General features: G+C 62.8%; 49 protein-coding genes and 1 riboswitch (1 of these 50 running past the window's edge). Of the genes, 27 read left to right on the top strand and 22 right to left on the bottom strand.

From position 1 onward, the window contains the following. A protein-coding gene (locus tag ACGYLX_RS12585; protein ID WP_394449877.1) for a LysR family transcriptional regulator crosses the window boundary here: on the bottom strand, positions 1-739 show its 5' portion. 176 nt of this gene lie to the left of the window's left edge; only the first 739 of its 915 coding nucleotides appear in the window; it begins with the start codon at positions 737-739; the stop codon falls past the left edge of the window. Positions 740-886: 147 nt separating this feature from the next. On the opposite strand from ACGYLX_RS12585, the gene ACGYLX_RS12580 reads away from it, so the two are divergent. The 8 genes from ACGYLX_RS12580 to ACGYLX_RS12545 all read left to right on the top strand — a co-directional run bounded on the left by ACGYLX_RS12580 (position 887) and on the right by ACGYLX_RS12545 (position 9151). After that, positions 887-1654, top strand: a complete 768-nt coding sequence (locus ACGYLX_RS12580; RefSeq protein ID WP_394449875.1) for an ABC transporter ATP-binding protein — start codon at positions 887-889, stop codon at positions 1652-1654. Between the two features lies 1 nt (position 1655). Further along, positions 1656-2357, top strand: a complete 702-nt coding sequence (locus ACGYLX_RS12575; protein ID WP_394449873.1) for an ABC transporter ATP-binding protein — start codon at positions 1656-1658, stop codon at positions 2355-2357. 28 nt (positions 2358-2385) lie between these two features. Continuing rightward, positions 2386-3588, top strand: a complete 1203-nt coding sequence (locus ACGYLX_RS12570; protein WP_394449871.1) for an ABC transporter substrate-binding protein — start codon at positions 2386-2388, stop codon at positions 3586-3588. Between the two features lie 74 nt (positions 3589-3662). Beyond that, entirely contained in the window at positions 3663-4520 is an 858-nt protein-coding gene (locus ACGYLX_RS12565) for a branched-chain amino acid ABC transporter permease (RefSeq protein WP_322329523.1), read from the top strand. Beyond that, the gene (locus tag ACGYLX_RS12560) at positions 4520-5473 is read left to right on the top strand and encodes a branched-chain amino acid ABC transporter permease (protein ID WP_394449869.1); all 954 of its coding nucleotides are present in this window, start codon (positions 4520-4522) and stop codon (positions 5471-5473) included. The genes ACGYLX_RS12565 and ACGYLX_RS12560 overlap by 1 nt, the downstream gene beginning before the upstream one ends. After that, positions 5470-6591 (top strand): acyl-CoA dehydrogenase family protein, encoded by a 1122-nt coding sequence (locus tag ACGYLX_RS12555; RefSeq protein WP_394449867.1) that lies wholly within the window; start codon positions 5470-5472, stop codon positions 6589-6591. The genes ACGYLX_RS12560 and ACGYLX_RS12555 overlap by 4 nt, the downstream gene beginning before the upstream one ends. A gap of 3 nt (positions 6592-6594) precedes the next feature. Next, complete coding sequence (locus tag ACGYLX_RS12550; RefSeq protein WP_394449866.1) at positions 6595-7611, top strand: NAD(P)-dependent alcohol dehydrogenase; 1017 nt, start codon at positions 6595-6597, stop codon at positions 7609-7611. Position 7612: 1 nt separating this feature from the next. Further along, entirely contained in the window at positions 7613-9151 is a 1539-nt protein-coding gene (locus ACGYLX_RS12545; protein WP_394449865.1) for an acyl-CoA synthetase, read from the top strand. A gap of 390 nt (positions 9152-9541) precedes the next feature. Here the strand turns inward: ACGYLX_RS12545 and ACGYLX_RS12540 are convergent, their stop codons facing one another. The 4 genes from ACGYLX_RS12540 to hemN all read right to left on the bottom strand — a co-directional run bounded on the left by ACGYLX_RS12540 (position 9542) and on the right by hemN (position 14548). Beyond that, positions 9542-11326, bottom strand: a complete 1785-nt coding sequence (locus tag ACGYLX_RS12540; protein WP_394449863.1) for a TRAP transporter permease — start codon at positions 11324-11326, stop codon at positions 9542-9544. Positions 11327-11387: 61 nt separating this feature from the next. Further along, complete coding sequence (locus ACGYLX_RS12535) at positions 11388-12341, bottom strand: TAXI family TRAP transporter solute-binding subunit (RefSeq protein ID WP_394449862.1); 954 nt, start codon at positions 12339-12341, stop codon at positions 11388-11390. A 347-nt stretch (positions 12342-12688) separates the two neighbouring features. After that, entirely contained in the window at positions 12689-13033 is a 345-nt protein-coding gene (locus tag ACGYLX_RS12530; protein WP_394449860.1) for a DUF3140 domain-containing protein, read from the bottom strand. Positions 13034-13192: 159 nt separating this feature from the next. Next, complete coding sequence (gene hemN, locus ACGYLX_RS12525; RefSeq protein ID WP_394449858.1) at positions 13193-14548, bottom strand: oxygen-independent coproporphyrinogen III oxidase; 1356 nt, start codon at positions 14546-14548, stop codon at positions 13193-13195. A gap of 62 nt (positions 14549-14610) precedes the next feature. Between hemN and ACGYLX_RS12520 the strand changes: the two genes are divergently transcribed. Both ACGYLX_RS12520 and ACGYLX_RS12515 read left to right on the top strand, forming a co-directional pair. Further along, positions 14611-14772 (top strand): hypothetical protein, encoded by a 162-nt coding sequence (locus ACGYLX_RS12520; RefSeq protein ID WP_394449856.1) that lies wholly within the window; start codon positions 14611-14613, stop codon positions 14770-14772. Positions 14773-15101: 329 nt separating this feature from the next. Next, positions 15102-15449 carry a GNAT family N-acetyltransferase gene (locus ACGYLX_RS12515; protein WP_209218687.1) on the top strand — a complete coding sequence of 116 codons (348 nt, stop codon included), beginning with the start codon at positions 15102-15104 and terminating at the stop codon, positions 15447-15449. 223 nt (positions 15450-15672) lie between these two features. Here the strand turns inward: ACGYLX_RS12515 and ACGYLX_RS12510 are convergent, their stop codons facing one another. The 13 genes from ACGYLX_RS12510 to ACGYLX_RS12450 all read right to left on the bottom strand — a co-directional run bounded on the left by ACGYLX_RS12510 (position 15673) and on the right by ACGYLX_RS12450 (position 28871). Continuing rightward, positions 15673-16419 (bottom strand): ABC transporter permease, encoded by a 747-nt coding sequence (locus ACGYLX_RS12510; protein ID WP_394449854.1) that lies wholly within the window; start codon positions 16417-16419, stop codon positions 15673-15675. Beyond that, complete coding sequence (locus ACGYLX_RS12505; protein WP_394449852.1) at positions 16419-17156, bottom strand: ABC transporter ATP-binding protein; 738 nt, start codon at positions 17154-17156, stop codon at positions 16419-16421. Before ACGYLX_RS12505 ends, ACGYLX_RS12510 begins: the two co-directional genes overlap by 1 nt. After that, positions 17153-17836, bottom strand: coding sequence for a TenA family protein (locus tag ACGYLX_RS12500; RefSeq protein WP_394449850.1), 684 nt, complete (start codon positions 17834-17836; stop codon positions 17153-17155). Before ACGYLX_RS12500 ends, ACGYLX_RS12505 begins: the two co-directional genes overlap by 4 nt. Beyond that, positions 17833-18780, bottom strand: coding sequence for an ABC transporter substrate-binding protein (locus ACGYLX_RS12495; RefSeq protein WP_394449848.1), 948 nt, complete (start codon positions 18778-18780; stop codon positions 17833-17835). The genes ACGYLX_RS12500 and ACGYLX_RS12495 overlap by 4 nt, the downstream gene beginning before the upstream one ends. 37 nt (positions 18781-18817) lie before the next feature. Beyond that, on the bottom strand, positions 18818-19780 hold the full coding sequence (locus tag ACGYLX_RS12490; RefSeq protein ID WP_394449846.1) for a ThiF family adenylyltransferase: 963 nt from the start codon (positions 19778-19780) through the stop codon (positions 18818-18820). After that, positions 19777-20373, bottom strand: a complete 597-nt coding sequence (locus ACGYLX_RS12485) for a thiamine phosphate synthase (RefSeq protein ID WP_394449845.1) — start codon at positions 20371-20373, stop codon at positions 19777-19779. Before ACGYLX_RS12485 ends, ACGYLX_RS12490 begins: the two co-directional genes overlap by 4 nt. Continuing rightward, positions 20370-21131: a thiazole synthase gene (locus ACGYLX_RS12480; protein WP_394408597.1), complete on the bottom strand. Its 762-nt coding sequence runs from the start codon at positions 21129-21131 to the stop codon at positions 20370-20372. Before ACGYLX_RS12480 ends, ACGYLX_RS12485 begins: the two co-directional genes overlap by 4 nt. Before the next feature lie 3 nt (positions 21132-21134). After that, on the bottom strand, positions 21135-21332 hold the full coding sequence (gene thiS, locus ACGYLX_RS12475; RefSeq protein WP_394449843.1) for a sulfur carrier protein ThiS: 198 nt from the start codon (positions 21330-21332) through the stop codon (positions 21135-21137). Beyond that, the gene (locus ACGYLX_RS12470; RefSeq protein WP_394449841.1) at positions 21322-22302 is read right to left on the bottom strand and encodes an FAD-dependent oxidoreductase; all 981 of its coding nucleotides are present in this window, start codon (positions 22300-22302) and stop codon (positions 21322-21324) included. The genes thiS and ACGYLX_RS12470 overlap by 11 nt, the downstream gene beginning before the upstream one ends. Further along, positions 22295-23098, bottom strand: a complete 804-nt coding sequence (thiD, locus tag ACGYLX_RS12465; RefSeq protein WP_394449839.1) for a bifunctional hydroxymethylpyrimidine kinase/phosphomethylpyrimidine kinase — start codon at positions 23096-23098, stop codon at positions 22295-22297. The genes ACGYLX_RS12470 and thiD overlap by 8 nt, the downstream gene beginning before the upstream one ends. A 66-nt stretch (positions 23099-23164) precedes the next feature. Continuing rightward, positions 23165-23261: riboswitch (TPP riboswitch) on the bottom strand. Between the two features lie 111 nt (positions 23262-23372). Further along, positions 23373-26702, bottom strand: coding sequence for an error-prone DNA polymerase (locus ACGYLX_RS12460; RefSeq protein WP_394449837.1), 3330 nt, complete (start codon positions 26700-26702; stop codon positions 23373-23375). Further along, complete coding sequence (locus ACGYLX_RS12455) at positions 26702-28189, bottom strand: Y-family DNA polymerase (protein ID WP_394450160.1); 1488 nt, start codon at positions 28187-28189, stop codon at positions 26702-26704. Before ACGYLX_RS12455 ends, ACGYLX_RS12460 begins: the two co-directional genes overlap by 1 nt. Continuing rightward, positions 28137-28871 (bottom strand): ImuA family protein, encoded by a 735-nt coding sequence (locus ACGYLX_RS12450; protein ID WP_394449835.1) that lies wholly within the window; start codon positions 28869-28871, stop codon positions 28137-28139. The genes ACGYLX_RS12455 and ACGYLX_RS12450 overlap by 53 nt, the downstream gene beginning before the upstream one ends. A 146-nt stretch (positions 28872-29017) precedes the next feature. Here ACGYLX_RS12450 and ACGYLX_RS12445 point away from each other — a divergent pair, with 146 nt between their 5' ends. Further along, positions 29018-29656: an SOS response-associated peptidase gene (locus ACGYLX_RS12445; protein WP_394449833.1), complete on the top strand. Its 639-nt coding sequence runs from the start codon at positions 29018-29020 to the stop codon at positions 29654-29656. On the opposite strand, the gene ACGYLX_RS12440 is transcribed toward ACGYLX_RS12445, so the two are convergent. Further along, the gene (locus tag ACGYLX_RS12440; protein ID WP_394449831.1) at positions 29653-31083 is read right to left on the bottom strand and encodes a UdgX family uracil-DNA binding protein; all 1431 of its coding nucleotides are present in this window, start codon (positions 31081-31083) and stop codon (positions 29653-29655) included. The two genes, ACGYLX_RS12445 and ACGYLX_RS12440, sit on opposite strands and share 4 nt — an antisense overlap. Continuing rightward, positions 31083-32318, bottom strand: coding sequence for a putative DNA modification/repair radical SAM protein (locus ACGYLX_RS12435; RefSeq protein ID WP_394449829.1), 1236 nt, complete (start codon positions 32316-32318; stop codon positions 31083-31085). Before ACGYLX_RS12435 ends, ACGYLX_RS12440 begins: the two co-directional genes overlap by 1 nt. 227 nt (positions 32319-32545) lie before the next feature. Between ACGYLX_RS12435 and dctP the strand changes: the two genes are divergently transcribed. The 14 genes from dctP (at position 32546) to choV (ending at position 47850) form a co-directional block, all read left to right on the top strand. Beyond that, positions 32546-33517, top strand: coding sequence for a TRAP transporter substrate-binding protein DctP (gene dctP, locus ACGYLX_RS12430; RefSeq protein ID WP_271691602.1), 972 nt, complete (start codon positions 32546-32548; stop codon positions 33515-33517). A 19-nt stretch (positions 33518-33536) separates the two neighbouring features. Continuing rightward, positions 33537-34019: a TRAP transporter small permease gene (locus ACGYLX_RS12425; RefSeq protein WP_271691601.1), complete on the top strand. Its 483-nt coding sequence runs from the start codon at positions 33537-33539 to the stop codon at positions 34017-34019. 13 nt (positions 34020-34032) lie between these two features. Continuing rightward, complete coding sequence (locus ACGYLX_RS12420; RefSeq protein WP_394422384.1) at positions 34033-35337, top strand: TRAP transporter large permease subunit; 1305 nt, start codon at positions 34033-34035, stop codon at positions 35335-35337. A gap of 175 nt (positions 35338-35512) precedes the next feature. Beyond that, the gene (locus tag ACGYLX_RS12415; protein WP_394449827.1) at positions 35513-37030 is read left to right on the top strand and encodes a malonyl-CoA synthase; all 1518 of its coding nucleotides are present in this window, start codon (positions 35513-35515) and stop codon (positions 37028-37030) included. A 173-nt stretch (positions 37031-37203) separates the two neighbouring features. Beyond that, on the top strand, positions 37204-40062 hold the full coding sequence (locus ACGYLX_RS12410) for a monovalent cation/H+ antiporter subunit A (RefSeq protein ID WP_394449825.1): 2859 nt from the start codon (positions 37204-37206) through the stop codon (positions 40060-40062). A gap of 1 nt (position 40063) precedes the next feature. Then, positions 40064-40411, top strand: a complete 348-nt coding sequence (locus ACGYLX_RS12405; protein ID WP_394449823.1) for a Na+/H+ antiporter subunit C — start codon at positions 40064-40066, stop codon at positions 40409-40411. After that, positions 40408-41952 carry a monovalent cation/H+ antiporter subunit D gene (locus ACGYLX_RS12400; RefSeq protein ID WP_394449821.1) on the top strand — a complete coding sequence of 515 codons (1545 nt, stop codon included), beginning with the start codon at positions 40408-40410 and terminating at the stop codon, positions 41950-41952. The genes ACGYLX_RS12405 and ACGYLX_RS12400 overlap by 4 nt, the downstream gene beginning before the upstream one ends. A gap of 1 nt (position 41953) precedes the next feature. Beyond that, positions 41954-42454, top strand: coding sequence for a Na+/H+ antiporter subunit E (locus tag ACGYLX_RS12395; protein WP_067260934.1), 501 nt, complete (start codon positions 41954-41956; stop codon positions 42452-42454). Next, complete coding sequence (locus ACGYLX_RS12390; RefSeq protein WP_067630872.1) at positions 42451-42738, top strand: K+/H+ antiporter subunit F; 288 nt, start codon at positions 42451-42453, stop codon at positions 42736-42738. Before ACGYLX_RS12395 ends, ACGYLX_RS12390 begins: the two co-directional genes overlap by 4 nt. Beyond that, the gene (gene mnhG, locus ACGYLX_RS12385) at positions 42735-43130 is read left to right on the top strand and encodes a monovalent cation/H(+) antiporter subunit G (RefSeq protein WP_394420090.1); all 396 of its coding nucleotides are present in this window, start codon (positions 42735-42737) and stop codon (positions 43128-43130) included. The genes ACGYLX_RS12390 and mnhG overlap by 4 nt, the downstream gene beginning before the upstream one ends. Positions 43131-43251: 121 nt before the next feature. Then, positions 43252-44868, top strand: coding sequence for a caspase family protein (locus ACGYLX_RS12380; protein ID WP_394449819.1), 1617 nt, complete (start codon positions 43252-43254; stop codon positions 44866-44868). 128 nt (positions 44869-44996) lie between these two features. Continuing rightward, positions 44997-45917, top strand: a complete 921-nt coding sequence (choX, locus tag ACGYLX_RS12375) for a choline ABC transporter substrate-binding protein (protein ID WP_394433880.1) — start codon at positions 44997-44999, stop codon at positions 45915-45917. Between the two features lie 86 nt (positions 45918-46003). Continuing rightward, positions 46004-46837, top strand: a complete 834-nt coding sequence (gene choW / locus ACGYLX_RS12370) for a choline ABC transporter permease subunit (protein ID WP_067260944.1) — start codon at positions 46004-46006, stop codon at positions 46835-46837. Then, entirely contained in the window at positions 46834-47850 is a 1017-nt protein-coding gene (gene choV, locus ACGYLX_RS12365) for a choline ABC transporter ATP-binding protein (RefSeq protein ID WP_067260946.1), read from the top strand. Before choW ends, choV begins: the two co-directional genes overlap by 4 nt. 55 nt (positions 47851-47905) lie before the next feature. Here choV and cueR read toward each other — a convergent pair whose 3' ends face one another. Both cueR and ACGYLX_RS12355 read right to left on the bottom strand, forming a co-directional pair. After that, entirely contained in the window at positions 47906-48298 is a 393-nt protein-coding gene (cueR, locus tag ACGYLX_RS12360) for a Cu(I)-responsive transcriptional regulator (RefSeq protein WP_394449816.1), read from the bottom strand. A gap of 9 nt (positions 48299-48307) precedes the next feature. Next, on the bottom strand, positions 48308-50815 hold the full coding sequence (locus ACGYLX_RS12355) for a heavy metal translocating P-type ATPase (RefSeq protein ID WP_394449814.1): 2508 nt from the start codon (positions 50813-50815) through the stop codon (positions 48308-48310). A gap of 271 nt (positions 50816-51086) precedes the next feature. Between ACGYLX_RS12355 and ACGYLX_RS12350 the strand changes: the two genes are divergently transcribed. Together ACGYLX_RS12350 and purU are read left to right on the top strand one after the other, a co-directional pair. Beyond that, entirely contained in the window at positions 51087-56306 is a 5220-nt protein-coding gene (locus tag ACGYLX_RS12350; RefSeq protein WP_394449812.1) for a GEVED domain-containing protein, read from the top strand. Positions 56307-56540: 234 nt separating this feature from the next. Continuing rightward, the gene (gene purU / locus ACGYLX_RS12345) at positions 56541-57425 is read left to right on the top strand and encodes a formyltetrahydrofolate deformylase (protein WP_271691585.1); all 885 of its coding nucleotides are present in this window, start codon (positions 56541-56543) and stop codon (positions 57423-57425) included. The last annotated feature ends 246 nt before the right edge of the window (positions 57426-57671 follow it).

Raw genomic sequence — 57671 nt, 5'->3', positions numbered from 1 at the left:
ATTCCTCCTGCACTAGCCACGAGGCGAAAAGAGATACCCCTAAACCATTGATTGTCGAGCTGAGCTGAAAATGACGGTCCTCTAGCATCATTTGCGGCTGGCTGTGGACCATCTTCATTCCGTTCAAGTCGAACCATTCTTCCCACATTCCGGTATCGTCTACATGCAATAAGGTGCAGCCTGTCACATCCTTTGGTTCGGTGATCGGATGTTTTGCAAGATACTCGGGGCTGCAGACCAATGCCATCCTTTCGGGCCAAAGAGGGTGGACTTCAAAGCCATTCCAGTCGCCCTTTCCCCATTGAATGCCGATGTCCGCAAAGCTCCCGGGCTCGGGCATATAGGCATAGTTATTGTTGTGGTTGTGCATGGATAGGCGCACGTCAGGATATTGTTCGATCAAGTCACCCAACTCTGACGACAACCAGCGGCTGGAAAACATCGGCAAGAGCGCGATACGGATCGCGCCCGCTCGTATCGATAACTGATCGAGCCCAGTTTGGATCATCTCAAGCCCCCGCCCAACATGCTGCGCCAGCTCGACGCCCTCGTCCGTGAGGGTCAGCCCTTGTCCGGTGCGGTGGAAGAGCCGGTAGCCAAGATCCGATTCCAATTTTTTAATGTGATAGCTCACTGAGCTTTGGCTGATGTTCAAGAGTTGCGCGGCGCGGGTGACATTCCGAGTCTCGGCGGTGAGGCTAAACACCTGTACAGAATTGATATTCCTGATCGGTTTCACGGTGCGGAACTCCTCCGAAGTCTTCGCCCTTTCGAAATCTAACCATCTAAAAATTAGATATCCAAGCGGAATCTTTGAATTTGATTTGCGCCATGGGGCGTCGCTACGCTTCTCGAACCGCAGGAGGAGCGGGGAGGGGAATATACTATGGCGACACCTGTTTTGAGGGTCGAATCTCTGTGCAAGTCGTTTGGCGGCGTGCATGCGATCCGAGACCTGTCCTTTAATGTGAACGAGGCGCAAATCCTCGGCTTGATTGGACCGAACGGTTCCGGAAAATCGACCACTGTGAATAGTCTGGCGGGGTTGTTTCCGATCACTTCTGGCGCGATTAGCTTGGCTGGCGCCAAGATCGATAATCTGCCTGAATATGATCGTGTGGCGAAGGGTCTGTCGCGGACCTTTCAGACAGCCAGTACATTCACGGAATTCACGGTACGTGACCATGTCGTGCTGGGCTGCAACGTTACGCGCACCTCGCATCCGCTGGCGTCTGTATTCGGCATGGGCCGGAAATCCAGCGAGGAAGAGGAACTGGCCGCGCGTGTCGACCGGATCCTCGAGATCACTGACCTTGCGCCGGTACAGGATCACCGCGTGGGCACCATTAGTTCGGCCCAGCAACGGTTCCTGATGATCGCAACAGCACTGGCCTCAAATCCCAAAGTGATTTTGCTGGATGAACCCGCCGCCGGGCTGGTCTCGCATGAGCGCAAGAGCTTAAGCGACCTGATCAAGAAGATCCGCGATTTGGGGACCTCTGTGCTGGTGATTGAACACCACATGGCGCTGATCATGGAGGTCTGCGATCGGATCGTTGTGCTCAACTTTGGCCAAAAGATCGCCGAAGGCACGCCTGAGGAAATCCGCAACAATCCAGTCGTCATTGACGCATATCTCGGCGAGGCGGCCTGACATGTTGAACGTATCCAACCTGCGCGTCAGCTACGGCGCGATCGAAGTCATCCACGGCATCGACTTACAAGTTGATCAGGGCGAATGCGTCGCGCTGATTGGCGCGAATGGCGCGGGCAAGTCTTCTACGCTCAAGGCGATCTGCGGGCTGGTTCCGGCTACTGCAGGAACCATTGAGTTCGAGGGCCAAGATATCACCAACCAAAGCGGCCACTCCATCGTCAAAGCGGGGATCACCATGTGCCCCGAAGGGCGTCAGGTCTTTCCGCAAATGACAACGCTGCAGAACCTCAAGATGGGAGCCTATCCGCGTAAGGATGCAGAGCAGGCATCCGATGTTGAAGAGATGATGGACATGTTTCCTATCCTGCGCGACCGCGCCAGCCAGGCGGCGGGCACGTTGTCGGGGGGTGAGCAGGAGATGTTGGCCATCGGCCGGGCGCTTATGGCGCGGCCCAAGCTCTGCATCTTTGATGAGCCATCGTTAGGGCTCGCCCCGAAAATCGTTGCGGAGGTGGGGGAGACCATCGCGAGGGTCAAAGAGATGGGGAAAACCATCCTGCTGGTCGAGCAGAACTCGGCCATGGCGCTGCGGCTTGCCGACCGGGCTTATCTTTTCGAATCCGGAGAGATCGTGCTGAGCGGTACGGGCGCGGAGCTGCAATCACATCCGGATGTCGCAAAGGCGTATCTGGGCCACTGATACCAACGTTTCTGGGAGGAGACAGAACATGAGACTGACAGCAATAACAGCTGCAATGGTCATGACGGCGGGTGCCGCATGGGCCGAGGAAAAGACGCTCGACATCGGGGTTAGCGATGCGCTGACCGGGGGCGGGGCCGTTTACGGACTGCCGCAGACCAATGCGGTGAAACTGGCCGCGAAAGAGATTAACGCCAGCGGCGGGATCAAGGTGGGCGAAGACACCTACATGCTCAACGTCATCGCCTATGACGACAAGGCCAACCCGACCGAGGCCTCCAACGCCGTACGCAAACTGATCGACCGAGATGGCGTTAAGTATATTCTTGGTTTCTGCTGCTCGGGCGCGACCGGGGCGGTGGCATCTTTCATCGAATATGAAGATGCGGTGATGCTCGTGGGCAATGCGGCCGAGCGGTCGATCACGACCCGCGAAATCCCGAACCTCACACGCACGCGTCCACCAGCAGATTATACTGGTGCGGCGGCTGGTACCTTTGTCGCCGAAAAGGGCCACAAGCGGGTTGCCGTCTTGGGCGCGCTGGATGTGGGGTTCTACGCCAGCTACGTCGACGCCTTTGAAAAGGAGTTAGTGAAAGCAGGCGGAGAGATCGTCAGCCGGGAGGCATTTGGTCTAAAAGACCGCGACATGTCTCCGCAGTTGACCAAAATCCGCGGCCAAGAGCCTGACGCGATCCTTGTTGTCGGCTATGTTGAGCCAGCAGCCTTTATCTACCGACAGGCAGTCGAGCTCGGCATCGACGTGCCGCGCTATGGTTTCACCTCCGGTAGCGAAGAGCAGTTTACCCGTGTGGCCACTTCGGAGCAGATGGAAGGCGTTTGGGACCTGCGCCCGACAGAGTTGACGCTGCTTTCTGCATCTGAAAACGGCAAGGCCTACCACGCCAACTATACCGAAGAGTACGGCATCGCGCCCTCACCAAGCTCACCTTATTCCTATGACCAAACCTATGCTTTGAAGGATGCCATCGAGGCGGCCGGGACCGTAGACGACACCGAAGCCGTGGCCGAAGCGCTGCGCGAGATTGCGGTGCCGGATGAGGTCGTCATGCAATACCTGCCTGTCGATGACAAAATGTTCGATGAAAACGGGCAGGCCTATACCTCCAATGGCGCTTTCCAGTGGCAGGGCGGCAATTGGGTCTTCGTACAAGACCTGCCGTCTGACGCCGCCGCGTATTCAGCATTCCTGAGCACGTTGGACGACTGATCCCTCCCCGGGCGGGGCGCGGGCAGGTTTCCTGCGCCCCATTCTTCTATCTTCTTTAATTCGCAGGGTGCGGCATGGTTGAGGTACTTCAACAGATTATTAACGGCATCGCCATCGGGGGTGTCTATGTGCTGATCGCACTGGGGCTAACCACGGTTTTCGGTATCCTCGGCATCGCGCATTTTGCCCATGGATCGGTCTCTATGTTCGGGGGCTATCTTACGTTCTTTTTTGTCACCAGTTGGGGCATACCCTTGCTACTGGCAATCCTGATTGCGCTTTTGGTCGGGCTTGCCCTTGGCGTATTGATCGAACTTCTGGCCTATCGCCCGGTACGAGATGCCAATCACATCAACGCCTTTATCGTGGCGCTTGGACTGACCATGATGGTTGAGGGGATCAATCTCGAACTCTTTGGGCATGAGCAAGTCGTCATCCCGACCGACTTCTCCCGCGTCTTCAACATCGGCGGTGTCACCATTCCCGAGCTGCGGCTCTATGTGATCCTTGCCGCCGCGCTTTTGATCGCCGCAATGACAGTGTTTGTCGAACGCACCAAAACGGGCCAAGCGATCCGCGCCGTGGCCGAGAACCGCGACGCTGCGATCCTTATGGGGGTCAACGTCAAGACGATCCCGCTGGTGGTCTTTGCGATCTCGACTGCGCTTGGTGTCTGCGCCGGGGTCATGGTCGGGTCGCTTTTTGCGATCGCGCCGGGCATTGGCGAGGGCTTGGTCGTCAAGGGGTTTGCCGTGCTCATCTTGGGCGGTCTGGGGTCGATCCCCGGCGCCGTGGTGGGAGGGCTCGTGCTTGGCATCACCGAAGCGCTCGCCGCCGGTTTCATTTCATCCGCTTATAAGGACGTGATCGCATTCGTGGTGATGATCGGCGTTCTGTTGTTCCGGCCTCAAGGCCTGATGGGGAAAGCATAATGGCTCGTAATCGCACCTTCATCCTTTATGGGCTGGCACTGGTTGGCTTCGTATTGTTGCCGCAGCTCATCTCTGTGAAATACTATATCCACCTGAGCGTGTTGGCCTTGATCTGGGTCATCGCAGCGCAAGGGCAGAACTTGATCCAAGGCTACACCGGCTATGTTTCCATCGTGCAGGCCGGCTTCATGGGGATTGGGGCTTATTCGACGGCGCTGATGGGCATGCACTTTGATCTGCCAGTCTGGCTGACGATCATCCTCGCGCCCTTCGTTACTGCCTTCTTCGCGCTGCTGACAGGCTACCCCAGCTTGCGGGTCAAAGGGCACTACTTCGCCATCGTCACACTAGCGTTCAACATGGTGATTTTCATCGTCCTGATGAACTTCCACGAGCTTACCCAAGGCGAGGCCGGCATCACCGGCATCCCGAAGCCCGGTGGCAAAGATGCACTGTTCAATTGGCGCGACCGGGAGACGTATTACTACTTCGTACTGATCATCGCGGCATTGATGACGGGGTTGGCGGCACTGATCGTGCGGTCGCGTATCGGGCAAATCCTCGTAGCGATCCGCCAGAACGAAGACCTCGTCGGCGCGGTTGGTATCGCGGCTTGGAAATACAAGCTCTTTGCCTTCGTGACCTCCGCGATGTTCGCGGGCCTCGCCGGTGCGATCTATGCGCATTACCAAAGCTTCATCAATCCTGAGATCTTCGGCATTGCGCAGTCGCTCGATGCAATCCTCGCGGTCATCATCGGCGGATCGGGCACCATTGCCGGGCCAATCATCGGCGCGTTCTTCGTGGTCTTCCTGCCTGAATACCTGCGCTTTGCCGATAGTTTCCGGCTGATCCTCTACGGGCTGGTGCTGGTACTGGCGACGATCTTCATGCCGCGTGGCATTGCCGGTATCGCCCGCGACCTGATGGAAAAACGTCGGGGCCGGACATGAGCCACGCCTTTCTGGATCAGGTCACGCACTTCGCCAAGGGACGTGTTACCGCGGAGGCGGCAGCATGGTCCATCGGGGCCGCGCCGGAGCCCGCGCTTTACCATGAGGCCGCCGCTTTGGGGCTTCTGGGTATTGAGGTGCCAGAGGAAATGGGAGGCAGGGGCTTCGGCTTTGCCACCCGCGCTGTAGCTTTGGAGGTGTTGGCCGGAGCAGATTTCGGTTTTGCGATGTCCCTGGTCAATACCCACAACATTGCCCTCAGGCTCTGTGAAGTAGGACAGGATGCCGCCGCACAATATCTGCCCGACCTGCTTTCTGGCCGGATGCACGCCTGCACCGCTTTAACCGAACCCGGCACCGGCAGCGATTTTGCCGCCATTCGCACCACCGCGCGGCAGGTTGCAGGCGGCTGGGAGATCGAGGGGGAAAAAGCATGGATTATCAACGGGCGGCAGGCAGGGCTTTCGATCGTTTATGCGCAATGCGCAGAGGTGGGCGACAGCGATGGCATCGCAGCCTTCCTCGTTGATCTGAATGCGCCGGGTGTCACCCGTTATGCCATCGACAGTGCCTTTTCGCAGACGAGTCTAGGGACCGGCGGGTTTTACCTTTCGGGGGTTAAACTGCCACATGAAGCCATGCTCGCTGCACCCGGCACAGCTTTCAAAGCGATCCTGCAAGAGATCAATGCCGCGCGGACCTATGTTGCCGCAATGTGCAACGGCATGGTGCAAGCAGCACTGGATAGTGCTGCGGCCTATGGCGCTGAACGTTGCAGCTTCGGTAAGCCGCTGAATGCCATTCCACGCTGGCAGACAGAGTTCGAGGCCGCGCAAGCCGCCTTGATGCAGGCCCGACGCGCTACGGAGCAGGCCGTCGAAAAGGTGGCGCAAGGCGCGGATGCCCAACTTGCGGCTGCTGAGGCCAAGATCAATTCGGTCTCCTGTGCGCAGACTCAACTGCCAAGACTTTTGCAACTGATGGGGGCCGAAGGCTTGCGCCCGGAGCACCCCTTTACCCGCCACATCGCCGCCGCACAGATGGCGGGCTTCACCGATGGGGCAACAAATATCCTCAAAGACAGGGTGGCGCGTTTGACCGCCCGGAAGGAGAGCTGAACCATGCGTGTATTCCAGATCGAAGGCGACTGGGGATTCGACAACCTCACACTGACAGAGCGCGATGAGCCAAGCTGCGGACCGGGACAGGTCATTGTCGAGATGCGAATGGCATCGCTCAACTCACGTGATCTGATCGTGCCCGAACGGGGCTATGGCCGAGCGACGGGTGAACTGCCTTTGATCCCTGTGTCCGACGGTGTGGGTGAAGTTGTCGAAGTAGGGCTGGGTGTGACCCGTGTGGCCGTCGGGGACCGTGTCTGCCCGACCTATTTCCAAAACTGGACCGCGGGCGCGCCAAGCCCTGAGCGCTTCGCGTCTGCCTTGGGGGGGCCGCTGGACGGGGTTATGGCGGACCGCATCTGTCTATCTGCGGAAGGGGTGGTCAAGGTTCCTGAATACCTGACCGACGCAGAAGCGGCGACGCTGCCCTGCGCCGCGCTCACGGCATGGAGCGCGGTCATCACCCACGGCCAAACCCGCGCCGGGGACAAATTGCTGGTCCAAGGCACCGGCAGTGTCGCGCTCTTCGCCTTGGCCTTTGCCAAGATGCATGGGGCGCATGTCACTGTGATTTCCTCCAGCGATGACAAACTCGCGAAAGTCACTGAAATGGGCGCAGACGCGACAATCAATTACCGCAGCGAAGAAGATTGGGCTCGTGCCAGCCGACCCATCACCGCCGACCGCGGCGGCTATGACAATATTATCGAGTTAGGCGGCGCGAAAACATTGCCTCTGTCTCTGAAGGCCGTGCGGCCAGGCGGGACGTTGTCCATGATTGGGGTGCTTTCGGGGCTGAACATCGACGCCTCGCTGGGTCCGATTGTCGCCCGGCAGGTCCGTCTCCAAGGCGTCACCGTGGGCCATCGCGACGGGTTTGAGGCGATGCTGCGCGCCATGGCTCAGCATAACATGCGGCCTGTTCTGGGCGAGACCTTCAAGTTCGATCAGCTGAAAGAGGCACTAACGCATCTACGCGCCGGCGGCCACTTTGGCAAAACCCTAATCGAGTTCTAACATGTCCGACATTGATACTTCTTGGCAGCCTCGCCACCATCCGGCGGACAAGGCAGCCTTCGTCATGGCCGCCACCGGCGAAAGTGTCAGCTTTGCTGCGCTCGAAGCCCGGGCAAATCAAGGCGCGCATTTGTTGCGCGCTATGGGCATCGAAACGGGTGCGCATATTGCCATTCTGATGGAGAACCGTCGCGAAATGCTGGAGGTCTGTTTCGCGGCAGATCGTGCTGGCGTGTATTACACGACCATCAGTACCCATCTGGGGCCGGAAGAGATCGCCTATATCCTCAACGATTGCGATGCTCAGCTGCTAATTGCAAGCGATCGGTTTGCGGGAGTAGTTGCAAAACTACAGACGGATTTTGGCAAAGCCTTCGCTGTGCGCGTCGTAGGCGGGGGGGCGGAGGGCCTGCCAAGTTGGGATCACGGCGTCGCGGAACAGCCAACCACGCCAATCCCAGACGAGGCCCAAGGGCTTGATATGCTCTATTCCTCAGGTACGACGGGGCGGCCGAAAGGTATCAAATGGCCGTTGGAGCCCGCGCCGCTTGGAACGCGCACGATGCTGGTCGATCTGCTAACCGATCTTTTCGGCTACGGGCCGGATACCCGATACCTGTCCACTGCGCCGCTTTACCATGCAGCCCCATTACGCCACTCAATGGTCACGATCAAATCGGGTGGTACTGCGGTTGTCATGGACCGCTTTGACGCCGAAGAGGCGCTAAGACTTATTGAAGAACATCGCATTACACACAGCCAATGGGTGCCAACCATGTTCGTGCGCCTGTTGAAACTACCTCAGGAGGTACGTGAGAAATACGACCTTTCCTCCATGCAGATGGCTGTACATGCCGCGGCTCCCTGTCCGATTGAGGTCAAGCACGACATGCTGGCTTGGTGGGGGGATATTATCCACGAGTATTATGCTGGTACGGAGAATAATGGTTTCACCGCGATAACAAGCCGTGAGTGGCGGGGGCATCCCGGTTCAGTGGGCCGGGCCAAACTGGGGGTCATCCATATCTGCGGCGAGACCGGAGAAGAGCTTCCAGTTGGACAAGAAGGAGAGATTTTTTTCGAGAATGGCCATCAGTTCGCTTATCATAAAGACCCAGAAAAGACCCGGCGTGCCACTAATGAAAAAGGCTGGACAACCCTCGGGGATATCGGTCGGGTCGACGCGGAAGGTTATCTTTACCTGACAGATCGCAAATCTTTCATGATCATTTCGGGCGGAGTGAACGTTTATCCGCAAGAGACTGAAGATACGCTGCTAAACCATCCGGCCGTGCTCGACGCAGCCGTTATCGGCATTCCACATGAGGATTTTGGTGAAGCCGTTCATGCTGTCGTGCAGTTGCTGCCAGATGTCGACGCTTCAGATGAACTGCGTGACGCCTTGTTTGAATTTTGCCGAACAAAGCTGTCTTCGATCAAATGCCCACGGAGTATCGAGTTCCGCAATAGGTTACCCCGGACAGAGACAGGGAAACTGCACAAGAGGCTCCTAAGAGATGAGTATTTGGCGCCAAGATAAAAGACCAGAGCAGAGGGTTGAATGACACTATGCCGCGCCCGGCTAGCGGATACAGAACGGCCCCCTTAGAGAGTAACACCGGAGAGATGCGGGGTGAATTGCTTGATGAGACCATGTTTGAACGCCTGCATTCGGCGTTGGGTGTTCTGACCCCGGTCGATTACGCGCGAACCCTGACTAATGCAGTCACTCGCTCGTCTGCGAAAAATGGAAACGCCGCGCGTTGGGCGATCGCTCAAGCGGCGGCATCTATTGTAAAGACGAAACGGGCTTTGGGTGCGGCTGGATGAAAATTCAATGACCGGTCACGCCTCCAATAGAACCTGAATTGGTTCGCGCGTCTGCTTCGAAACATCAACTTAACCAATCGCCTGCTCTAACGCCGCGCGCTCAAATCCACAGGCCGGAAAACACAACAGCCAGCCCACCTGCGCAAAGCGCGAGCGTTGGCACGGGCCGTCGCGCTCCGATCAAACCGTATGAAAGCAGGGTCAGCCCCAATGCGACACGACCAGCCGCCAAGAGAGCCGCGAATGGGGCGTCCGATAGGCTTAGCATATCCGGGTTCGCGACCATGCCCAGTGGGATGATGTAAAGCCCAATGCCAAGCGCCATCGCTGTCAGAGCGACCTTCAACCAATTCTCGCCAATCATTCCCGCGGCGATAAAAACAGCGCCGCAGACCGGGGGCGTGATTGTCGAGAGAAGCGCGAACCAAAAGACAAAGAGATGCGCTTGAAGCGGCGAAAGACCCAGTTCGATGAGCGCAGGTCCGGCGACGGAGACGCAGATCACATAGGCCGCCGTGGTGGGCACTTCCATGCCCAAAATGAGGCAAGCAAGCGCCGTGAGCAGCAGGGACGGCCAAAGAAGCCCCCCGGAGCCCGCCAGAATGAGAGAGGTGATTTTCACGCCAAGCCCGGTGATCGACAGCACACCGATGATGATTGAGGCGCAAAGGATTATGGAGGCGATCAGGGCAACCTGCCGCGCGGCATTGAGAACTGCACTTGCCATTCGCGTGGCGATCTGGCGCGGCTCGAATGTGAGTTGCGCGTTGAAGAACAAGAGCAGCGCCGCTGCGAGGATCGCCATGGCCGCCGCATATTCCGGCGTGAACTGCGCGACGAACATCCCCCATAGCAGGACCGAGAAGGGGACGAGAAAGAAGAGCGATGTGACAACCACGTCGCGCATTGCAGGGCGATCCGCTTCTGCGATCCCTTTGAGGGCGAAGCGCTGCGCGTAGGCGTTGATGCCAACCCAGACCGCCACAAAGTAAAGCACCGCCGGAAGCGCGGCGGCAGCCATGATGCCAGTGTATGGCACGCCGGTCAGCTCGACCATCACGAAAGCGCCTGCGCCCATTAGGGGCGGCATGATCTGTCCGCCTGAGGAGGCCACGGCCTCGACCGCGGCGGCGAGGCGTTTGGGATAGCCGAGCTTGGTCATCGCGGGCAGGGTGATCGCGCCGGTGGAAGCGACATTTGCGGAGGCCGAGCCGGAGATTGACCCAAAGAGCGCCGACGACAAAACAGAAACCTTCGCCGCGCCGCCTTTCAGCCGCCCCGCCGCGGCGGCGGCGACATTCATGAAACCTTGCCCCGCTTCGCCAGCGTTCAGAACTGCGCCGAAGATGACAAAGATCGCCACGACAGAAACGGAGACACCGGTGAGCGTTCCCCAGATGCCGCCCTCGGCGATGGTCAGTGTTCCGAAATAGCTTTCTATTGGCGTGCCGGAATGGCCGAACTCGCCGGGAATATGCTGCCCGAACAGGCCGTAGAGCAGGGCGAGTGCCGCGACCAGTGGCAAGGGCCAACCGATCACGCGCCGCGCCGTTTCCAGCACCACCAAGAGCAGGGTCGCCGCCACGGCAAGCTGGAAGTTGCTTTCGATGAACCCGTATTGATCGCCAAGCGCATCGCTGTTGAAGGCCACCCAAAGCGCTGCGGCGATGCCCAAGGCGGCCAAGATGCTGCCAGTGATCCGCCGCAGCGGCGTTTGTGCGTCAAAGACCAAGGCGAAGGGCAGGATAAAGGCCATATGCAGCGGCCTGCTGATCAGGTTCGGCACCAGACCCGAAAACACCAAAGCCAAGTGATAGCTGACCAGCGCGATGGCCAGCGCGATCCAGAAACTCGCCGCCAATCGGCTTTCGGGGAGATTTGTCATCTATGGGGGTCCGGCTTTGGCTGGGCAAGCGCGGCGCGGAAAACCCGCGCCGCGCATCCTTTTATTGCGAGGTCTCTTTCGCGATCCCGGCTTCTTCGTAATAGCGCAGCGCGCCGGGGTGCAGTTCAGTGGTGATATTGGCCATCAACTCAGGCGTGACATTGCCCCACCAAGGCGAAGTATCGGCCATCTTGGCCTTGTTTTCCCAATAGGTCTTGGTCAGTTGATAAGCCGTTTCATCGTCCATCTTGGTTGTCGTGAAGGCGGCGACGGGCAGGGACGTTGTGGTCACATCCTGCTCTTGGCCCGCATAGGTGCCCGCCGGAATGACAATGCGGGTCCGTTTGGATTGGGTGATCTGCTCGTCCGACAACGGGACCACGGTCACGGGGGTGGAAGCGGCGGCTTCGACGACATTTGGCGCCGGGAATGAACCCGCAGTGACAAAGCCGTCAATCTGCCCGTTTTTCAAAGCGGCCACGGCGTTGCTCAATTCCGCATCCGCGATCTCGACACTGTCTGCCAGCCCGAACATATCCAGATACTTCGCGCCTTCGGTCGCGCCGAAAGACCCTTTGCCCAGCAGGATGCTCTTGCCTTCCAAATCCGCAAGCGCGGTGGCGCCGCTGTCCTGAGACATCACGAAATGCATGGTCAGCGATGGGATCGGGAAGAGCGCGCGAATCTCATCGAAAGCAGGTGCGGTCTTGCCTTCGAACATGGCCTTGCCGTTCTGGGCCAGACCAACGAGCGAGGGCGGGGTGGTAAAGACATAGTCGGCCCCGCGCGCGCGGACTTCCATGACGTTTTGAACCGATCCTTGGCTCTCTTCCACGGTAACCGAGATGTCTCCGCCGCTGCCCGCTTTCATGGCCTCGGCAAGCTCCACGCCCATTTGATAGTAGGACGAGCCCGATTTGGCCGACTTATAGGTCACTCTGGTTTCGGCGCTCGCGGCGCCCCCCACAAGCCCCAGGGCCAATGCCGCGCAAATAGTTTGTCTCAACGCATTCATGGTTTTTCCTCCTCCAAGCGCAAGGCCAACGTTCTCCCGGCGAAACAGGTGCGGGACTGCCTTTGGGTGACTTTGTGGCAGCACACTACGACATTGTCGAGAATGGGGTTCGCTGTTGGGTGTCTCTTGCAGAGCAATACGGTGGGCCGTTTCGGCCTCGCGGGGGCGAAGATGGGAGAGGCGGCAGGTTCGCTGCGCCCCGCAACCAGTTCTGCGATGCGTGGATCGCAAGCCATAGAGATATCGACGCTTGAGTTGCAAAGAAGCGCAACTGTCTGCGCTCCTCCGTCAAGGTCGAAGCCCGATCAAAGGTCCATACCCTTATTACTCGGGCAAGACGCAGCTCGTCAGCTATCGCCGTTTAGAGGATCATGGCCCCAATTCATCAGCGAATAGCGCCATTTCGAGTCTTCAACGTCATCCTTCGGCCCGCCTTGGGAGAGATGCCGTTTGATATAGCCGACGACGGTCGCCATGTGATCCCACTGATCGTCGGTCAGGTCGTCCTTGCTGGTGCGTTTGATCTTGACGATCCTGCGGCCGGATTTGTGCCCGGTGCTTTCACCGCTTCCGCTGTCGCCCAGGGACTTGGAGGCCTCGGTCTCCAGCCAGTCCTCAAGCTCCGCCGGTGCCATGTTGACCAGATCACGCCACTCGTCCCAGATTTCGTCCTTCGATTTCGATGAAAACATTTTCTTTCCCAATCCATTACTGGGAAGAAACCGGCCCGCGCGCGCTTTGTTCCCAAGGGTCACAGCGGTCCGCCACGGTCGGTGAGGCGCGCGCCGATCGGTCTGCCGTCAGCTTGTCAGTGTCCGAACGGCCCGCGCCTCGGGCGGGCCGGTGAAAGCTCAGGAAGCTTGCGAATAGCGCATGCCCTCCGGCACCTCCTGGTCCAGCATCGATGCGATCATGCGGGTCAGGGCGCGACCTTCGGGCAGGATGTCGAGGCGCGTTCCGGACAAGCGCACGAATGGCGTGTAGCGGGTCGCGATGGCCTTTAACTCGGGCGCGAGATCGAAGGCCCCCGCGCCGAAGGTTTCTGCCAATGCGTTCAGGTCAAGGGTGAAGTCGCACATCAGACATTCGATCGCCCGCGCGGTCAGGCGGTCCGTATCCTCCAAGGCGTAGCCGCGCGTTCCGGGCAAGTCGCCGTCGGCGGTGCGCGCGGTGTAGGCCGCCGTCGCGGGGGCGTTCTGTACGTAGCCCCCCGGAAAACGCGAGATTGACGAGGCGCCGAGGCCAATCAGGGTTTGGCAATTGTCATCGGTGTAGCCTTGGAAATTCCGGTGCAGGCGGCGGTTGTTTTTTGCTTGGGTCAGCCCATCCTGCGGCGTAGCGAAATGATCGATGCCGATTGCCTCCATGCCCGAAGCGGCGAAGCGTGCCGCGGCCCTCTCAGCGAAGTGATAGCGTGCGACCGCGTCGGGCAGTGTCGCCTCGCGGATGAGTTTTTGCCGTTTCGCGACCCATGGCACATGCGCATAGCCGAAAAGCGCCACGCGATCCGGGGCAAGGGACAGGGTCTTGTCGATCGTATCCTCCAGCCGCGCCATGGTCTGATGAGGCAGGCCGTAAACCAAGTCAGTATTGAGCGAGGTGACCCCCTCGGCGCGCAACTGGTCGACACAGCGGCGCGTGACCTCGAAGGACTGGAGGCGCCCGATGGCCTGCTGCACCTCAGGGTCGAAATCCTGAATGCCGATAGAGGCCCGTGTGAGGCCCGCGGCGCGCAGGGCAGCGATTTTGGTGGGGTCGATCTGGGTGGGGTCGATCTCGACGGAGAACTCGAAATCCTCGGTCGGGGTGAAGCGCTGATGAAGGGCGCGGTTCAGGCGGTCAATGAGGGCGGGCGGTAGGATGGTCGGTGTCCCGCCACCCCAATGCATCCGCCCCATCCGCATGCCCGCAGGCATCGCGGCGCGCAGAAGCTCAAGCTCGGCCTCAAGAGCTTCGATATAGCGCTCGACAGGGCTGAGCGTCTTGGTGCCCTGCGTGTGGCAGGCGCAGAAATAGCACAGGCGCTCGCAAAAGGGGATGTGGACATAGACCGAGACCGGCACGTCAGGGTCCAACGTGCCAAGCGCTGAGCGCTGAAACGCGGCGCCGACCGCGGGGGTGAAAGCCGCCGCGGTGGGATAGGAGGTGTAGCGCGGCACGCGGGTGTCGAAGAGGCCGAGAGCCTCGAGCATCTGTATCTGTTCCATGGCACCGGTTTAGGAGGCCGTCGTTCTGCGGTCTTTGCGCTGGATCAATTCGGACGCGAAAATTGTGCATAGCCGTCGGTTGGGTGATCGTCGGCGGCTTGGGCTTTGCTACGGTTTTTACGCTCTTTCTGACACCGATCTTCTACCGCTGGATCGCCGTCTTGGGTGCCGCCCCCGGCCGGGCAGCGCATCGGCTGAGAGCAGCCGTGGAAGGGGCGGTATAGGCCGTCGCGGGATTGATGCACGCCTCGCCTGCGGTTTCCCGGAACTGCACGAAGGACAACAGGATGACGAGGGCAGCAGCGCGCTATTCTCGCGGCGCGCGCCACAGGCTGGATTAGCAAACGTGCCGGCAACCTATGCAAGCAGCGCATTTCTCCTGCCCTGTTCGATATCTACTCCGGGCGGGTCGGCTTCCCATCTTGGAATTGAGATTGGAGACATCATGCACACCGCCGTTCCAGAACCTCTTTCCGTTCCCCTCCCGCTTCTAAAGCAGACCCTATGCGAACATTACCAAAGGCTTAGCCCGGCCTCGCGAGAGCTCAGGTTCATGGGCCAGCTTAACGATGATGCTTTGCTGCGCGTGGTTCGGGGCTCCAACCCCGACCTGACGCTCGGCGTCGAATGCGATGATGCTTTGCGTGCGATACTGGAGCTTCATTGCATCGACAGCACCCATGCGGAGATCGGGCTTTCGGTTGAAGACGCCTATCAAGGGCGCGGCTATGGCCGGAGGCTCTTCCATCGCGGTCTGGCCGAAGCGCGCGCGCGAAATATTGAGACGGTGGATGTGAACTTCTTGCGCAGCAATATCGCGATCAAAAAGCTCTGCATCGAAGAAGGGGGAGAGATACGTTGCCGTGGGGCCGAATGTGTCGCGCAGCTGTCGTTGAACTGACCAAGAAATTCGAGGCGGGCATGCGTAATCTTCCGGCGGCCAATTTTCACGTCTTTGCTTTTAGGTGATGGTGAACCCGCGCCCGACGGGGTCGGTTTCATCGACTAACCATTTCACATAGCCAATAACTTTGGCAGTGCCCGGATATCCTTGGATGCTGGGGCGCGGGTCACCATGCCGTGCGGCATCAGGGCATCACGCTGACCATGGGGTTCCAAAGCACCTAGAACCGCCGTGCCTTCCAGCGGGCGAGCGCTTCGACCGCGGACCAGAGCAGCAGCGACAGCGCCGCGAGCACGATCAGGGCCGCAAACATGAGCGCGGTTTGGCCGCGGCCATTGGCCATCAGCATCAGATGCCCCAGACCGCGGGATGAGCCGACCCATTCGCCGATCAGCACCGCAAGGGGGCCGTAGACCACGGCCAACCGCAGGCCCGAGATCAGCCCCGGCACGGCGTGGGGCAGGCGCAGCAGCAGTGTTTCGCGCCAGCGGTTGGCGCCCGAGAGATGCGCCAGATCGCGCAGGCCCGGGGGCAGCGCCATTAGCCGGTCGAAGAGGGCCGAGGCGATGGGAAAATAGGTGACCAGCGCGATGGTTACGATCTTGGAGGGCATCCCGTAGCCAAGCCAAAGGGTGATGACCGGGGCGAGGGCGAAGACAGGCACGGCCTGAGCCACCACCAGCATCGGGCGCAGCAGCCAGCGCGCGCGGCGCGAAAGGGTCAGCAACAGCGCGGTCTCAATGCCGAGGAAAATGCCTAAACTTAGGCCCAGCGCAAGATTGCCCGCCGACCATAGCGCATTCTGCCAGAGCAGCGCGGCATTCCCGCCCAGTGCTTGCAAGACAAGCCAAGGTCCCGGCAGGATGAAACGCGGCACGCCGCTGAGGGTGACAACAAGCTGCCAAATCGCGACGGCGAGCGCGAAGCAGACCATGCCGCGCCATAATTTATGCAACGTAGATACCATCAGGCGACCTGCGCGGGTGAGGCCAGCCCCATGCGGCGCAGCAGATCGGCTTGGGCGGCGAGGGTCTCGGGGGCGTCGATCCGGCGTGGTGGCGGCGTTTTGGGCAGGGGGCAGGGGGCGGCCCCATGGCGGCTCACGATCCAAGCGTAATCGGCGAGCCTCAGGGCCTCCGCCGGGTCATGGGTGATCAACACGACGGTTCGCCCGCAAAGCAGCCGCGCCGCTAGATCCTGCATTTTAAGGCGGGTCACCACATCGAGGGCCGAGAACGGTTCGTCCAGCAGGACCACGGGGCGGTCTTCGTAAAGCGTGCGGGCGAGGGTGACGCGCTGGCGCTGACCGGCGGAAAGCTGGGCAGGTTTGCGGCGCAGCTCCGCGCGAAGCCCGACCTCGGCCAGAAGTGCTGCGGCGCGGTCAGGGTCCGCCCGTTCTCCGCGCAGCCGGGCGGGGATGGTGACATTCTCAACCGCATTCGCCCAAGGCAGCAGTTGATCGTCCTGCGCCATCATCGCAACACGGGGGGCGATGGGACGGTCATCATCCGTAGCAATACGGCCTTCCAGCCGGGCCACATTGGGCAGACCCGCAAGCAGCCGCAGCAGCGAGGTTTTCCCCACACCCGAGGGACCGAGCAAGACGTTCCATTGCCCGGCCTTGAGGGTAAGATCGAAATGGTCGATCAAGAGGACCGCTGCGCCGTGGAGCGCGCCCGATAGATGCACCGCAGGGGCGGTCATGTTGCTGCGGGCGACAGGGCCATGTCCCAAAAGCCGACCTCAAGCGCTGTGGCCGTGTTGAAACGCTCTTGCAAGGTCTTGGTCCGTGGCAGGGTTTGCCAGTTTGCACCCAGACGCCGCGCTAGCGCCCCGTCGATCAGCGCGCCGACATCGCGGCACAAGGCTTGATACTCCTCGCCGCCATAGACCGCGCACCAATCGGTATAGGGGCCGTCATTGCCCCGCAGGGCCAACCCGATCTCACCATAGCCCAGAACGCAGGGGGCGAGGGCGGCCATCAGGTCAAGGAAGTCCCCGGAATAGCCCGCCTCCAAAACATAGCGCGTATAGGCGAGGTTTCCGGGAGCCTCTGCCGTGGCCTCAAGCTTGGCGCGGTCGATGCCATGTCCTGCGCAGGTTTCCACATGGAGGGGCATCTCCACATGCACCAACGCATGGACCGTTGCACTCGCGGCGGCCATTTCATCCAGCGTTTCCGCCTTGGCCGCGGCAAGCGCCCAAGCGCGGGCAAAGTGAATCAGGAAAACATAGTCCTGCCGCAGGTAATGCAGATAGCTGGCCTGTGGCAGATTGCCGTCGCCCAGCTGTTCGACAAAGTCATGGCGGGTATAGGCCCGCCATGTCTCTCCGGCACCATCGCGCCAAGCGGCGAAGGCCTTGCCGTAAGCGGGCGCCGTCATGGTTTCGCCTGCGCTGTGACGTCGACCACCAGATCGGCGGCGGGGATCACGGTTTCCACCACGCCGCTTTCCTTCATGAAGGTCTCGAACCGGTCATAGCGCCCGTGGTCCACGGCCGCGGGGCGGGTGGCGAAACGCGGCCATGTGTCTTCCCATGCGCGGGTGTTCAGCTCGTTGCGCAGCTCGGCGTCGGAGGCAAAGAAGACCTCTCCGCTGGCGGCCGGGTCGTTCACGATATCGGCGGCGGCCCGTTCGGTGGCACGCAGGAAGCGGGCGATCATGTCGCGGTCCATATCTTCGGCATGGGCGACATAGATCAACTCGTCATAGGCGGGCACGCCCTCGGCTTCGGGGTAAAAGCAACGGCCCTCATGGCCTTCGATCTGCATCTGGTTCAGCTCGAAATTGCGGAACGCGCCGATCACCCCGTCGACTTGTCCCGACATTAGCGCGGGCGAGATCGACCAACCGATGTTGATTTGCTCGACCTCGGCAGGCGCCACGCCATTGTGGCTCAGCATCGCATCCAGCAGCATCTCTTGCACGCCCGCCACGGCAAAACCCACCTTTCGGCCCTTCAGGTCCGCCATCTCCTGCACCGGCCCGTCGGCGCGGACAACGAGGCAGGTGAGCGGGGTTTCGACCAGCGTGCCCACGCGGCGCAGGTCCAACCCCTCGCGCTGGGCGAGATGTAGTTCCGGCTGATAGGACACCGCCAGATCGACACGGCCCGCGGCCACCATGCGCGGCGGCTCATTCGGGTCGGCGGGAGAGACGAGTTCGACTTCCAGCCCCGCATCGGTGAAATAGCCTTTTTCCTGCGCCAGAATGATCGGCCCGTGATCAGGATTCACGAACCAGTCGAGCATGACGGTCATCTTGTCTTGGGCCAAGGCGGGGGCTGCGATCAGCGTCAGGGCAAGGGGGGCGAGAATGTTTTTCACGAAGGGTCTCCAGTATATCGTTTATGCGGGAAAAGGGTCAGGCGCCGGGGAGGGCGAGTAGGGCGATCTCGCCCGGCCAGCGGGGGCGAAGGGTGTTGGCCGCGTGATGCGCGCGCAGGCCGGTGCGGCAGGCAAGCACAATGCGCGACGTATCGGGCGGCAGCGTCAGGTCAGGCAGCGCCTCGGGCGGGACATGACGGGCTTGGGGTGAGAAAGGCGCAGGCGCTTCGGCGCGCAGGTCGATGACCATATCGCGCGGGGTGATCTGGCTTTCGGCGATGAAACCCGCGGCGCGCGCAGGCTCGGGCGCGCTGTCGAAACGAAAGCCCGACATGCGCCATTGCGCGGCGTCCCAGATCAAGAGTTGCCCCAGCGGGGAGGGCGTGAGGCCCAGCAGCACCGAGAGCGCCATCTGCGCCTGTGCCGCGCCGATCATTCCGACCACGGGCCCTAAGACGCCCGCCGTGTCACAGGTCGCTGCCGTCTGCGGCAGGTCAGGGAAGACAGCGCGGAGAGAAGGGGCAGCCCCGCAGAAACCGCCGACATAGCCCGACAGCCCAAGGGCCGAGGCTGAAATTAGCGGTTTGCCCTGCGCGCGGGCTTCGTCCGACAGGGTCAGGCTGGCGGCGAAAGTGTCGGCGCAGTCGAGCGCGATATCGCAGCCCGCCAGCAGGGCGGGCGCATTGGCGGGGGTGAGCCATTCGGCACGCGGGGCAAGCGTCACCTCGGGGTTCAGCGCCGCCATCGCCTCGGCGGCGGCACGGACCTTGGGCCTGCCGATATCGTCCATCCGGTAGAGCGGTTGGCGGTGCAGATTGCTCAAAGCCACTTGATCGCCGTCGACCAATGTGATCCGCCCGACACCGGCCCCGACGAGATATTGCAGCACGGGCACTGCCAGCGCTCCGGCCCCGACGACCAGCACATGCGCCGCCATGAGCCGCGCTTGCCCCTCGGCGCCGACTTGCGGCAGAACCGTCTGGCGGGCGTAGCGGCTCATGCCGTTACCTCAAGCCATTCGCGCATCCGCGCTTCGGGGTCTGCGTTCAGCGTGATATCCGTGACCGCCGCCACCGTATCGGCCCCGGCGGCAAAGGCCCCCGGCACACGGGCGACAGACATGCCGCCGATGGCGCAAAGCGGAATGTCCCCGATCCGCGCTTTCCATTCCGTCAGCCGGTCGAGCCCCTGTTCGGTCCATTTCATCTTTTTCAGAATGGTCGGATAGACGGGGCCGAGGGCGATGTAATCGGGGGCGAGAGCCAGCGCGCGGTCAAGCTCGGCATGGTCATGGGTCGACAGGCCCAGCTTCAGCCCGGCAGCGCGGATCGCGGGGATGTCGGCACTGTCCAAATCCTCTTGCCCCAGATGCAGCCAATCGGCCTCCAGTTCAATCGCCAGTTGCCAGTGGTCATTCACCACCAGCAGCGCGCCGTGCTGGCGGCAGAGGTTGAGCGCGGTGGTGATCTCGGCGCGCAGCACCTCTTCGGGCGCGTCCTTGATGCGCAGTTGCACCAGCTTCACGCCCAAGGGCACGGCCCGCGCGACCCATGCGGCACTATCCAAGACGGGGTAGAAACGCGGCAAGCTCATAGCCAAGCCTTTCCGATGACGGGGGTGGAGGGTACGGCCATGTCGCGCTGGCCCATGGGGCCGGAAGCGGCGGCAAGCGCGCCCGCGCGGCAGGCCAGCGCAAAGGCTTCGGCCATGGCGGCGGGGTCTTCTGCCTCGGCCACAGCGGTGTTCAAGAGCACCGCGTCGAACCCCATCTCCAACGCCTGCGCCGCATGGCTGGGCAGGCCGAGGCCCGCGTCGATCACCATGGCCACATCGGGAAATGCTGCCCGCAGACTGCGCAGCCCGTGCAGGTTGTTCAGCCCCAGCCCCGAGCCGATCGGCGCACCCCAAGGCATCAGCACCCGGCAGCCGGCATCGATCAGCCGCGCGGCCAGCACTTGGTCCTCGGTGGTATAGGGAAAGACCTCGAACCCATCGGCGCAGAGCGCCTCGGCGGCCTCGACCAGCCCGAAGGGGTCAGGTTGCAGGGTGTCGGCATGGCCGATGACCTCTAGTTTGATCCAATTGGTGCCAAAATACTCCCGCGCCATCTGCGCCGTGGTGATCGCCTCGCGCGCGGAATGGCAGCCGGCGGTGTTGGGCAGCAGATGCACGCCCAAGCCGCGCACCATGTCCCAAAACGCCTGTCCCGCGCCTTGCTCGCGGCGCAGCGAAACCGTGGCGACCGGCGCGGCGCTTTGGCGAAAGGCGGCCTCCATCACCGCGGGCGAGGGGTAGCGCGCGGTGCCCAGCATCAGCGGCAGGGGCAGGGTGGTGCCGTAGAAATCGCGCATCTCTCAGCCCCCCTGCATGGCGCTGAGCACTTCGAGCCGGTCGCCGTCGCTCAGCATGGTCTCGCCCCGCGCGCCTGCGGGAACGAAACTGCCGTTGAGGGCGGTGGCGACTTTCGCCTCGCCCCAACCAAGCTCTGCCAATGCCGCGTCAAGCTGCGCGGCGGCGACCTCACGCGTCTCGCCGTTCACTTCAATCTTCACGGAATAAATCCCCCGTTGTCGCTGTTGCCAGAAAGCCCGCAGCCTGTTCGGCCAAGGCGGGCGCCATGAGAAAGCCGTGCCGGAACAATCCGTTCAGATGCAGCACCGCCCCGCGCGGCACGATGCCGGGCAGGTTGTCGGCGAAAGCCGGGCGCAGGTCGGCGCCCATCTCGATGATCTCGCCCTCGGCAAAGCGCGGGTCGAGCGCATAGGCGGCTGAGAGCAGTTCCAGCGCCGAGCGGGCGGTCATGCCGCTGCGGCTGGCGCTTTCGATCTGGGTCGCGCCCAGCATGTAGATGCCTTGCCCGCGCGGCACGACGTAAAGCGGGTGGCGCGGGTGCAGCAGGCGGATCGGGCGGGTGAGGGTGACATCAATGGCGCGGAGCAGGATCATCTCACCGCGGACCGCACGCAGACCGGGCAGAGCGTCGCTGGCCACCATGCCGCGGCAGTCGATCACCGGGCCTGTGACCTCCGAAGGGGTGAGGGCCGTGGTCTCAACCGTGACACCCTCGGCGGCAAGCGCATGGGTCAGGTCTTGCAGCGCTTGGCGCGGGTTCAGATGCGCTTCCTCGGCAAAGAACAACCCGCGGCGATGGCGCCCGGCGAGGTCCGGCTCGCACGCCGCGATGGCTTCGGCGTCGCAGTCGCTGTGGCCTTCGGTGCGGGCGGCGAAACGCTGCAATTCCGCGCGGTCCCGCTCGGGGGCGAGGACCAGCGTGCCCCTATGGGTGACTTCCGTGATCTCCCCCCATAGCGCCGCAGCACGCCGCCCATGGGTCACCACCGCAGGCTCGCTCAGCGCGCCTTCGCAAAAGGGGGCGAGCATGCCCCCCGCCCACCACGAACAGCCGTGCGGCCCGGGCGGGCCTTTGCGGTCGACGAGCCGGGGCCGCAGCCCCTGCGCCAGACAGGCCCGCGCGGCCCAAAGCCCTGCCACGCCCGCGCCGATGATGGTGACATCACTCATGGGGCCAAACGCCGTGAAAATGATGCACCGGCCCGTGGCCATGGCCGATGTTGAGGGCGTCCGCCGCGGCAATGGCGCGTTGCAGATAGCTATGGGCGGCTTCCACCGCCTGCGGCAGAGGCAAGCCCCGCGCCAGACCGGCGGCAATGGCGGCAGAGAGCGTGCAGCCGGTGCCGTGGGTGTTCGCCGTCTGCTGGCGGGGCGCGGAAAGGCGCAGGGTGTCGGCCTTGAAAATCAGCAGATCGACACAGGTCTCGCCCTTGCCATGGCCGCCCTTCATCAGCACCGCGCGGGGGCCGAGCGACAGCAGCGCGCGGCCCTGCGCGAGCATGGTGGCCTCGTCGGTGGCTTCTTCTGTGTCCAGCAGCCGTGCGGCCTCGGGCAGGTTTGGCGTCAGCACATAGGCGCGGGGCAGCATCCGGTCGCGCAGGGTTTTGACCGCTTCGGCAGAGAGGAGCGCATCGCCGGATTTCGCCACCATCACCGGGTCGAGCACAATGGGCGCGGCGCAGTCGGCCAGCTCCTCGGCCACGGCGGAGATCGTGGCCGGGTCGCCCAACATGCCAATCTTGACCGCGCCGATGGCCAGATCGTCAAAGACCGCCGCCATCTGCGCGCGGATCATCGCGGGCGCGATCATGGCAACCGCGGTGACGGCGCGGGTGTTCTGGGCGGTGACGGCGGTGAGCACGCTGGCGCCATAGACGCCAAGTGCGCTGAAGGTCTTGAGATCGGCCTGAATCCCCGCCCCGCCGCCGCTGTCGGACCCCGCAATCGTCAGTGCTTGAAACGCCATTCGGCCCCCCATTCGTTAGATGGGCCAAGGGCATGGAGATACGGGGTAAACGACCGCCCGGATGGGCTGATGCTTGCTTCCGTTCCCTACGCCGGTACGACCCGGATCAGGTTCGATGGGTCGGTTTTCACCTCTCAGCCTTGCGGCACCCCAACGGATTTCCGGCAGGCTAGCGAGGGGCGTTCAGAGGGTCAACAGGGGATCTGTTATTTATTGCGTTTCGTTTTGTATCAGTTAGTTGCGGTGCGTACCTCATGCATTGCATGAGGATTCGTTAATGAAAATCCCGCGATCTGGGGATCACCTTGGCATCGCGCGGGTGGCCGTGCATGGCCACCTGACCGGGCAGCGGATGGGTTGGGTGATCGCCGCGCGTCGTGATGCCGGGCATCGGTGCCTCCGACAGCGCCGCCAGCCGGTCAGAGCGGTTCTCAAGCCGCTCGGCCACCACGTGTATCACCCGCCCGTCGGTCTGCACGCGCCCCTCCACGACCAGAAGCCGCGACGACATGATCGTGGGGCGGTAGAGCTTGAACATGTTTGGCCAGATCACGAGGTTGGCGACGCCGCATTCATCTTCCAACGTGATGAAACAGACCCCCTTGGCGCTGCCGGGTTTCTGGCGCACCAGCACCAGCCCCGCCAGCTTTACCCGCCGCCCGTGGCCCATGCGCGAAAGGTCCCGGGCCGAGGAAAACCCCTGCGCGGCGAGGCTCCCGCGGTAGAAGGACATCGGATGCGCCTTCAGCGACAGGCGCAGCGTCTGGTAGTCGGCCACGACCTGTTCCGCCTTCGGCATCACCGGCAGATGCACCTCCGGCTCCGGGCCGCGGGCCGAAGCCTCGACATGGTCGAAGATCGGCAAGGCGGGCGCGTCGCGCAGCCCTTGGGCCTGCCAGAGCGCTTGGCGCCGGTCGATCCCCATGCTGCGCATCGTGTCGGCGGCGGCAAGCTGGCGGATCGCCTTGGCATCGAGGCCCGCGCGGGTCTTGAGGTCCTCGACATCCGCGTAAGGCGTCTCGCGCCGGTCCATGATCCGCGCGCCCGCTTTCTCTTGCAGCCCGTCCACCATCCGCAGCCCCAGCCGCAGGGCGAAACCGTCCCCACAAGGCTCCAGCGTGCAGTTCCAGTCCGAGAGGTTCACATCCACGTCGCGCACCTCGACCTGATGTTCGCGCGCGTCGCGCACGATCTGGGCGGGCGCGTAAAACCCCATCGGCTGCGAGTTCAAGAGCGCGCAGGCAAAGGCCGCCGGGTAGTGGCATTTCATCCAACTTGAGACATAGACCAGCTTGGCGAAACTCGCCGCATGGCTTTCGGGGAAACCGTATTCGCCAAAGCCCTTGATCTGGTCGAAGCAGCGCTGCGCGAAGACCGGATCGTAGCCGCGTTTGGTCATCCGGCCCACCATCTTGTCCTGCAGCTTCTCGATCGTCCCGCGCGAGCGGAAGGTGGCCATGGCCTTGCGCAGCTCATTGGCCTCGGCCGGAGAGAACCGTGCCGCGTCGATGGAGATTTTCATCGCCTGTTCCTGAAAGATCGGCACGCCCAGGGTTCGGCTGAGGATGCTGAAGAGTTCGTCCTGCGGATAGGCCGGGCCGGGGGCGGGGTAGACGACGCTCTCCAACCCCTGACGGCGGCGCAGATAGGGGTGGACCATGTCGCCCTGGATCGGGCCGGGGCGGACGATGGCAACCTCGATCACCAGATCGTAGAAGACGCGCGGGCGCAGTTTCGGCAGCATCGCCATCTGCGCGCGGCTTTCGACTTGAAAGACGCCAAGGCTGTCGCCCCGGCAGAGCATGTCGTAGGTGGGCCGCCCCGTGGCATCGTCTTCGTGATCCTCCACCGGCACCGTGGCCAGTTCCAGCGGGCGGTCGTAATGCGCCTCGATTAGGTCGAAGCATTTGGCGATACAGGTCAGCATGCCGAGCGCGAGGATATCGACCTTGAAGATCTGCAGCGCGTCGATGTCGTCCTTGTCCCATTCGATGAAACTGCGCTCGGGCATGGCGCCATTGCCGATGGGCACGATCTCGGTCAGCGGGCGCTCGGTTAGGATGAAACCGCCGACGTGCTGGCTCAGGTGCCGCGGCATGCCGATCATCTGGGAGGCGAGTTTCAGCACCATGCGCAGGTAGGGGTCGGACAGGTCCAGCCCCGCCTCGCGGGCGCGGGCATCGTCCATCTCGCCCTCGAAACTGCCCCAGACGGTGCCGGCGAGTTTCGAGGTCACGTCTTCCGAAAGCCCCATCGCCTTGCCGACCTCGCGAATGGCCGAGCGCGGGCGGTAGTGGATCACCGTGGCACAAAGCCCGGCGCGGTGGCGGCCGTATTTGCCGTACATGTATTGGATCACCTCCTCGCGCCGCTCATGCTCGAAATCCACGTCGATGTCTGGCGGCTCGTCGCGTTCCTCTGACAGGAACCGCTCGAAGAGCAGGTCATGCACCGCCGGGTCGACCGAGGTGATGCCGAGGCAGAAGCAGACGGCGGAATTGGCCGCCGAGCCGCGCCCCTGGCAGAGGATCGGCGGCTCGGCCTCCTCGCGGGCGAAGCGGACGATGTCATAGATGGTCAGGAAATAACGCGCGATCTTCTTGGAGGAGATCAGCGCGAATTCCTTCTCGATGGTCTTTTTCACCGCCTCGGGCACGCCTTCGGGGTAGCGCCGGGCGGCGCCTTCCCATGTGAGGCGCGCCAGTTCCTCCATCGGGCTGCCGCCCTCGGGGACGATCTCATGGGGGTATTCATAGGCCAGATCGGTGAGGCGGAAGTCGATCTTGTCCGCCAAGCGGCGCGTCTCGGCAATGGCATGGGGCCAGTCGGCGAAGAGGCGGATCATCGCCTCGGGGGATTTCAGATGTCGCTCGGCATTGGCGGCCAGCAGGTAGCCCGCCTTGGGCACGATCACGCCCTCGCGGATGGCCACCATCACGTCCTGCAAGGGCCGCCGGTGGCGGGCATGGTAGAGCACGTCGTTGGTGGCAAGCAGCCTCAACCCATGGGCGCGGGCCAGCGCATCCAGCCGGTTGATCCGCGCGCGATCATCGCCGCGGTAGAGGAAACTCGCCCCGATATGGCGCATCCCGGGCAGCGCTTTCAGCAGCCGCGGCAGGCCCGCGGCGAAGAGGTCGAGGTTCTCGGGCGGCATGACGATGAGGTGCAGCCCTTCGGCGTGGCCTTGCAGCATCTCCAGCGTCAGATGGGTCTCGCCCTTTTGCTGCCATTCCCCGTCCACCGATTGCATCTTGCCCGCCGACAGCAGCGTCGAGAGCCGCGCATAGGCGGCGCGGTCCTGCGGGTAGGCCAGCAGTTCAGTCCCACAGAGCAGCACCAGCCGCGCCCCGATCAGGGGGCGGATATGGGCCTTTTCGGCCTCTACATGCAGCCGCACCACGCCCGCCAGCGTGTTGTGATCCGCGATGCCGAGGCTGTCGTAGCCGTGGTGATGCGCCGTCTGGACCAGATCGACGGCGTCCGAGGCAGCGCGCAGGAAGGAAAAGCAACTGGCCAGACCGAACTCCACATACGCTGCCCGCGGTGGGGCGCTGAGCCTGTCCTCGCCCAAGGTGCGGCGCTTATGTCCCTCCTGCTGCGGCATCAGGCGAACATCCCGTGCAGGAACCAGCGCGGCTCGGCCCCGCGGCCATCGTGGATCACGCCCTCGCGGTAGAGCCAGAAGCGCTGGCCGCCTTCGACCTCCACTTTATAGTAATCGCGCAGCCGGGTGCCTGGGCGGTCGCGCCACCATTCGGGGGCGATCCGCTCAGGCCCCGCGTGGCGGGTGGTCTTGTAGGTGACGCGGCGCCAGTTGAACTGCGAGGGCGGGCCTTCGGGCACGGCGTAGATCACGCGCACCTCCTCGGGCGGGGTGAGCAGGCGCAGCGGGCGCTCGCGCAGCAGCACCGGGGCGGCGGCGGGGCTGGCCTGCAGCGCCGGGGCGCGTTCTTCGACCGCCTCGGGCTTGTGGGTCTCGCGCCACTGCGGCCAACTCACCTTCTCCGGCCCCAGCTTGGCCACCAGGCGGTCCAAGAGCCCGGCCACGTCCGCCGAGGGGTCGCGCTTGCCGTCGAGGTGGTCCTGCATCAGCGGCAGCGGCTCGCTCGCCAGCGCCTCCAGCGTCATGAGGTCAAAGCCAAAGCCGCTGTCGATATTCTCGAGCTTGCCGTCGAAGAGCCGGCGCAGATGGGCGGCGTCCCGGCTGGCGCGGGCGGTGGCAGTGTCGAGGCCGCGCCAGTCGCCGTCGATGCGGTAGACGGTCAGCCGCAGCCGCCGCGCGCCCAGTTCCGCCCGGGCCAGTTGCGCGCAGAGGTCCTCGACCAGCGCGGGCAGATGCGGGGCGGGGTCGAGCACCGGTTCGGGCAGGCGGCTGCGGGCCATGAAATGACGGTGATCGGGCGGGGCGTTGAGCGGATCGGCGGCCTTGCCGAGCGCTTTGTCCAGCAGGATAAGCGGGTTGCGCTCGGGCTTCAGGCTGGCGAAGCGGCGCATCAGTGCGGCGCGGGGCAGATCGCTCAGCGCGCCGATGGTCTTGAGGCCAAGCCGGTCCAGCAGCCGCGTGGTCTGGGCGTCGAGCCGCAGGGCGGCGACGGGCAGGGGGGCGAGGGCGGCGCCGACGTCCTCGGCGGTGCAGATCTGCGCGCCGGAGCCGAAACGCGCCAGCGCCTGCGCGGCACCGGGGGTGGGGGCCATGGCGCAGCGCGCGGTCAGCCCCTGCAGTGCGAAACGGCTGCGGATGTCGCGCAGCATCGCCGCCTCGCCGCCGAAAAGATGCGTGCAGCCGGTCACATCGAGCAGCAGCCCGTGATCCACGTCCCGAGCGGTCCAAGGACACCAGCGCCGCGCCCAATGGACCAGCCGCTTGATGAGGGCGATATCGCCGTCCAGATCGGCGGGCTCGACATGCAGATCGGGGTGGATCGCCTGCACGTCGACCACCCGGGCGCCCGTCTCGATGCCGCGGGCGCGGGCGGCGGCGCTCAGCCCATGGACCACCGGCCCGTGCGTCCCGTCACGCGACAGGACCACCGGCACCTCATCCCCCGGAACGCTGCGGTATTGGCTGATCACCCGGCGCCAGCGTTCCATCGTCAGATCGGGGAACCAGACGGAGACGATCCGCGGCGCGGGGGCTGTGGCGTTTGTCGGGCTCATGGTCGGCCACCCAGCGGCCGGGCGCATGGCCGCGGGCGCGAAACAGCTCCAGATCCCAGCGGGCCGCGCCCGGGGCCTGCGGATCGTCGGGATGCGCCTGCGCGGGCAGGGAGGCGATGCGCCAGCGCATCCGCGCCGCGCTCAGGCCCCCGGGGTCGCCGCTGCGGATGAGGTAGAGCGGCACGCCCGAGGCCTCGGCCCGCAGCGACAGCCGCTTGGTGGCGGTGAAATCCAGAACCTCCGGCCCGCCATGCACCTCGCCCACCACGGCTGAGAGGCCGGCACAGGCGGCGCCTTCCTCCATCGCCCAAAGCACGTCGCGCGGATGGCTGGCGGTGACCAGCAGCACCGGCTGTTCCAGCCCGAAGGCCGCGAGGCTCGGGGTATAGGGCGCGCCGTTCTCGCGCCGCGACAGGAAGTCCTGCACCCAAAGCACCGGCCCCTTGCCGCGTGGCAGCAGCGACAGGACGAAGCCACTGGCCGAAGCACTGGCGAAGGCCTGCGGAAAGACATCCGTCAGCGGCGCATGCGTGGCCAGAACCCCCGGCTCGGGCGATGTCGACGGCCGCCGCCGCGGCAGGGTAAGGACCTGCCCATATGTAGAATCGGTTGTCATGCACGACTCCATATGTTCACATTTTGTTCTATTCATAAACGATGAACTGCGGCCCTGTCAAAATTTTGAACCGCCCCCCGCGAAGCCCTTGCTGGGGCGCGGAAAAAACGCATCTACTGGCATAGGGCTGCGATAGGAGGCAACCGATGTGCAATCTTTACTCCCTCACCAAGGGGCAGGACGCGATCCGCGGCTGGTTCGACGGGATCGAGGATCGCGCGGGCAACCTCGCCTCAATGCCCGGCATCTACCCCGATTACCCCGCCCCGGTGGTGCGCCATGGCGATGGCGGCCCGGTGCTGGAGATGATGCGGTGGGGCATGCCGTCCCCGGCCTTCGCGCTCAAGGGCAAGAAGACCGACCGCGGCGTCACGAACATCCGCAACATCGCCTCACCGCATTGGCGGCGATGGCTGGGGCCTGCGCATCGCTGCGTGGTGCCCTTCACCGCCTTTTCCGAGCCGCTGAACCGCCCCGGAGAGCGTTCGCGCCCGATCTGGTTCGCGCTTGGCGAAAACCGTCCGCTGGCCTTCTTCGCCGGGGTCTGGACGCAATGGACGAGCGTGCGAAAACTCAAGGACGGCGAGACCACCGATAACCTCTATGGCTTCCTAACCACCGAGCCCAACGCCGAGGTCGGTGCCGTGCACCCAAAGGCCATGCCAGTGATCCTGACCACGCCCGACGAAGTGCATACGTGGCTGAGCGCCGAGACTGCCGATCTGCCCGCGTTGCAACGCCCCCTGCCGGATGGTGCCCTGCAGGTCATCGACCCCGAGGACTAGGCCGCCTCGGCCATCATCCGCGCGGCCATCGCCAGATCCGAGCGGAACTGCGCCTCGGCCTCTTCGCGCGCCGCGGGGTCGGGGACGCGCAAAAGGTAGGAGGGGTGCAGGGTGATCAGCACCGGAATGCCCTCCGGCCCCGCCTCGATCGTGCCGCGGCGTTTCAGGATGCCCGTGCCCTTGCCGGTGAGACTCTGCGCCGCCGTGGCGCCCATGGCGAGGATGAGCTTGGGCTGCACCTGCGCCACCTCGGCGTTCATCCACCAGCGGCACTGGTCAATCTCCGGCGTCTCGGGGCGCTGGTGAATGCGGCGTTTGCCGCGGGCGGTGAACTTGAAGTGTTTGACCGCATTGGTGACAAAGGCGGCGTCTCGGTCGAGGCCTGCCTCACCGGCGATGCGGTCGAACATCTGCCCCGCCGGCCCGACGAAGGGGCGGCCCGCGAGGTCTTCCTGATCGCCGGGCTGTTCGCCCACGACCATAAGATCGGCATGCACCGGCCCTTCGCCCGGCACGGCCTGCGTGGCGTGACAATGAAGCGGGCAGCGGGTGCAGGCGCGGATTGCGGACGGAAGCTCTTCCATCGGGCCGTCCCAAGCGGACTCAAAAGCCGAAAGCTGCGCCTGCACCCGGTCCATGCGCGCGGGCGGCAGGGTCGGGGCGGCTTCGGCCATGGCGCGGGCGCGGGCCGGGGCTTCGGCGATCATCTGGGGGATGAAGGCGGCCTCGGGCATGTTTTTCCAGTATTTCTTGGGCATCTCCGACTGCATCGCCTTCACCATCAGGCGGGCAGGATTGAAGATGTTCTGGAAGTAGGTGATCCACAACTGCTCGCCCGCGTCCTCGGGCAGGTCAGGTTTGGCGTGGCCCTCCTGAAAGCTGAGCTTGCCGCCCTCGAAGATGGCCGAGACGTCGGGCGTGAGAATGCGCCAATCCATGTCGGAAAAGCGCCGCACGAAGAAATCCGCCGTGGGCTCCACCGTGTGATGCGTGGGTTCGAACCACGCGGCGAAGCTGCGGCGCGGGGCGTTCGGATCGCCGATCTCGCGGAAGCGGACGAAGGCCTTCATCTTGTGCTGACAGCGGCGGACGTTCTTCTCCATCCCCCGCAACACAGCGAGGTCGGCATCGCCGCGGTCGGACATCAAATGCGGCGCGTCCTTCACACGCCAGAGGAAGGCGTAGAGCCGGGCGAAACGTTCTGGGTCACTGTGCCAGACAGCGGTCTCGGCCATCGAGACGAAACTGCGTGGCACGGCGGTACGGCCCGAGGCGGCCGGCGCGGCTTCCCCGCCAAACAGGTCTGGGGCGGCGGCATGATCGCCCCAGAGGATCTGCTCGGGCGGCACGCCCGCGGCCAGAAAGCCGCGCGCCGCCTCGCGCCATGCCTTGGCGGTGCCGATCGGGGGCAGGGAGACGCGGTGCATCAGAACAGGGTCAACTGCTCGGGCGGCGGCGCGAAGCGCGCGCGCAGGTCGGCGCTGTCGGTAAGGCCCCCCGGCGTCCAGCCCCCGGCGGTGACGAAAGCGCGGGCCTTTTTCATCGAGGCGCCCATGCGGGCCAGGTCTTCGTAGCGCAGGGCGCGGTGACGGCGCGCGGCGAGGATGCGGTTCACGGTTTTGACGCCAAAGCCCGGCACCCGCAGCAGCATCTCGCGGCTGGCGCGGTTGACGTCGAGGGGGAAGTGCTCGCGATGCACCAGCGCCCAGGCGAGTTTCGGGTCGACCTCCAGATCGAGATTGCCGTCGCGGGTGACCGAGGTGATCTCGTCCAGTTGAAAATCATAGAACCGCAGCAGCCAGTCGGCCTGATAAAGCCGGTGCTCGCGTTGCAGGGGCGGGCGGATGAGCGGCAGTTTCGACGAACTGTCGGGGATGGGCGAGAAGGCGGAATAATAGACGCGTTTCAGTTTGTAGCTGGAGTAAAGCCGCGTCGATTGGCCCAGCACGGTGGCATCGTTGGAGCCATCCGCCCCGATGATCATCTGCGTCGACTGGCCCGCGGGCGCGAAACGCGGCGGGCGTTTGCCGGTGAAGGATTTGTCCTTGCTGGCATCCTTCACCATGCGCACATTTGCCATCGCGCGACGGATCTGCTCGGGCTTCTTCTCGGGCGCATATTGCTGCACCGCCGTGTCGGTGGGCAGTTCCACATTGATCGACAGCCGGTCCGCCAGACGACCGGCTTCCTCGATCAACTCGGGCGAGGCGTCGGGGATGGTCTTGAGGTGGATATAGCCGCGAAAATTCTCCTCCTGCCGCAGCTTTCGCGCGATCTGCACCATGTCGGACATCGTGGCATCGGGCGATCGGATCACGCCCGACGACAGAAACAGCCCTTCGATATAGTTGCGACGGTAGAATTCGATGGTGAGCTTCACCACCTCATCTACGCTGAAGCGGGCGCGTTCGACATTGGAGGACACGCGGTTAATGCAATAGCTGCAATCATAGATGCAGAAATTGGTCATGAGGATCTTCAGCAGGCTGATGCACCGCCCGTCCGGGGCATAGGCGTGGCAGATGCCGCTGCCTTCGTTGGAGCCCAGCCCCTTGCCATCGCGCGAGTCGCGCTTGGTGGAGCCCGAGGAGGCGCAGGAGGCGTCGTATTTCGCCGCATCGCTGAGAATCGCCAGTTTTTGATCGAGTGTCTGTTTTACCATGCGTTCTATATATGTTCTCGCGTCAGCGGCGTCATTAATCTATCTTAATGCCGCGACAATTTGCGCATGGAACTGATGAAGCGCGCGTAAGGGCAAGGGAAGCCGAGATTAAATTGACGTAGGGAAATCTAGTCGCTACCAATTACATGCAGATACATATTATGCATTTGCATGCGAGGGTACCGAGGCAAAGATCGCGGGCTTTTGATCACAACTGGGAGACGACCATGAAAACAACAACCACGCTTAGCGCGGCGGTCTTTGCCGTCAGCACATTTGCCACCGGCAGCATCGCTCAGGCCGAAGAAGTGACCCTGCGCGCCGTTTCTGCCTTTACCCTTGGCACCGCCTTTAGCCGCGAGTTCGAGTCCTTTGTCGAGTGGATCAACGAGAACGGCAAAGGGGTCGTGCAGATCAATCTGGTCGGCGGTCCTGAGGCCGTCCCGCCTTTTGAACTGGGCAATGCGGTGCAGTCCGGCGTCGTCGACATCGCAAATAACACCACGGCCTATTACCCCAACCTGCTGCCCACCGGCGACGCACTGCATCTGGCCGAGAACACCATTCAGGACCAGCGCGCCAATGGCTGCTATGAACTGGTCGACCGTATCCATCAAGAGCAGATGAACGTGAAATACCTCGCCCATGCGGGCGACGGGATCGGCTATCACCTCTATCTCACCAAACCGGTCGAGGGGCCGGATCTGAGCGGTCTGACCATCCGTACCACGCCGGTTTACCAAGCGATGTTTACGCAGCTTGGTGCCAACCTCGTGCGGACCGCGCCGGGCGAGGTCTACAGCGCGCTGGAGCGTGGGGCGATTGACGGCTACGGCTGGCCCTCGCAGGGGGTGCTGGACCTTGGTTGGGACGAGCAGACGAAGTACCGTGTCGACCCGAGCTTTTACAACGTCGACGTCAACGTTCTGGTGAACCTTGATACTTGGAACGGGCTAACGGAGCAGCAGCGCGCCAAGCTGGCCGAAGGTGCCGCTTGGATGGAAGAGCTGAACAACGACAACGCGGATCGGAACGCCTCGGAATATGCGGCGCAGGCCGAGGCGGGTATCGAGACGATCACCTTTGGCGAGGCCGATGCCGAGACTTGGATCGCTGCCGCCCGCGATGCCGGTTGGGCCGCGGTGGAAGAGGTCGATGCCGATCTTGCGCAGCAGATGCGCGCCTGCATGACCAAGTGATCCTCCAATGATCTCTAGAATGTTTGACCGGACACTCCGGGGGCTGGCCGTCTTTTCGGCTGGTATCCTCGGGGTGATCGCGGTGTTCATCGCTCTCAATGTTGTGCTGCGCAATCTTGGTCTGCCGGTGGTCTATGGCGCTCTGGATGCGATCCAATACGCGCTGATGATCGCCACCTTCCTTGGCGCGCCTTGGGTGCTGTCGATCGGTGGCCATGTGAAGGTGGATCTGATCACCAGCAATCTTGCGCCACGCACGGCCCATGTGCTCACCCGTCTTACCAGCGCCATCGGCGCTGTCACGGCAGGGGTGCTGGGGTGGTACGGATTGCAAGCGGTGCTGGCGTCGGCCGCGCGGGGGTCGATGATCCGCACGTCATTCGTCATCCCGGAATGGTGGATGCTGGCCTTTGTGCCGCTGTCATTGGCGCTTTGCACGATTATTTTTATCCGCCGCCTTTTCTATCCGGAAACGGCCGAGCGTAGTCTGAGTGGTCTTTGAGATGGATTGGGCTTTGATCCTGACGCTCATGCTGGGCAGCCTCGCGGTGCTTTTGCTGATCGGCTTGCCGGTCGCCTTTGCCTTTATCGCCGTGACCACCGTGGGCGCATACTTCGTGCTGGGTGGCGAACGTGGCATTCTGCAGCTGGCGCGCAACTCAGCGCAATCGGTAGCGAATTTTCAACTCGCCCCGATACCCCTGTTCATCCTGATGGGAGAGATACTCTTTCAGACCGGGGTGGCGCACCGCGCCATCGACGCCATTGAGCGGGTGGTGACGCGCATCCCGGGCCGCATGTCAGTGGTGACGATCTTTGGCGGCACGATCTTTGCGGCACTCTCCGGCTCGACCATCGCCAATACCGCGATGCTGGGCGGCACGCTGCTTCCGGGGATGCTGAAACGGGGCTACCACCCGTCGATGGCCATGGGGCCGATCATGGCTTCAGGGGCGATTGCGATGCTGATCCCGCCTTCGGCGCTGGCGGTGCTGGTGGGCTCGCTCGCCGGTATTTCCATCGCGGGGCTGCTGATCGCGGGGGTACTTCCGGCCTTGCTGCTGGCGGTGCTTTTCGTGGCCTATGTGGTGGGGCGCAGTGTATTGGACCCAAAGGTCGCGCCGCCCGATGTTTACGAGGATATGTCGCTGCGCGAACGGTGGACGCCCTTTGCGATCTATGTCTTGCCGCTGACGGTACTTTTCGCGGTGGTAATCGGCTCTTTGCTGGCAGGGATCGCCACACCCACGGAGAGCGCTGCGCTGGGCAGTATCACGGCGGTGATCATCGGGGCAGCCTATCGGGCCTTGAGTTGGGAGAAGATGGGCCGTGCTCTGATGGAGACGTTGAAACTGTCGGTGATGATCCTGTTCATCATTGCGGCCAGCCAGACCTTTGCGCAGGTGCTGAGCTTTTCTGGCGCGACCAACGGGCTGATCAATGCAATCAACGCGGTCGATCCGACGCCTTTGATGGTGCTTTTGGGGATGATCGCGATCCTGCTGTTTCTGGGGTGTTTCATCGATCAAGTGTCGATGTTGATGGTGACGGTCCCGGTTTTCGTGCCCTTGGCGGGCGCGATGGAGATCAACGAGCTGACCCTCGGCGTGGTTTACCTGTTGACCATGGAGATCGGTCTGCTGACACCGCCCTTCGGGCTGCTTCTCTTCGTCATGCGGGGCGTGGCACCCGAGGGGATCCGGATGCCGCAAATCTATGCCTCGGTGATGCCCTTTTTGTTAATCAAGCTCTTCGTGCTGGCGCTGGTCGTCTGGCTGCCGGGCATCGGTACTTGGTTGCCGGGCTTAATGGGCCGCTAATCCGCAGGGCGACGCGTCCGAGCGTCGCCCTACAACCTATTGCCTCGGTTCAACATTTCCCCTCACCGCAGCCATACGCAGCCCTCCGCCTGCTTGCATTACCCTGCGTAATACGGTTGTAATTCCGCGAGGAGGCAATCGGCTTTCCCAAGAACAACACGTGAGGAGCACCGTGATGGCGAACCCCCTTTATGACACTCTGTTTGGCCGTCACGCTGGCAAGACGACCGCCTTTCTGCACCTTGAGGGCGGGGTGACGCTGACCCATGCGGGCTTTCTGAGCCGGGCGGGCCGCTTTGCCAATGTGCTGAGCGGGCTGGGGGTGCAGCCGGGCGACCGGCTGGCGGTGCAGATCGACAAATCCGCCGATGCGCTGGCGCTCTATGCCGCTTGCGTGCAGGCGGGGGTGATCTTTCTGCCGCTGAACCCGGCCTATACGGCGGATGAGGTGCGCTATTTCGTGACCGACAGTGGGGCGGCGGCGTTTGTCTGCCAGCCTGCGCGGCGCAATGAGATGGTGCCGCTGGCCAAGGACACGGGCTGCCAGCTTGAGACGCTGGGCAGCGAAAACGATGGCAGCTTTGCGGATCGCGCAGCCTCGGCCCCCGATCAGTTCGAGACCGTCGCGCGCGGGGGCGATGATCTGGCGGCCTTCCTCTATACTTCCGGCACGACGGGGCGCTCAAAGGGGGCGATGCTGACGCAGGCGAACCTTTTGTCCAACGCGCAGACGCTGGCCGATCTGTGGCGTTTTACCAATGCAGACGTGCTGCTCCATGCGCTGCCGATCTTCCACACCCACGGGCTGTTCGTGGCGACCAATGTGACGCTGGTGGCGGGGGGTGCGATGATCTTTATGCCCAAGCTCGACATCGACCGACTGATCGACCGGATGCCCCATGCCACCGCGATGATGGGGGTGCCCACCTTCTACACCCGGCTGTTGGACGACGCGCGTTTTACCAGTGAGACGGCGGCGAATATGCGGCTGTTCATCTCGGGCTCCGCCCCGCTTTTGGCTGAAACCCATGTGGATTTCGAGACCCGGACCGGCCACCGTATCCTTGAGCGTTACGGCATGACCGAGACCAATATGAACACCAGTAACCCCTATGAGGGCGAGCGCCGTGCGGGCACCGTGGGCCTGCCGCTGCCGGATGTGGAGTTGAAGATCACCGACCCCGAAACCGGCGCGACCCTGCCGGATGGCGAGATTGGTAGCATCGAAGTGCGCGGTCCCAACGTCTTCAAAGGCTATTGGCAAATGCCCGAGAAGACTGCCGCCGAATTGCGCGAAGACGGGTTTTTCATCACCGGCGATCTGGGGCGGCGCGATGCGGATGGCTATGTCACCATCGTGGGCCGCGACAAGGATCTGATCATCTCGGGCGGCTATAACATCTACCCCAAGGAGGTCGAACTGCTGCTCGACGACCAACCGGGCGTGTTGGAAAGCGCGGTGATCGGCGTGCCGCATCCCGATTTTGGCGAAAGCGTCGTGGCGGTTCTGGTGGCACGCCGGGGTGTGGAGCTGGACGTGGAGCAGATCGCCGCGGACGTGGCCGGATCGTTGGCCAAGTTCAAACAGCCCCAGAAGTTGATCGTGCTGCCGGAACTGCCGCGCAACACGATGGGTAAGGTGCAGAAGAACGTGCTGCGCGAAAACTACCGGAACCTCTTCCAGCCGGGGTGACGCGGCCCGAGGGGGACTGTCGGACGGGCAAAGGCACGGGCATCCCCTCCCACGGGGTAGGGCGGGGGCGTAACCTGCGACAATCTGGCGTTTAATGCCCGGTTTCGCTTGAGGTGCCGGGAAAATTTCTACAGAACGTGGTGACCTTTCAGTCCGCTAGATCAGGAGTTCGCGTGTCCCTCTTCCTTATCGTTGCCTTGCCTTTCCTTGGTGCTTTGCTACCCGGACTGATGAATTCCGCAGGGCGCCAAGCCTGCGCCGGGGTCACCTTCATGGTTACCCTCGTGGCCTTTGTGGGCCTGCTCACCCATTTGCCCGCCGTATTGGCCGGAGAGGTGCTGACCGCGCGGGTTGATTGGATCCCGCAGCTTGGTCTGAACCTGACCTTGATGCTCGACAGTCTTGGCTTTTTCTTTGCCTGTCTGATCCTTGGCATCGGTCTGCTCATCATCGCCTATGCGCGCTCTTATCTGTCGCGCGACGATCATATGGGTGAGTTTTTCACCTATCTATTGCTCTTCCAAGGTGCGATGGTCGGTATTGTTCTAAGTGATAACGTGTTGATTCTGCTTATCTTCTGGGAGCTGACCTCGCTGTCATCCTTCCTGCTGATCGGCTATTGGAAGCATCTCCCCGAAGGCCGCCAAGGGGCGCGGATGGCGCTGACCGTGACGGGCATGGGCGGGCTTGCGATGATCGGTGGCATGTTGCTGCTGGGGCAGATCGTCGGCAGCTATGACCTGAGCGTGATCTTGGAAAACCGCGAGGCGATCCAAGCCTCGCCACTCTATCTGCCCGCGCTGATCCTGATCCTGCTAGGCTGTTTCACCAAATCGGCGCAGTTTCCCTTCCACTTCTGGCTGCCCCACGCCATGGCAGCACCAACGCCGGTTTCGGCCTATCTGCACTCCGCCACGATGGTGAAGGCAGGTATCTTCCTGATGGCGCGGATGTGGCCGGTGCTCTCGGGCACGCCGGAGTGGTTCGTCATCGTCACCACGGCGGGGCTGATCACCATGGTGCTGGGCGCGGTGATCGCGCTGTTCAAACATGACCTGAAGGCGCTCTTGGCTTTCTCGACCGTCAGTCACCTTGGTCTGATTACCATGCTTCTGGGCACTGGCACGGCCTTTGGCGCGCTGGCGGCGGTGTTTCACATCCTGAACCACGCGACCTTCAAGGCGGCACTCTTTATGTCGGCGGGGATCGTGGATCACGCGGTGCATACGCGCGACATCCGCCGTTTGGGCGGACTGCGGCATCTGATGCCGGTGACCTTCGTGATCGCCACGCTGGCGTCGCTTTCGATGGCGGGGATCCCGCTGTTCAATGGCTTCCTGTCGAAAGAGATGATGCTGGAAGAGACGCTGCACACCACGCTTTTCAATTTGCCATGGCTGGTGCCCGCGCTGGCGACCTTTGGCGCACTCTTCTCGGCGGGTTATAGTTTCCGGCTGATCGGCCATACTTTCCTTGGCAGAGAGCGCGACGACTATCCCGATCATCCGCATGACCCCAAGCCCGGCCTCTGGCTGCCGCCAGCGCTTTTGATTATCCCCGTGGTGGTGATCGGCCTCGCGCCGTTTCTGGCCGAGCCTTTCGTCAAGCTGGTGACCGCCTCTGTCCTTGGCGATGCAGCCGAGATGTCTTCTGCGCATTTCAAAATCTGGCACGGGCTGGGACCGGCGCTTTATATGTCGATCATCGCGGTCGTGGGCGGGCTGATCCTGCTGGCGCTCTTCACCCCCTTGCTGCGCATCTGGGATGCCGCACCCCGGCCCGAGGCCAAGCGTATCTTTGACCGGATCATCGCGGCGTCTGTCGGCCTGTCGCAGGCGGTATCGCTGCGGCTGCACAACGGGGCTTTCTCGCGCTATGCCGCCGTGATGGCGGTGACCGTCGTGGGCGTGGGCTATTACGCTTGGGCCACCGGCACAGTGGGCGCGGCGAGCCGCACGCTGCAACCGACGAATGCCGTGCAGATCGCGGGCTGGCTGATGCTGGTCGCGGCGGCCTGCGGCCTTGTCTTCCTGCACCGCAACCGCCTGTTGTCGCTGATCCTGATCGGCATCGTCGGGCTGATCGTCTCGGCTGGTTTCGTCTTCTTCAGCGCGCCCGACTTGGCGATGACCCAGCTGACGGTCGAGGTGGTGACGATCATCCTGCTGCTCTTGGCGCTGAACTTCCTGCCCAACCGCACACCGATCGAAAGCAGCGTGCTGCGCCGGACGCGGGACGTTGTCGTCTCCCTCGCGGCGGGGGCGGCGACCATGGCGCTGTCCTATCACTACCTGCTGCGCGACACCGTGGCGCCGAGCATTTCCGAATTCCACCTTGCCAACTCCTATAAGGGTGGCGGCGGTACCAATGTGGTGAACGTGATCCTCGTCGATTTCCGCGGTTTCGACACCTATGGTGAGATCATCGTGTTGGGCATTGCCGCCCTGCTGATCTACGCGCTGACCGAGACGCTGCTCTCGGGCCCGGTGCGCGCGCGTTTGCTGAACCGCAAGCCCGACCAGCCGCGCGCGGGCGACCGGCACCCGATGATGATGGTGGTGATGACCCGCGTGATCATGCCGGTGGTGCTGATGGTGGGTTTCTACATCTTCCTGCGCGGCCATAACGAGCCGGGCGGCGGTTTCATCGCCGGTCTGATCGTCTCTATCGCCGTGGTGATGCAATATATGGCCAGCGGCTTTGCCTGGGCCTCGGCGCGGCTGCGCTATCCTTATCATGGGATCATCGGCACCGGCGTCTTGATCGCGGGGCTGACGGGGATCGGCTCGTGGCTCTTTGCCAAACCGTTCCTCACGTCGGACTTCACCTATGTGCGCATCCCGCCCTTCGACAAGTTCGAACTGGCGACTGCCGCGCTCTTTGACCTTGGCGTGTTCCTCGCTGTCGTCGGGGCGGTGATGCTGTCGCTCGAAAGCTTTTCGCGGCTGGCGCGCCGGGCGCATGTGCCCGAGGCCGATCACCCGATGGACATCGACCCATCGCGCGAAGACAACACCAAGGCGGAGGCATAACATGGAACTTCTCGTCGCATCCGCCATCGGCATCCTGACGGCCTCTGGCCTCTATCTCGTGCTGCGCTTGCGGAGCTTTCCCGTCATCATGGGCACGTCGCTGCTGACCTATGCGGTGAACGTCTTTCTCTTTGCCTCGGGCCGTTTGACCGTGGGCGCACCGCCGATCCTGAGCGATGCCGCGCGCTATACCGATCCGCTGCCGCAAGCGCTGGTGCTGACCGCCATCGTGATTTCCTTTGGCATGACCGCCGTGGTGGTGATGATCGCCCTCGGGGCCTATCTGGGCAATAAGGATGACCATGTGGACGACCCGCTGACCGATACCAAGGCGGAGGACCGCACATGACCCATTGGCTGATCCTGCCCATCGTGCTGCCTGCGTTTATCGCGCCTTTCATCATTCTGGCCGCACGCTATCACATCACCATCCAGCGGGTGCTGTCGCTCTTTGGCGCGCTTGCGCTGGTCGTCGTGGGGCTTGGCCTGTCGGTCGAGGCGGCGAGCGGCAATGTCATGCTCTACCGTCTCAGCGATTGGGCCGCGCCCTTTGGCATCGTGCTGGTCGGCGACCGCCTGTCGACGCTGATGGTCACGCTGACGGCGGTGCTGGCGCTGTTTGTACTGCTCTATGTCATCGGCTCCAAATGGGACGAACGCGGGCGGCATTTTCATGCGCTGTTCCAGTTCCAGCTGATGGGGATCATGGGCGCCTTCCTGACGGGCGACCTTTTCAACCTCTTCGTCTTTTTCGAAGTGCTGCTGATCGCCTCCTACGGGTTGATGATCCACGCCGGTGGCACGCCGCGTCTGCGGGCAGGGGTGCAATATGTGCTCTATAACTTGCTGGGCTCGACGTTGTTCCTCTTTGCGCTTGGTGCGATCTATGCCGAGACGGGGACGCTCAACATGGCCGATCTGGCGCAGCGCGTTGCCCTGATCGACGCGGGCGCGACCGTGGGCATCCGCATTGCGGCGGTGCTGCTCTTGATGGTCTTTGCGGTCAAAGCCGCCGTGGTGCCGCTGCATTTCTGGCTGCCGTCGAGCTATGCCGAAGCGCCCGGCCCGGTGGCGGCGCTTTTCGCCATCATGACCAAGGTCGGCGCCTATGCGATCATCCGCGTCTATACGCTGATCTTCCCGCCCGAACTGGCCGTGACGGCGGATCTGCACACCACATGGCTGCTGCCCGCAGCACTGCTGTCGCTGGCGCTTGGCATGATCGGCGTGCTGGCGGCCAAGCAGTTGGACCGTATGGTGGCCTTTTCCGTCATCGGCTCCATGGGCATGGTGATGATTTCGATCACGCTGTTCACGCCCGAGGGGATTGCGGCGGCGCTTTACTATATCGTGCATTCGACACTGGCCGCGGGCGCGTTGTTCCTGATCGCCGATCTGGCGCGGGCCGGGCGCGACAACCTTGATCTGACGGCGCAGCCGCAGGTGGCGGGGGCCAAGCTGACCTCGGCCCTGTTCTTTGTTGCCGCCATCGCCATGGTCGGCGTGCCGCCGCTTTCGGGCTTTCTGGGCAAGCTGCTGATCATGGATGCCGCCGCCGCCAGCGATGCTTGGGTCTGGATCTGGGCCGTGATCTTGGGCGCGAGCCTTTTGAGCCTCGTGGGCTTTGGCCGCGCGGGCAGCGTGGTCTTCTGGGAGGCGCGCAGCGTCACCCCGGAGGAGGGGGCGACCCCCGCTGAGCGCCCTTCGGCGCTGAGCTATGTCGCGGTGGGCGCGCTCTTGGCCCTGCTGGTGGCACATACGCTGCTGGCCGGACCGGCCACCCAATATGCCACTGCGATTTCAAAGCAATTGTTCGGGCCGGAACGTTACCTGACCACCGTGTTGGAGACCCCCGGCAAACTGTCGGACGGCAAAGAGGAGGCCCATTGACATGATGCGACCGATCCGTTGGCTTTTGCCGCACCCGTTTCTGACCCTGCTGCTGACGGCGGTGTGGATCCTGCTGCAAAACAAGTTCAGCGCAGGCATGCTGGTCTTTGGTCTGATCCTTGGCGTCGTGATCCCGATCTTGACCGCGCGCTGGTGGACCGACCGCGCGCAGGGCATCCGCCCGCTGCGGACGTTGGCCTATGTGCTCTTGGTGATTTGGGATATCGTCATCGCCAATATTCAAGTGGCTTGGATCATCCTGACCAAATCCAACGCCAGCATGTCGCCCGCTTGGGTCGTCGTGCCGTTGGACCTGAAAGAACCCGAGGCGATCACGATTCTGATGGGCACCATCACGCTGACCCCCGGCACCGTCTCGGCGGACCTGTCGGACAACGGGCGCTACCTTTTGGTACACGCGCTGGACGCGAGCGACCCCGACGCGGTGCGCGATGAGATCAAAGACCGCTACGAACGCCGCTTGAAGGAGATTTTCGTATGACCCAAGCGACCGACCTTTTGACGCTGGCGCTCTACGGCGCGCTGACCCTCGTCGCCATCGCGCAGTTCATGGCGATGATCCGTCTGTGGATCGGCCCTGGCACCGGGGACCGTATTCTGGCGCTGGACACGATGTTCATCAACGCCATCGGCATCATCGTTTTGCTGGGCATCCTGCAGGGCACACAGATCTATTTCGAGGCCGCGCTGATCATCGCCATGCTCGGCTTCGTATCGACCGTAGCCTATGCCCGTTTCGTCCTGCGCGGAGATATCATCGAATGAGCCCCGACGTCATCGCCACCTATTTCGTTATCGCGCTGCTGGTGATCGGCAGTTTCTTTGTGCTTGTCGCCGGGATTGGCCTGCTCAAGCTGAATGATCCAATGACCCGTCTGCACGCGCCGACCAAGGCCGCGACGCTGGGGATCGGGGCCTATCTGCTGGCGGCCATGGTGAACTCTTTCCTTTCGGGCACGGGGTCGCTGCATGAGCTGCTGATCATGGCCTTCATCTTTGTCACCGCGCCGGTGTCGGCTAATTTCATGGCCAAGGCGAATATCCATCGTCGCGATTGCCTGCCAAACCCGCCGGAGCTGCCGGATGGCGATACTTGGGCCACGCTGAACGTGCCGGAAGAAGATCGCGAGATCGAGGAGACATCGCCCCACGCCTGAGGCAGGGGGGGGGCAAGGTCGGATTCATTTCAAACTGTTACGATGGTGGAAACCTTTTCCTGCCAGCATAGGTTAATGGGCGGCGCTGCCCAACCAAAGCTGACCGAAAGGATCCTGCCATATGCGTCTGACCGCGCTTCTGCTGATGTTGTTCCTGCCCTTCGCCGCAGCGGCGCAAGACCGTGTGGCGATGGTCATCGGGAACTCGGCCTATGAGGATGCCGCCGCGCTTGACGGCCCGCGCGCGGATGCGGCGCGGCTGACCAAGGCGCTGGACGGGCAGGGCTTCGACGTCACCACGCTGATCGACGCCGAGAGCGCGGCGTTCAAACAAGCGCTATCCGACTTTGCCTTTCAGGCCGAAACGGCGGACATCGCCCTGATTTACTACGCAGGCCGCCGTGTCGCATCCGGGGGGCAGAGCTATCTGATCCCGATCGACGCGCCCTTGGCCCCGGCCTCGGTGCTGCGGCGCGAGGGGGTTGCCCTGCCTGCGCTCCTGCGTGCGGCGGGCAAGGCGCGGCAGATACGGCTTGTTCTGCTCGACAACTGCCACGCCGCCCCGCAGCAAGCCACCGCGCCCTTGCCACCGCCTGAGCCACGCCTTGGCACGTTGGTCGTGACTTCTGGCGAGGTGGGCGCTTGTAACGAGAGCGGTGAAAACGCGGGCCTTTTCGCCGCAACGCTGGCCGAGGTGGTGGCCGAGCCAGAGGTCGAAGTCGGGGCTATGCTGGACGATTTCCGCGCGGCTTTGCACAGCCGCAGCGGTGGCAGCCTCTCGGCGCGGCGCTATGGGCGGCTGAACCCGACGCCGTTCTTCCTCGGCAGCGGTGACGGGGAAGCGGCCCCGCGTAGCTGGGCCGATTTGAACGAGACACAGGGCCAGCGTTTGGCCGACTTGGCGGGGCAGGGCGATACCCGCTCGCAACTCGGCCTCGCCGCCCTGCAAAGCGATCCCGACGATCCGCGCTATGATCCGCAGAATGCGGCGGCGCAGCTCATGCGCGCGATTGAGACCGGCTCAGCCGAGGCGCGGTATCAACTGGCCCAGCTTTACGAAGAGGGCCGAGGGGTAGAGCAAGACGAGGACCGCGCGATGCAGCTTTATCGCGACGCTGCCGAGCGGGGTCATGCCGGGGCCTTGAACGATCTGGGCTTCATCCATTTGCAGGGCGAATTGGGGCAAAAGGCCGACCCCGAACTGGCGCTTGATTACTTCCGCCGTGCAGCCGATAGGCGACACCCTGCAGCGATGTTCAACTTTGCCGCGATGATCGACGATGACAAAGTGCCAGGGCGCGGTGCTGCGGACGCCGCGCTCTACCTCTATCGCGCGCTGCGGGCAGGGGATGGCACCCTGCTGGGGCTGATGCAGGAGGAGCCGCGTTTGTTCGACAGCGACACCCGCAAAGCGCTGCAACGCAAGCTGTCGGATGTCGGGTTTTATGACGGTGCGATTGACGGGCTTTATGGCGACGGTACTCAAGCCGCGATCCGCGCGGCATTTGGGATGGAGACTGGCGCGCTTCCGGGCGAAGCCACTGAAACGACTGAGGAAACGCCGGAGGGCGAGACGTCGGAAACCTCTCCGATAGCATCCGAGACGCCGCAGGAGGAGCCTGACCAAGAGACGACAACCCAAGCCGAAGACGCCCCCGAAATCGATGCCGAGCCAGAGCCCGGCGCGGATGAAAATGTCACCCCGGTTCTGCGCCCCAAACAGGCCGCGCGGGGGTGAGTTTTGAAACAAGTAGTATTGCATTTTGCCCTCCAGTAGGTTGGCAAAATTAATCCGGTTGCAATATCGCGGCCGATGGCTTTTGATTGGCGCATCAGTCAATAAAAACTTCTCTGGGGAGAACACCAATGAAAAAACTGCTTATGACATCCGCTTTGGCGACGGTCGCCGCGACCTCGCTGGCCGCTGCCGAGTGTAGCGAAGTCACCTTCTCCGACGTGGGCTGGACCGATATCACCGCCACCACAGCCGCCACCTCTGTCGTGCTCGATGCGCTCGGCTATGACACCGAGACCAAAATCCTCGCCGTGCCGGTGACCTATACCTCCATGGCATCGGGCGACATCGACGTGTTCTTGGGCAACTGGATGCCCACCATGGAAGGCGATATCGCGAAATACCGTGAAGAGGGCAGCGTCGATACCGTGCGCGCAAACCTCGAAGGCGCGAAATACACGCTGGCCGTCAACAAGGCCGCCGCCGACATGGGGATCAAAACCTTCGCCGACATCGCCGCCAACGCCGACGCGCTGGAAGGCAAGATCTACGGCATTGAGCCGGGCAATGACGGCAACCGCCTGATCCAGTCGATGATCGACGAGAATGCCTTTGAGCTGGGCGAGTTCGAAGTCGTCGAATCCTCCGAGCAGGGCATGTTGGCACAGGTGCAGCGCGCCAGCCGCAAGGAAGAGCCTGTTGTCTTCCTTGGTTGGGAGCCGCATCCGATGAACGCCAACTTCGACCTGACCTATCTTGAAGGTGGTGACGATTACTTTGGCCCCGATCTGGGCGGTGCGACGGTTTACACCAACACCCGCGCCGGTTTCGTCGAAGAATGCCCGAACCTTGGCAAATTCCTCCAGAACCTCGAATTCAGCCTTGAGATGGAGAACGAGATCATGGGCGCGATCCTCGATGATGGCGAAAAGCCGGAAGAGGCCGCCGCAGCTTGGATCAAGGCGAACGCCGACGTGCTCGACACATGGCTGGACGGTGTGACCACCGTCGATGGCGGCGATGCGATGGAAGCTGTCGCTTCGCTGAAGTGATCCTCACGCTATGATGGACAAGACCCGCTCCAGATCGATGGGGCGGGTCATTCTCATGCGCAATTCTCCAATCCTGAAGGACTGACATGGACTGGCTGACAGAAAACAAGATCCCCGTGGCCGATGTGGCCGAAGACGCGCTGGATTGGTTGCAAACGAACGGGGCGTGGTTCTTTGACGGGCTGTCGGACCTGATGGAACGGCTGATTGAGGCGATCCTCTGGGTGCTGCAAACCCCGCATCCGCTGATCCTGATTGCCGTCTTCGCCGCGATCACTTGGGCCATTCAGCGCAATTGGAAAACCGTGGCCTTTGTGGTGCTCGGCTTTCTATTCATTCTGAACCAAGATTACTGGGAAGAGACGATGGAGAGCTTGACGCTGGTGCTCTCGGCCTGTGTGGTCTGTATGGGTGTGGGCGTGCCGATTGGCATCGCCGTGGCGCATCGGCCCCGGCTTTATGCATGGGTGGCCCCGGTCTTGGACCTGATGCAGACGCTGCCGACCTTCGTCTATCTGATCCCCGCGATTGTCTTTTTCGGCATCGGCATGGTGCCCGGGTTAATCGCCACGGTGATCTTCGTGCTGCCCGCGCCGATCCGGCTGACGCAGCTTGGCATCTCCTCGACCCCCAAGGCGCTTCTTGAGGCCGCGCAGGCGTTCGGCGCCAAGCCGCGCCAGACGCTGTGGAAGATTGAGCTGCCCTATGCGTTGCCGCAGATCATGACGGGTCTGAACCAGACCATCATGCTGTCGCTGTCGATGGTGGTGATCGCAGCATTGGTGGGCGCAGACGGTTTGGGCGTGCCGGTGGTACGTGCCCTGAACCAAGTCAACACAGGCTTGGGATTTGAATCCGGGTTGGTGATCGTTGTCGTGGCGATCATGCTCGACCGTATCCTGCGGGTGGGACGGAAATGACGAAAGCAGTAGAATTCGATAACGTATCCATCGTCTTTGGCGACAAGCCTGAAAAGGCTTTGCCTCTGATGGACGAAGGCCAAAGCCGCGCCGAGATCGAAGCGGCGACAGGGCAGGTGCTGGGCGTGCATGACTGCTCGCTCACCGTTGAGAATGGCGAAATCCTTGTGCTGATGGGCCTGTCGGGCTCGGGCAAATCAACGCTGTTGCGGGCGGTGAACGGGCTGAACCCGATGGTGCGCGGCACCGTGCGGGTTCATGCCGAGGGCTGGTCCTGCGATGTGCATGAGAGCAACGCGGCAGAGCTGCGCCGGGTGCGCCGTGAAGGCGTGTCGATGGTGTTCCAACAGTTCGGCCTGCTGCCCTGGCGCACGGTGCGCGACAATGTGGCGCTTGGTTTGGAACTGTCGAATGTGCCCAAGGGCGAGCGGTTGGAGCGGGCCGAGCGGCAGTTGAAGCTGGTGGGGCTCAGCGATTGGGCTGACCGCAAGGTGGGGGAGCTTTCGGGCGGAATGCAGCAGCGTGTGGGCCTTGCCCGTGCCTTTGCCACCGAAGCGCCGATCCTGCTGATGGATGAGCCTTTTTCGGCGCTCGATCCGCTGATCCGCACGCGGTTGCAGGATGAGTTGTTGGACCTGCAACGCGATCTTAACCGCACGATCATTTTCGTCAGCCATGACCTTGATGAGGCGTTCAAACTGGGCGGGCGTATTGCCATCATGGAAGGGGGGCGCATCGTGCAGATCGGCACCCCGCGCGAGATTTTCTCGAACCCCGCCTCGGACTATGTGGCGGAGTTCGTGGCCAATATGAACCCGCTTGAGGTGTTGACCGCCCGCGATGTGATGGGGCCTGCCGATGGGGCCGCCCATCCCGAGACCAGCGCCGAGACGCCGGTACGGGATCTGATGGACGGTCTGCGCGGCCCGGAAGCGGGTTTCGCGGTGATGGAGGAGGGCAGGCAGATTGGCACGGTGACGGCGCATAGCATCGTGGAACGGCTGAAACGCTAGGGCGGGGTCCACCCGCCTCTCACGGAGGGCAGCGCTGCCCCCGTGGTTAATAGGATCAGTTCGCCGCCGTCCCAAGCGTCTTCAAAATCGGACAATCTGGCCGGTCATCGCCCGCACAGTCGCGGACCAGCGTGCTGAGCGTGTCGCGCATCTCTTGCAGGCCGCTGATCTTGGCCTCGATCTGCGCCAGATGGTCTTCGGCGATGGCGCGCACATCGGCGCTGGCGCGGTTCTTGTCCTCCCATAGCGCCAGCAGGTTGCGACAATCCTCGATGCTGAACCCCAGCGTGCGGGCGCGGCCCAGAAAGGCGAGCTTGTGCATCTCGCTTTCACGGAACGCACGGTAGCCATTGGCGTCGCGCAGCGGTTTGACCAGCCCGATATCCTCGTAATAGCGGATGGTTTTGGGTGGCAACCCGGTGCGTTGTGAGACTTCTCCGATGTTCATGGGACGATCCTATTCTGCGGCCACGGGGGCGGCGGCCCGGGGGCCATGGGAGGGGCTGGCGCTCTCAGTCAGAGGGGCGGCGATCCAGCGCAGGCGCAGGGCGTTGCTGAGAACGAAAACGCTCGACAAGGCCATTGCCCCGGCGGCCAGCGCGGGCGACAAGAGCCAGCCGGTCAGCGGGTAGAAGGCCCCGGCGGCCACGGGGATCAGCAGGACGTTATAGCCGAAGGCCCAGAAGAGGTTTTGCCGGATATTCGCCATGCTGCGCTGGCTTACGTCGATGGCATTGACCACGCCGCGCAGATCGCCCGACATCAGCACCACATCCGCCGCTTCGATCGCCACATCGGTGCCGGTGCCGATGGCCAGCCCGACATCGGCCTGCGCAAGCGCGGGCGCGTCGTTGATCCCGTCGCCCACGTAGGCGATGCGGTTGTCGCCTTTTCTCAGGTCGTCGATGGCGGCCACTTTGCCATCGGGCAGCACCTCGGCGACGACGCGGTCGATGCCCAGTTGCGCCGCGATGGCCTCTGCCGTGCCGCGGTTGTCGCCGGTGATCATCGCCACTTCGAGGTTGAGGTCGTGCAGCCGCGCGATGGCCTCGGGCGTGCCGGGTTTGATCGGGTCCGCCACGGCGATGACCGCCGCCAACTGGCCGTCGATCGCGGCGAAAAGTGGGGTTTTTCCCACCTTGGCCAGATCCGCGCTGATCCGCTGGGCATTGCCCAGATCAATCCCCTCGCGGGTCATCAGCCGGTCCGCGCCCAGCGTGATCCGGCGGCCCGCCACCAATGCGCTGACGCCGTAGCCGGTATGGGATTGGAAATCGCTGACTTCGCGCGGCACGGGGCCAGCCGCTTCGGCCCGGCGCAGGATGGCTTGGGCGATGGGATGTTCCGAGCGCGCCTCGACCGCGCCGATCAGGGGCAGCACCTCATCTTCGGTCAGGTCGTTCATCAGCACGAGGTCGGTAAGTTCGGGGGTGCCCTTGGTCAGGGTGCCGGTCTTGTCCAAGGCAACGGTCGTGACGCTTTGCAGGCTTTGCAGCGCATCGCCTTGCCGGAATAGCACGCCCAATTGCGCCGCCCGCCCAGTGCCGACCATGATCGACGTGGGTGTGGCCAGCCCCATGGCACAGGGGCAGGCGATGATCAGCACCGCCACCGCCGCCACTAATGCGTGGCTGAGCGAGGGGCCGAAGGCCAGCCACAGGCCAAAGGTCACCAGCGCCACGGCGATGACCGCGGGGACGAACCACAGGGTGATGCGGTTGACCAAGTCCTGAATGGGCAGTTTCGCGCCTTGGGCCTCTTCGACCATGCGGATGATCTGCGCCAGAACCGTGTCGCCGCCCACCTTGGTGGCGCGATAGGTCAGGCTGCCGGTGCCATTGACCGTGCCGCCGACAAGAGCCGCGCCGCCGGTCTTTTCCACCGGCACAGGCTCACCGGTGATCATGCTTTCATCGACGTAGGATTGCCCTTCGACGACGATGCCGTCGGTGGCGATCTTCTCGCCGGGGCGGAGGTAGATGATGTCGCCGGTTTCGATCTTTTCCAAGGGCAGTTCGATGACGGCGCCGTCGCGCTCCACCCGTGCGCTGGTGGCGCGCAGGCCCATGAGCTTGGCAATCGCGGCCCCGGTGCGCCCCTTGGCGCGTGCCTCAAGATAGCGGCCCAGCAGGATCAGCGTGACGATGACGGCGGCGGCTTCGAAATAGACCACGCGGCTGCTTTCGGGCAGTAGCCCCGACGCGAAGAGCGCAGTGACCGAGTAGAGCCACGCCGCCCCCGATCCGAGTGCCACGAGAGAGTTCATATCCGGCGCGCCCTTCGCCAGCGCGCGCAGGCCATTGCTATAGAAACGCCGCCCCGGCCATGCCAGCACGACGGTGGTGAGGAGGAACTGGATGAGCCAGCTTGTCTCCATTCCGATGGTCGCCGCGATCCGATGGTGGAAAGCGGGCACCAGATGGCCGCCCATCTCAAGCACGAAAACGGGCAGGGTGAGCGCGGCGGCCAGCAGGGTCATCCGTTTGAGGTGGATGGCCTCCGCTTCCTTGCGCGTCGCGGCCTCGGGGGTGCCCACCTCGGGCGTGTCGACGCTGGCGGGATAGCCCGCCTTTGCCGCCGTATCGCGCAGGGCGGGCAAAAGATCGGCGTCTTCCAATGTTTCGACCCGCGCCTCTTCGCTGGCGAGGTTGACCGTGGCCGAGAGCACCCCCGGCACCGCAAGCAGCGCGCGCTCCACACGGCCCACGCAGGAGGCGCAGGTCATGTTCGACAGCCGCAACCGATGGGTGGTCTTGCGCGCCGGGTAGCCGGCCTGCGCCAAGGCGGCATCGAGCTCGCCCGCGTCAAACGCGGGGTGTGCCGTCACGCGCACGGTTTCTGCCGCAAGATTCACTCGGGCCTCACCGATCCCGTCCAGCGCGTTTAGCGCTTTTTCGACACGCCCCACACAGGACGCGCAGCTCATGTTCTGCACGCCAAAAGTGAGTGTTTCCGCTTTGCCCATTTCACGCCCTCTATTCGTCCTGGGCTGAATATGGGGCTTCCAGTCGCTGGAGGGTCAATAGGTCATTCTCGGAAAATTGATTTGGTAGCACGGCGGCACAGGCGCGGCAGCTTTGCGGCCCGCTAGGGCACAGAGGCATATGCACAAGAGCGACGACCACCTATCCCTTCACCGCCCCTATAACCGGAAGCATATTTTAATACCTTTCTGCGTAAGTCCTCAGAACCCGCTTCGTCGCTAGGCTGTGTCTTAAAAGGTTGTGAGCAAAGATATGCATTTTTACACTTATTTTCTCGGCACGTTCACGGCGCAGCACTTGCGCCGCCTTTCGGCCTTGGCAGGGCAGGGGCCTTGGCTTCGGATGATCGCGGCATCGTTTTGGACATTGTTCTTACTGGCTTTGCTGACCAGAGCCGCCTTGGCGCAGCAGCTTATTCTCAATCCCGTCGCCGCGCCCACCGTGGTCGGGGCAGGCGTGGGGGAGCGGGCCTTGTGGCGCAACGCGGGCACGGTCGGCGGGGTGTCGGTCGATATCGTCGGTGAAATGGCCTTTGCCGGGCGGGATCATATTTTCGCCTCGGGCAATGGGCAAATCCAGATTACCGCGACCGGGCAAGACCCGCATTTCATGGATTTCTACCTCTATGAGGCAGGCACCCATAACATCACGACCAATACCGGCGGGGTGCCGGTGGTGGCGGATGTTTTCTTTCAGATTAATGACATCGACGGTCCGTTGAATGAGCAGGTCTATGTGAACGTCTGCGACGGCACGGTCGAATATGTCCGCATTGACCGCAGCGCGACGACCTATCGCGGCTATATCGAAGGGCCGGATGCGAACCTTGGGACAGAGGTGTTCTATCTCGCCGGGGACCGCAACTATAGCAATCAGCCGGTATCTGGGCTTGAAATCTTCTACCCGCAGACTTCGACCTTCCGCTTTGGTCGGACCGCCAACAATGGCTTCCTCGTCCGGCTCGCCAATCCGACCTATGACGAAGCGCAGACCTATGACCTGCAATGCGGTGACTTCAAAGCGCCCGTTTTGCAGGACGATCTGAAAGAGCAGGTGCTGAGCGAGCCTGTGGTGGTCAACATCCTGTTCAACGACAGTGTCGCGACGGAAAACAACAATGCGCCGGCGAATAATTCGGGCCAGCCCAGCGAATATGCGAAACAGGCTGTCGATCTGATCCCCCCTGCCGGGGCGCAGAACATCGTGACCGATTCCGAGGGCCACCGGGTGGGTTTCGACATTCTGGGGGAGGGCACATGGAGCTATGACGACCTGACCGGGGAGTTGACCTTCACACCCTTCGTCGCCTTCTTTGCCGCGCCGACGCCGATCAGCTACCGCTATCAATCGCCCATCATCCTGCCGAATGAGCCGCGGGCCTATTCCGCGCCCGCGCAGGTCTCGATCGATGTGGGCTCTGTCGGTCTGCTGAAACTGGCGCAATTGGTCGATACCAACCTTAACGGCTACGCCGATCCGGGTGAGACGATCGCCTATGTCTTTACCGCTGAGAACTTCGGCAATGTCGATCTGACCAATGTGCAGCTTGCCGAGACGCAGTTCAGTGGCAAGGGCGTGCCCCCGGTGATCACCTTTCAGGCCGCCACGTGGCTGTCGCCCGAAGGCACGCTGCTGGTCGGGGAGAAGGCCGTCTATACGGCGACCTACACGCTGGTGCCTGAGGATTTGGACACCACGATCAGCAACCAAGCGCAGGTCACGGCCCAGACACCGGGGGGGACAGCAGTCTCGGACCTGTCGGATTCCGAGAACCCCGGGGACGGGGATGGCGTGGCGTCGAACGGGCCGGGCGAAGGGCGTGATGATCCCACGACGATCTACGCAGGCTCCGGCCCCGACCGGGGGGATGCGCCGGTCACCTATGGCGATCCGCAGCACGCGGACACCGCGCAATATTGGATCGGCGCGCTGAATGGTGACGGCGACGGCTCGGCGCAACATTCCGTCGATGGCACCGGCGACGACCTCGACGGGAAGGATGACGAAAGCGAAGAGAGCTTTCCCCAGCTCTATGGCGATCTGACTCGAACAGTGACCGTGGTGGTCAACGAGCCCACCCCCGGCACCGGTTACCTACAGGCTTTCGTTGATTTCGGCGGCGATGGCCTCTTCCTTGGCGATCAGGTCGCGACGGATATCCAAGACGGCGGGGCGCAAGACCTCGACGGGGTGGTGAATGGTGAGATTTCATTCCCTGTCAGCGTGCCGGTCACCGCCGTTCTGACCCCGACCTTCGTCCGGCTGCGCTGGTCCTCGACCGCGGGGCTTGATGCGATCACCCCCGCCCAGGATGGGGAGGTCGAAGACTATGGCATCACCATCAAGACACCGCCCGACGCCGACCGGGGTGACGCCCCCGCCAGCTATGGCGATCCGCAGCATATCATTGAAGGCCCCGGTGCGCCTGAGGTCTATCTGGGCAGCACCCCGCCGGATATCGATCTGCTGACGCAGAACTCCATCGGGGCCACGGGGGATGATGCCGACGGGTCGGATGATGAGGACGGGGTGATCCTGCCGCAATTCTACCGTGGTGGTCTGGCCGAGATCACGGTGACAGTCAGCGATCTGATTGCCGCGCCGGGGTCGTCCTATCTGCAGGCCTTTATCGACTTCGATGGCGATGGCACCTTCAACCAAGCCGGAGAGCAGGTGGCGGTGAACCTGCAAGACGGCGGCCCGCAGGATAAGGACGGCCTCAGCAATGGCACGATCCTTTTCGAAGTGGCTGTGCCCGCGGGGGCCACGACACTGCCTACCTATGCCCGCTTTCGCTGGTCGACCGACAGCACTGGCCTTGTCATAGCTTTTGAGGGGGAGGTGGAGGACTATACGCTCACCATCTCAAGCGATGCGCCGCCGCTGGTCTGCGATGCCTCGCTCTATGCCATCGTCGACAGCCCCTCGGCGCTGAGGCGTATGACCTTCCGCGACGGCGGGGGGAGCTATGCCACAACGGTGGAGACGTCGGGCACCACCGGACAGAACCGCGACGGCGCTTGGGGCTATAACGCGCTGGACGGCTATATCTACGGCGTCGATCAGAACAGCCGCCGGCTCTACCGGATCGACGGGGCGGGGGATATCACGGATTTCGGCAATATTTCTGGTGCGGAGGATGCGTTGAATGCCGGGGATATCCTGCCGAATGGGCGGCTGATCTACGAGGTTGATCAAAATACATGGCAGATCGTCGATCTGACCAATCCCGCCACGCCCATCGTTCTGGGCGAGATCAACCTCTCCATCGGCGTCAATCCCGAAGACCTCGCCTTTAACCCCTTGGATGGCATTATGTATGGGATCGACAGAAACTCGGGCTTCCTGTTCCGCGCTGCGGTCAACAACGGCACCCCGGGGAGCGTGACACCCCAAGCGATCGGCCCTGCCGTCTATGCGGGCATGTTCGACGCGCTCTGGTTCGACCGTGACGGCAGGCTCTATGGCTATTCCAATACCACCAATAACCTCTTCGTCATTTCCACGGCGACAGGCGTGCCGCAACTGGTGTCTGGCATTCCGGTCGATGAAGGCGGGCGCAGCGATGGCATCTCCTGCCGGGGGCCTGCACCGATCCCACTGGGGGGCATCTCGGGCAACATCTATGAAGACGCGGATGCCTCGGACGTGAAAGACAATGGGGAGACCAATTTCGGCGCGGGCGTGGGCATCTCGGTCTTTGCCGACAATGGCACCCCGGCCAATACCGCCGATGACATTTTTCTGGTAACCACGGATACCTTGGCCGATGGCACCTATGCGGTGGGGGAGTTGATGGTGAACACGACCTACCGTGTCGCATTGGACGAAGCGGACCCCGATCTGCCTTCGGGGCTGACCATCGGCACGTCCAACCCGCTGCTTGGGGTTCCTGTCTCCGGCAATAGCGTGACCAGTGACCAAGACTTTGGCTTCGATCCGGCTGGCAGTGACCTCGAACTCAGCAAAATCGCCGCCGCTACAGGGACGACGACACCGATTACCAATGTGTCAGAAGGGGATACCATCGATTGGATCATCACCATCACCAATGTCAGCGGTGGCTCGCCCTCGGGGGTCAAGGTGATCGACCAGATCCCAAGCGGTTTCGCCTATGTCTCGGACGATGCGCCCGCGACGGGGGATACCTATGACCCCGACACCGGCTTGTGGTTCGTGGATGAACTGCTCAGCGGTGAGAGCGAGACCCTGACGATCACCACCACGGTGCTCGGCAGCGGTGATTTCACCAATCAGGCCGAGATCATCTATAGCTCTCTGCCCGATCCCGACAGCGATCCCAGCACGGGGCCGCTGACCGATGACCTGTTCGACCAACTGCCCGACGATGACGAAGCCTCCTATTCCCTGACCCTCGTCACCGGAGAGCGGATTTTGACGGGCCGTGTCTTTATCGACAATGGGGCAGATGGCGGTACCGCCCATGACGCCCTGCGCAACGGCAGCGAAGGGGGGGCATCTTCGGCGGTGTTGGAGATCCTCGACAGTGGCGGTGCAGTGCTGGCGACCCCCGGTCTCGCGACCGATGGCACTTGGAGCTACGGGCTCTCCGGCAGCTACAGTGGCCCGATCACGATCCGTGCGATTCCGGCGAATGATTACCGTGCGATTTCGGAAGCGACGACCGGACTGCCCGATTTGGTCGACACCAACCCGCATGACGGTGAATTCACCTTCACGCCCGAGGCTTTCGGCAATCGCATGGGGCTGGACATCGGTCTGCTGCAACTGCCCAGTCTGACCAACGATCGGACCACGACCGTCGCACAGGGGCAGGTTGCGATCTTGCCGCATATCTATACCGCCACCTCAGACGGGCAGGTGACCTTCTCCTACGCCGGTGCCACCTCGACCCCCACCGGCGCGTTCAGCGCGGCGCTGTTCCAAGATATCGGCTGTGACGATAGCGTCGACGGGCCGATCACCGGCCCCATCGCCGTCACCACGGGGGAGACCATCTGTATCGTCTCACGGGTATCAGCCGGTTCGGGCGCTGGGCAGGGGAGTACCTACGTCTATCAAGTGCTGGCGACCACGGCATTTGCCCGGACCACGGTGACAAGTTCGGCCAGCAATACCGATGAGGTTTCGGTCGGGGGACGTTCCACCCAGATCGAACTGCGCAAAACGGTCGAGAATGAGACCCAAGGCACTGGGGAGGGCACCACCAACCTCGGCAGTGTGAACGATATCCTTCTGTACCGCATCTATCTGCAAAACAACGCGACCACGCAGGCGTCGAACGTCAAGATCTACGATAGAACCCCGCCCTATACGCAGCTGTCGGAGCCTATCGTCGATCCGCAACAAGTCTCGCCCAACCTCAGCTGTGATCTGGTGGTGCCGGCAAGCAATGTGGCCAGCTATGCCGGGACGATCGAGTGGAATTGCACGGGCCAGATGTTGCCGGGGGAGACCGGGGCCGTGCAATTCAGGGTCGGCATTCAATAGGTCGATAGATCTCGCCGGGGTGGCGGTGCGTTTTGATGCGCCGCCGCCCGTTTTTTGACGGATGATCAACATTGATGCGCATAGGAAAACGGCACCTAGGCAGGGCTGTTGGTCTAGGCATGGGCGACCCCCGTCATACGTGCGCTATCGCTTGCCTTCCCCCGCGGAGCCTGCAAACGGTAGAGTAAGCGACGCAAGCCCTGCCGCCCCGACCAACCCCCCTAAGGACCGCCCATGACCAAGTTCTGCCTGACCGTGACCTGCCCCTCGCAACGCGGGATTGTCGCCGCCATCGCCAATTACATCGCCGAAACCGGCTGCAACATCACCGACAGCGCGCAGTTCGACGACACCGAAAACGGCCAGTTCTTCATGCGGATCAGCGCCGAGGCTGAAACCGGTGGCACGCTCGAGACCCTGCGCGAGGGGTTCACAGCGGTCGCGGAACCCTTTGGCATGACCTATGAATTCCACGACCAAGACACCACGATGAAGGTCGTGGTCATGGTCTCGCGCTTTGGGCACTGCCTGAACGATCTGCTCTACCGTGTGCGCATCGGCGCGCTCCCGATTGAGATCGTCGCCGTGATCTCGAACCATATGGACTATCAAAAGGTCGTGGCGAACCACGACATTCCATTTCACTGCATCAAGGTGACGAAGGAGAACAAACCGCAGGCCGAAACGCGGATCATGGAAGTGGTGGAGGAAACCGGCGCCGAGCTGATCGTGCTGGCGCGCTACATGCAGATCTTGTCGGACGCCATGTGCCAAAAGATGTCAGGGCGGATCATCAACATTCACCATTCCTTCCTGCCGTCCTTCAAGGGGGCGAACCCTTACAAGCAGGCCTATGAAAGGGGCGTGAAATTGATCGGTGCCACGTCGCATTACGTCACCGCCGATCTGGACGAGGGCCCGATCATCGAACAGGACATCGTGCGCATCACCCATGCGCAAAGCGCCTCGGATTATGTCTCGCTCGGTCGCGATGTGGAGGCGAGCGTCTTGGCGCGCGCGATTCACGCCCATGCCCACCACCGGGTGTTTCTGAACGGCAATAAAACCGTGGTCTTTCCCGCATCGCCCGGCAGCTACAGCTCCAAGCGAATGGGTTAGGGGCCACGGCCCCGCGTCTGCCGAATGCGGCGGGGGCGCGGGGCCATCGGGCGGCTTGGCCGAGCCTGTAGGCAGGCGTAAACTAGCACGCAACGGCAGCGGATCAGCGTATGATTTAAAGATATAAGTGGTGCCCCCACACGGAGGTTCTGTTCCTCCTACAGGCACCTGTTCAGCCGGTATCCCCAGCAAAACAACGGCTATCGTGGTGGACCACCCGGCGTCAAGAGGCACCAGATGGTCTAC

This window comes from Sulfitobacter sp. 1A13496, assembly GCF_043557225.1.
Classification (GTDB): Bacteria; Pseudomonadota; Alphaproteobacteria; order Rhodobacterales; family Rhodobacteraceae; genus Sulfitobacter; species Sulfitobacter faviae.
Note: the sequence above shows the minus strand (reverse complement) of the source record. Positions and strands in the feature narration are given on the sequence as shown.

Bases quoted from the DNA above. Each gene is read 5' to 3' on its own strand.
- ACGYLX_RS12580 (WP_394449875.1), top strand. From the start codon at position 887: ATGGCGACACCTGTTTTGAGGGTCGAATCTCTGTGCAAGTCGTTTGGC.
- ACGYLX_RS12575 (WP_394449873.1), top strand. From the start codon at position 1,656: ATGTTGAACGTATCCAACCTGCGCGTCAGCTACGGCGCGATCGAAGTC.
- ACGYLX_RS12570 (WP_394449871.1), top strand. From the start codon at position 2,386: ATGAGACTGACAGCAATAACAGCTGCAATGGTCATGACGGCGGGTGCC.
- ACGYLX_RS12565 (WP_322329523.1), top strand. From the start codon at position 3,663: ATGGTTGAGGTACTTCAACAGATTATTAACGGCATCGCCATCGGGGGT.
- ACGYLX_RS12560 (WP_394449869.1), top strand. From the start codon at position 4,520: ATGGCTCGTAATCGCACCTTCATCCTTTATGGGCTGGCACTGGTTGGC.
- ACGYLX_RS12555 (WP_394449867.1), top strand. From the start codon at position 5,470: ATGAGCCACGCCTTTCTGGATCAGGTCACGCACTTCGCCAAGGGACGT.
- ACGYLX_RS12550 (WP_394449866.1), top strand. From the start codon at position 6,595: ATGCGTGTATTCCAGATCGAAGGCGACTGGGGATTCGACAACCTCACA.
- ACGYLX_RS12545 (WP_394449865.1), top strand. From the start codon at position 7,613: ATGTCCGACATTGATACTTCTTGGCAGCCTCGCCACCATCCGGCGGAC.
- ACGYLX_RS12540 (WP_394449863.1), bottom strand. From the start codon at position 11,326: ATGACAAATCTCCCCGAAAGCCGATTGGCGGCGAGTTTCTGGATCGCG.
- ACGYLX_RS12535 (WP_394449862.1), bottom strand. From the start codon at position 12,341: ATGAATGCGTTGAGACAAACTATTTGCGCGGCATTGGCCCTGGGGCTT.
- ACGYLX_RS12530 (WP_394449860.1), bottom strand. From the start codon at position 13,033: ATGTTTTCATCGAAATCGAAGGACGAAATCTGGGACGAGTGGCGTGAT.
- hemN (WP_394449858.1), bottom strand. From the start codon at position 14,548: ATGGAACAGATACAGATGCTCGAGGCTCTCGGCCTCTTCGACACCCGC.
- ACGYLX_RS12515 (WP_209218687.1), top strand. From the start codon at position 15,102: ATGGGCCAGCTTAACGATGATGCTTTGCTGCGCGTGGTTCGGGGCTCC.
- ACGYLX_RS12510 (WP_394449854.1), bottom strand. From the start codon at position 16,419: ATGGTATCTACGTTGCATAAATTATGGCGCGGCATGGTCTGCTTCGCG.
- ACGYLX_RS12505 (WP_394449852.1), bottom strand. From the start codon at position 17,156: ATGACCGCCCCTGCGGTGCATCTATCGGGCGCGCTCCACGGCGCAGCG.
- ACGYLX_RS12500 (WP_394449850.1), bottom strand. From the start codon at position 17,836: ATGACGGCGCCCGCTTACGGCAAGGCCTTCGCCGCTTGGCGCGATGGT.
- ACGYLX_RS12490 (WP_394449846.1), bottom strand. From the start codon at position 19,780: ATGAGCCGCTACGCCCGCCAGACGGTTCTGCCGCAAGTCGGCGCCGAG.
- ACGYLX_RS12485 (WP_394449845.1), bottom strand. From the start codon at position 20,373: ATGAGCTTGCCGCGTTTCTACCCCGTCTTGGATAGTGCCGCATGGGTC.
- ACGYLX_RS12480 (WP_394408597.1), bottom strand. From the start codon at position 21,131: ATGCGCGATTTCTACGGCACCACCCTGCCCCTGCCGCTGATGCTGGGC.
- ACGYLX_RS12470 (WP_394449841.1), bottom strand. From the start codon at position 22,302: ATGAGTGATGTCACCATCATCGGCGCGGGCGTGGCAGGGCTTTGGGCC.
- thiD (WP_394449839.1), bottom strand. From the start codon at position 23,098: ATGGCGTTTCAAGCACTGACGATTGCGGGGTCCGACAGCGGCGGCGGG.
- ACGYLX_RS12460 (WP_394449837.1), bottom strand. From the start codon at position 26,702: ATGCCGCAGCAGGAGGGACATAAGCGCCGCACCTTGGGCGAGGACAGG.
- ACGYLX_RS12455 (WP_394450160.1), bottom strand. From the start codon at position 28,189: ATGGAACGCTGGCGCCGGGTGATCAGCCAATACCGCAGCGTTCCGGGG.
- ACGYLX_RS12450 (WP_394449835.1), bottom strand. From the start codon at position 28,871: ATGACAACCGATTCTACATATGGGCAGGTCCTTACCCTGCCGCGGCGG.
- ACGYLX_RS12445 (WP_394449833.1), top strand. From the start codon at position 29,018: ATGTGCAATCTTTACTCCCTCACCAAGGGGCAGGACGCGATCCGCGGC.
- ACGYLX_RS12440 (WP_394449831.1), bottom strand. From the start codon at position 31,083: ATGCACCGCGTCTCCCTGCCCCCGATCGGCACCGCCAAGGCATGGCGC.
- ACGYLX_RS12435 (WP_394449829.1), bottom strand. From the start codon at position 32,318: ATGGTAAAACAGACACTCGATCAAAAACTGGCGATTCTCAGCGATGCG.
- dctP (WP_271691602.1), top strand. From the start codon at position 32,546: ATGAAAACAACAACCACGCTTAGCGCGGCGGTCTTTGCCGTCAGCACA.
- ACGYLX_RS12425 (WP_271691601.1), top strand. From the start codon at position 33,537: ATGTTTGACCGGACACTCCGGGGGCTGGCCGTCTTTTCGGCTGGTATC.
- ACGYLX_RS12415 (WP_394449827.1), top strand. From the start codon at position 35,513: ATGGCGAACCCCCTTTATGACACTCTGTTTGGCCGTCACGCTGGCAAG.
- ACGYLX_RS12405 (WP_394449823.1), top strand. From the start codon at position 40,064: ATGGAACTTCTCGTCGCATCCGCCATCGGCATCCTGACGGCCTCTGGC.
- ACGYLX_RS12400 (WP_394449821.1), top strand. From the start codon at position 40,408: ATGACCCATTGGCTGATCCTGCCCATCGTGCTGCCTGCGTTTATCGCG.
- ACGYLX_RS12395 (WP_067260934.1), top strand. From the start codon at position 41,954: ATGATGCGACCGATCCGTTGGCTTTTGCCGCACCCGTTTCTGACCCTG.
- ACGYLX_RS12390 (WP_067630872.1), top strand. From the start codon at position 42,451: ATGACCCAAGCGACCGACCTTTTGACGCTGGCGCTCTACGGCGCGCTG.
- mnhG (WP_394420090.1), top strand. From the start codon at position 42,735: ATGAGCCCCGACGTCATCGCCACCTATTTCGTTATCGCGCTGCTGGTG.
- ACGYLX_RS12380 (WP_394449819.1), top strand. From the start codon at position 43,252: ATGCGTCTGACCGCGCTTCTGCTGATGTTGTTCCTGCCCTTCGCCGCA.
- choX (WP_394433880.1), top strand. From the start codon at position 44,997: ATGAAAAAACTGCTTATGACATCCGCTTTGGCGACGGTCGCCGCGACC.
- choW (WP_067260944.1), top strand. From the start codon at position 46,004: ATGGACTGGCTGACAGAAAACAAGATCCCCGTGGCCGATGTGGCCGAA.
- choV (WP_067260946.1), top strand. From the start codon at position 46,834: ATGACGAAAGCAGTAGAATTCGATAACGTATCCATCGTCTTTGGCGAC.
- cueR (WP_394449816.1), bottom strand. From the start codon at position 48,298: ATGAACATCGGAGAAGTCTCACAACGCACCGGGTTGCCACCCAAAACC.
- ACGYLX_RS12355 (WP_394449814.1), bottom strand. From the start codon at position 50,815: ATGGGCAAAGCGGAAACACTCACTTTTGGCGTGCAGAACATGAGCTGC.
- ACGYLX_RS12350 (WP_394449812.1), top strand. From the start codon at position 51,087: ATGCATTTTTACACTTATTTTCTCGGCACGTTCACGGCGCAGCACTTG.
- purU (WP_271691585.1), top strand. From the start codon at position 56,541: ATGACCAAGTTCTGCCTGACCGTGACCTGCCCCTCGCAACGCGGGATT.